Annotated in this window: 52 protein-coding genes (1 of these 52 running past the window's edge); 36 read left to right on the forward strand and 16 right to left on the reverse strand. The window is 42.2% G+C overall.

Features of this window, described 5'->3' with window-relative positions; genetic code table 11:
• Positions 1–84: 84 nt before the first annotated feature.
• The gene (locus tag HMPREF2917_RS01580) at positions 85–1,167 is read right to left on the reverse strand and encodes a M24 family metallopeptidase (protein WP_003015591.1); all 1,083 of its coding nucleotides are present in this window, start codon (positions 1,165–1,167) and stop codon (positions 85–87) included.
• Positions 1,168–1,327: 160 nt separating this feature from the next.
• On the opposite strand from HMPREF2917_RS01580, the gene ccpA reads away from it, so the two are divergent.
• From ccpA to HMPREF2917_RS01620, 8 genes are all read left to right on the forward strand, one after another.
• The gene (gene ccpA, locus HMPREF2917_RS01585; protein ID WP_003015564.1) at positions 1,328–2,332 is read left to right on the forward strand and encodes a catabolite control protein A; all 1,005 of its coding nucleotides are present in this window, start codon (positions 1,328–1,330) and stop codon (positions 2,330–2,332) included.
• A 141-nt stretch (positions 2,333–2,473) separates the two neighbouring features.
• Entirely contained in the window at positions 2,474–3,472 is a 999-nt protein-coding gene (locus HMPREF2917_RS01590) for an LTA glycolipid anchor biosynthesis glycosyltransferase, IagA/BgsA family (protein ID WP_041826399.1), read from the forward strand.
• A gap of 1 nt (position 3,473) precedes the next feature.
• Positions 3,474–4,796 (forward strand): glycosyltransferase family 4 protein, encoded by a 1,323-nt coding sequence (locus tag HMPREF2917_RS01595; protein ID WP_070588791.1) that lies wholly within the window; start codon positions 3,474–3,476, stop codon positions 4,794–4,796.
• Positions 4,797–5,149: 353 nt separating this feature from the next.
• The gene (thrS, locus tag HMPREF2917_RS01600) at positions 5,150–7,093 is read left to right on the forward strand and encodes a threonine--tRNA ligase (RefSeq protein WP_070588792.1); all 1,944 of its coding nucleotides are present in this window, start codon (positions 5,150–5,152) and stop codon (positions 7,091–7,093) included.
• Between the two features lie 156 nt (positions 7,094–7,249).
• On the forward strand, positions 7,250–7,951 hold the full coding sequence (gene yycF, locus HMPREF2917_RS01605; protein WP_003015620.1) for a response regulator YycF: 702 nt from the start codon (positions 7,250–7,252) through the stop codon (positions 7,949–7,951).
• Positions 7,944–9,296 (forward strand): cell wall metabolism sensor histidine kinase VicK, encoded by a 1,353-nt coding sequence (vicK, locus tag HMPREF2917_RS01610; RefSeq protein WP_014713656.1) that lies wholly within the window; start codon positions 7,944–7,946, stop codon positions 9,294–9,296. The genes yycF and vicK overlap by 8 nt, the downstream gene beginning before the upstream one ends.
• Before the next feature lie 7 nt (positions 9,297–9,303).
• A complete protein-coding gene (locus HMPREF2917_RS01615) occupies positions 9,304–10,113 on the forward strand; it encodes an MBL fold metallo-hydrolase (protein WP_003015609.1) in 810 nt (269 codons plus the stop codon).
• Between the two features lie 118 nt (positions 10,114–10,231).
• The gene (locus HMPREF2917_RS01620) at positions 10,232–10,618 is read left to right on the forward strand and encodes a YbaN family protein (protein ID WP_070588793.1); all 387 of its coding nucleotides are present in this window, start codon (positions 10,232–10,234) and stop codon (positions 10,616–10,618) included.
• A gap of 265 nt (positions 10,619–10,883) precedes the next feature.
• Here the strand turns inward: HMPREF2917_RS01620 and HMPREF2917_RS11470 are convergent, their stop codons facing one another.
• Positions 10,884–11,345, reverse strand: a complete 462-nt coding sequence (locus HMPREF2917_RS11470) for a hypothetical protein (protein ID WP_176745939.1) — start codon at positions 11,343–11,345, stop codon at positions 10,884–10,886.
• A 333-nt stretch (positions 11,346–11,678) separates the two neighbouring features.
• Here HMPREF2917_RS11470 and rnc point away from each other — a divergent pair, with 333 nt between their 5' ends.
• Genes rnc through ftsY form a run of 5 tightly spaced genes read left to right on the forward strand, consistent with a single transcriptional unit; the run spans position 11,679 to position 19,180 of the window.
• A complete protein-coding gene (gene rnc / locus HMPREF2917_RS01630) occupies positions 11,679–12,380 on the forward strand; it encodes a ribonuclease III (protein ID WP_003015623.1) in 702 nt (233 codons plus the stop codon).
• The gene (gene smc / locus HMPREF2917_RS01635) at positions 12,371–15,907 is read left to right on the forward strand and encodes a chromosome segregation protein SMC (RefSeq protein ID WP_070588794.1); all 3,537 of its coding nucleotides are present in this window, start codon (positions 12,371–12,373) and stop codon (positions 15,905–15,907) included. The genes rnc and smc overlap by 10 nt, the downstream gene beginning before the upstream one ends.
• Complete coding sequence (locus HMPREF2917_RS01640) at positions 15,897–16,703, forward strand: Cof-type HAD-IIB family hydrolase (protein WP_070588795.1); 807 nt, start codon at positions 15,897–15,899, stop codon at positions 16,701–16,703. The genes smc and HMPREF2917_RS01640 overlap by 11 nt, the downstream gene beginning before the upstream one ends.
• Positions 16,700–17,521: a Cof-type HAD-IIB family hydrolase gene (locus HMPREF2917_RS01645; RefSeq protein ID WP_070588796.1), complete on the forward strand. Its 822-nt coding sequence runs from the start codon at positions 16,700–16,702 to the stop codon at positions 17,519–17,521. The genes HMPREF2917_RS01640 and HMPREF2917_RS01645 overlap by 4 nt, the downstream gene beginning before the upstream one ends.
• Positions 17,522–19,180 (forward strand): signal recognition particle-docking protein FtsY, encoded by a 1,659-nt coding sequence (gene ftsY / locus HMPREF2917_RS01650; protein WP_070588797.1) that lies wholly within the window; start codon positions 17,522–17,524, stop codon positions 19,178–19,180.
• A 91-nt stretch (positions 19,181–19,271) separates the two neighbouring features.
• On the opposite strand, the gene zwf is transcribed toward ftsY, so the two are convergent.
• The 4 genes from zwf to HMPREF2917_RS11475 all read right to left on the reverse strand — a co-directional run bounded on the left by zwf (position 19,272) and on the right by HMPREF2917_RS11475 (position 22,809).
• Positions 19,272–20,738 (reverse strand): glucose-6-phosphate dehydrogenase, encoded by a 1,467-nt coding sequence (gene zwf, locus HMPREF2917_RS01655; protein WP_049475148.1) that lies wholly within the window; start codon positions 20,736–20,738, stop codon positions 19,272–19,274.
• Between the two features lie 204 nt (positions 20,739–20,942).
• The gene (locus HMPREF2917_RS01660; protein ID WP_049475149.1) at positions 20,943–21,758 is read right to left on the reverse strand and encodes a TIGR03943 family putative permease subunit; all 816 of its coding nucleotides are present in this window, start codon (positions 21,756–21,758) and stop codon (positions 20,943–20,945) included.
• On the reverse strand, positions 21,755–22,660 hold the full coding sequence (locus HMPREF2917_RS01665) for a permease (protein ID WP_070588798.1): 906 nt from the start codon (positions 22,658–22,660) through the stop codon (positions 21,755–21,757). Before HMPREF2917_RS01665 ends, HMPREF2917_RS01660 begins: the two co-directional genes overlap by 4 nt.
• On the reverse strand, positions 22,660–22,809 hold the full coding sequence (locus tag HMPREF2917_RS11475) for an SPJ_0845 family protein (RefSeq protein ID WP_003008123.1): 150 nt from the start codon (positions 22,807–22,809) through the stop codon (positions 22,660–22,662). Before HMPREF2917_RS11475 ends, HMPREF2917_RS01665 begins: the two co-directional genes overlap by 1 nt.
• A gap of 148 nt (positions 22,810–22,957) precedes the next feature.
• Here HMPREF2917_RS11475 and HMPREF2917_RS01670 point away from each other — a divergent pair, with 148 nt between their 5' ends.
• The 8 genes from HMPREF2917_RS01670 to HMPREF2917_RS01710 all read left to right on the forward strand — a co-directional run bounded on the left by HMPREF2917_RS01670 (position 22,958) and on the right by HMPREF2917_RS01710 (position 29,043).
• Entirely contained in the window at positions 22,958–25,114 is a 2,157-nt protein-coding gene (locus HMPREF2917_RS01670; RefSeq protein ID WP_083307655.1) for a Tex family protein, read from the forward strand.
• Complete coding sequence (locus HMPREF2917_RS01675; RefSeq protein ID WP_070588800.1) at positions 25,101–25,556, forward strand: SprT family protein; 456 nt, start codon at positions 25,101–25,103, stop codon at positions 25,554–25,556. Before HMPREF2917_RS01670 ends, HMPREF2917_RS01675 begins: the two co-directional genes overlap by 14 nt.
• Positions 25,557–25,630: 74 nt before the next feature.
• Positions 25,631–25,912, forward strand: coding sequence for a PspC domain-containing protein (locus HMPREF2917_RS01680; RefSeq protein WP_070588801.1), 282 nt, complete (start codon positions 25,631–25,633; stop codon positions 25,910–25,912).
• A gap of 6 nt (positions 25,913–25,918) precedes the next feature.
• Entirely contained in the window at positions 25,919–26,299 is a 381-nt protein-coding gene (locus HMPREF2917_RS01685) for a hypothetical protein (protein ID WP_229027496.1), read from the forward strand.
• A gap of 172 nt (positions 26,300–26,471) precedes the next feature.
• Entirely contained in the window at positions 26,472–27,404 is a 933-nt protein-coding gene (gene hprK / locus HMPREF2917_RS01695; protein ID WP_003008114.1) for an HPr(Ser) kinase/phosphatase, read from the forward strand.
• Positions 27,401–28,183, forward strand: a complete 783-nt coding sequence (lgt, locus tag HMPREF2917_RS01700) for a prolipoprotein diacylglyceryl transferase (protein WP_070588803.1) — start codon at positions 27,401–27,403, stop codon at positions 28,181–28,183. Before hprK ends, lgt begins: the two co-directional genes overlap by 4 nt.
• 3 nt (positions 28,184–28,186) lie before the next feature.
• Positions 28,187–28,570, forward strand: a complete 384-nt coding sequence (locus HMPREF2917_RS01705) for a DUF948 domain-containing protein (RefSeq protein ID WP_031573975.1) — start codon at positions 28,187–28,189, stop codon at positions 28,568–28,570.
• A gap of 14 nt (positions 28,571–28,584) precedes the next feature.
• Positions 28,585–29,043 carry a YtxH domain-containing protein gene (locus HMPREF2917_RS01710; protein ID WP_023918695.1) on the forward strand — a complete coding sequence of 153 codons (459 nt, stop codon included), beginning with the start codon at positions 28,585–28,587 and terminating at the stop codon, positions 29,041–29,043.
• Positions 29,044–29,531: 488 nt separating this feature from the next.
• On the opposite strand, the gene HMPREF2917_RS01715 is transcribed toward HMPREF2917_RS01710, so the two are convergent.
• Entirely contained in the window at positions 29,532–29,825 is a 294-nt protein-coding gene (locus tag HMPREF2917_RS01715) for a DUF3270 family protein (RefSeq protein ID WP_045759686.1), read from the reverse strand.
• Positions 29,826–29,954: 129 nt separating this feature from the next.
• On the opposite strand from HMPREF2917_RS01715, the gene HMPREF2917_RS01720 reads away from it, so the two are divergent.
• Together HMPREF2917_RS01720 and HMPREF2917_RS01725 are read left to right on the forward strand one after the other, a co-directional pair.
• Positions 29,955–30,884, forward strand: a complete 930-nt coding sequence (locus tag HMPREF2917_RS01720; RefSeq protein WP_070588804.1) for a peptidase U32 family protein — start codon at positions 29,955–29,957, stop codon at positions 30,882–30,884.
• Between the two features lie 95 nt (positions 30,885–30,979).
• Positions 30,980–32,266: a peptidase U32 family protein gene (locus tag HMPREF2917_RS01725; protein ID WP_070588805.1), complete on the forward strand. Its 1,287-nt coding sequence runs from the start codon at positions 30,980–30,982 to the stop codon at positions 32,264–32,266.
• A 15-nt stretch (positions 32,267–32,281) separates the two neighbouring features.
• On the opposite strand, the gene HMPREF2917_RS01730 is transcribed toward HMPREF2917_RS01725, so the two are convergent.
• A complete protein-coding gene (locus tag HMPREF2917_RS01730; protein ID WP_070588806.1) occupies positions 32,282–32,614 on the reverse strand; it encodes a hypothetical protein in 333 nt (110 codons plus the stop codon).
• Positions 32,615–32,704: 90 nt separating this feature from the next.
• Here HMPREF2917_RS01730 and HMPREF2917_RS01735 point away from each other — a divergent pair, with 90 nt between their 5' ends.
• From HMPREF2917_RS01735 to HMPREF2917_RS01745, 3 genes are all read left to right on the forward strand, one after another.
• The gene (locus HMPREF2917_RS01735; RefSeq protein ID WP_003002541.1) at positions 32,705–32,917 is read left to right on the forward strand and encodes a YdbC family protein; all 213 of its coding nucleotides are present in this window, start codon (positions 32,705–32,707) and stop codon (positions 32,915–32,917) included.
• Between the two features lie 160 nt (positions 32,918–33,077).
• Positions 33,078–34,220: a 5-methyltetrahydropteroyltriglutamate--homocysteine S-methyltransferase gene (locus tag HMPREF2917_RS01740; RefSeq protein ID WP_070588807.1), complete on the forward strand. Its 1,143-nt coding sequence runs from the start codon at positions 33,078–33,080 to the stop codon at positions 34,218–34,220.
• A 12-nt stretch (positions 34,221–34,232) separates the two neighbouring features.
• Positions 34,233–34,964: a cyclase family protein gene (locus HMPREF2917_RS01745; RefSeq protein WP_003015569.1), complete on the forward strand. Its 732-nt coding sequence runs from the start codon at positions 34,233–34,235 to the stop codon at positions 34,962–34,964.
• A 43-nt stretch (positions 34,965–35,007) separates the two neighbouring features.
• Here the strand turns inward: HMPREF2917_RS01745 and gorA are convergent, their stop codons facing one another.
• Positions 35,008–36,357, reverse strand: coding sequence for a glutathione-disulfide reductase (gene gorA / locus HMPREF2917_RS01750; RefSeq protein ID WP_070588808.1), 1,350 nt, complete (start codon positions 36,355–36,357; stop codon positions 35,008–35,010).
• Positions 36,358–36,536: 179 nt separating this feature from the next.
• Between gorA and HMPREF2917_RS01755 the strand changes: the two genes are divergently transcribed.
• The 4 genes from HMPREF2917_RS01755 to lysS all read left to right on the forward strand — a co-directional run bounded on the left by HMPREF2917_RS01755 (position 36,537) and on the right by lysS (position 41,460).
• A complete protein-coding gene (locus tag HMPREF2917_RS01755) occupies positions 36,537–37,694 on the forward strand; it encodes an efflux RND transporter periplasmic adaptor subunit (RefSeq protein ID WP_070588809.1) in 1,158 nt (385 codons plus the stop codon).
• Positions 37,678–38,373, forward strand: a complete 696-nt coding sequence (locus HMPREF2917_RS01760) for an ABC transporter ATP-binding protein (RefSeq protein ID WP_049472448.1) — start codon at positions 37,678–37,680, stop codon at positions 38,371–38,373. The genes HMPREF2917_RS01755 and HMPREF2917_RS01760 overlap by 17 nt, the downstream gene beginning before the upstream one ends.
• Positions 38,373–39,710, forward strand: coding sequence for an ABC transporter permease (locus HMPREF2917_RS01765; RefSeq protein ID WP_070588810.1), 1,338 nt, complete (start codon positions 38,373–38,375; stop codon positions 39,708–39,710). The genes HMPREF2917_RS01760 and HMPREF2917_RS01765 overlap by 1 nt, the downstream gene beginning before the upstream one ends.
• A 259-nt stretch (positions 39,711–39,969) precedes the next feature.
• On the forward strand, positions 39,970–41,460 hold the full coding sequence (gene lysS, locus HMPREF2917_RS01770) for a lysine--tRNA ligase (protein ID WP_070588811.1): 1,491 nt from the start codon (positions 39,970–39,972) through the stop codon (positions 41,458–41,460).
• A 36-nt stretch (positions 41,461–41,496) separates the two neighbouring features.
• Here lysS and HMPREF2917_RS01775 read toward each other — a convergent pair whose 3' ends face one another.
• From HMPREF2917_RS01775 to HMPREF2917_RS01785, 3 genes are all read right to left on the reverse strand, one after another.
• Positions 41,497–42,120 (reverse strand): histidine phosphatase family protein, encoded by a 624-nt coding sequence (locus HMPREF2917_RS01775; RefSeq protein WP_070588812.1) that lies wholly within the window; start codon positions 42,118–42,120, stop codon positions 41,497–41,499.
• Between the two features lie 22 nt (positions 42,121–42,142).
• Entirely contained in the window at positions 42,143–42,616 is a 474-nt protein-coding gene (locus HMPREF2917_RS01780; protein ID WP_070588813.1) for an aminoacyl-tRNA deacylase, read from the reverse strand.
• A 140-nt stretch (positions 42,617–42,756) separates the two neighbouring features.
• The gene (locus HMPREF2917_RS01785; protein WP_049497418.1) at positions 42,757–43,632 is read right to left on the reverse strand and encodes a GH25 family lysozyme; all 876 of its coding nucleotides are present in this window, start codon (positions 43,630–43,632) and stop codon (positions 42,757–42,759) included.
• Positions 43,633–43,880: 248 nt separating this feature from the next.
• On the opposite strand from HMPREF2917_RS01785, the gene ftsW reads away from it, so the two are divergent.
• The 4 genes from ftsW to tpiA all read left to right on the forward strand — a co-directional run bounded on the left by ftsW (position 43,881) and on the right by tpiA (position 50,385).
• Positions 43,881–45,122: a cell division peptidoglycan polymerase FtsW gene (gene ftsW / locus HMPREF2917_RS01790; RefSeq protein WP_045759674.1), complete on the forward strand. Its 1,242-nt coding sequence runs from the start codon at positions 43,881–43,883 to the stop codon at positions 45,120–45,122.
• A gap of 38 nt (positions 45,123–45,160) precedes the next feature.
• Positions 45,161–47,986 (forward strand): phosphoenolpyruvate carboxylase, encoded by a 2,826-nt coding sequence (ppc, locus tag HMPREF2917_RS01795; protein ID WP_070589704.1) that lies wholly within the window; start codon positions 45,161–45,163, stop codon positions 47,984–47,986.
• A 279-nt stretch (positions 47,987–48,265) separates the two neighbouring features.
• Positions 48,266–49,462, forward strand: coding sequence for an elongation factor Tu (gene tuf / locus HMPREF2917_RS01800; RefSeq protein ID WP_003008055.1), 1,197 nt, complete (start codon positions 48,266–48,268; stop codon positions 49,460–49,462).
• 164 nt (positions 49,463–49,626) lie between these two features.
• Positions 49,627–50,385: a triose-phosphate isomerase gene (gene tpiA, locus HMPREF2917_RS01805; protein WP_003002560.1), complete on the forward strand. Its 759-nt coding sequence runs from the start codon at positions 49,627–49,629 to the stop codon at positions 50,383–50,385.
• Between the two features lie 76 nt (positions 50,386–50,461).
• Here the strand turns inward: tpiA and HMPREF2917_RS01810 are convergent, their stop codons facing one another.
• From HMPREF2917_RS01810 to HMPREF2917_RS01825, 4 genes are read right to left on the reverse strand one after another with little or no spacing between them, the layout of a single operon-like run.
• Positions 50,462–51,697 carry an aminoacyltransferase gene (locus HMPREF2917_RS01810; RefSeq protein WP_070588814.1) on the reverse strand — a complete coding sequence of 412 codons (1,236 nt, stop codon included), beginning with the start codon at positions 51,695–51,697 and terminating at the stop codon, positions 50,462–50,464.
• Positions 51,698–51,702: 5 nt separating this feature from the next.
• The gene (locus tag HMPREF2917_RS01815; protein WP_070588815.1) at positions 51,703–52,914 is read right to left on the reverse strand and encodes an aminoacyltransferase; all 1,212 of its coding nucleotides are present in this window, start codon (positions 52,912–52,914) and stop codon (positions 51,703–51,705) included.
• Between the two features lie 3 nt (positions 52,915–52,917).
• On the reverse strand, positions 52,918–53,724 hold the full coding sequence (yidA, locus tag HMPREF2917_RS01820) for a sugar-phosphatase (RefSeq protein ID WP_070588816.1): 807 nt from the start codon (positions 53,722–53,724) through the stop codon (positions 52,918–52,920).
• Positions 53,714–55,024, reverse strand: coding sequence for an HD domain-containing protein (locus HMPREF2917_RS01825; RefSeq protein WP_049491105.1), 1,311 nt, complete (start codon positions 55,022–55,024; stop codon positions 53,714–53,716). The genes yidA and HMPREF2917_RS01825 overlap by 11 nt, the downstream gene beginning before the upstream one ends.
• Positions 55,025–55,139: 115 nt before the next feature.
• Here HMPREF2917_RS01825 and HMPREF2917_RS01830 point away from each other — a divergent pair, with 115 nt between their 5' ends.
• Both HMPREF2917_RS01830 and HMPREF2917_RS01835 read left to right on the forward strand, forming a co-directional pair.
• Positions 55,140–55,523, forward strand: a complete 384-nt coding sequence (locus HMPREF2917_RS01830; RefSeq protein WP_049483366.1) for a YwiB family protein — start codon at positions 55,140–55,142, stop codon at positions 55,521–55,523.
• 203 nt (positions 55,524–55,726) lie between these two features.
• Positions 55,727–57,671 carry the 5' portion of a cation-translocating P-type ATPase gene (locus HMPREF2917_RS01835; protein WP_070588817.1) on the forward strand. 740 nt of this gene lie beyond the right edge of the window, so the window shows 1,945 of its 2,685 coding nt (coding positions 1–1,945); it begins with the start codon at positions 55,727–55,729; its stop codon lies beyond the right edge, outside the window.

The following is a 57,671-nucleotide window of genomic DNA, read 5'->3' on the forward strand; positions in this document are numbered from 1 at the left end:
GAGGCTAGGACTTTTGTCCCAGCCTCATTTTTTATAGTTATTAACGAAACATTCTGTATGGTGCGACTTGGACCTACAAAAGGATTAGTCAAAGTAAAGTAAGTCTTTGCTGGTTTCTGTGAAGAGTCCAAATCCGTCTTTTGTTACGTAACCACAATCTTCGATACGGACACCGACTTTACCTGGAATATAGATTCCTGGTTCGACTGAGAAGCACATTCCTTCTTCAAGCACCATGTCATTTCCTTCCATAATAGAAGGGAATTCATGCACGTCCATTCCGATACCGTGTCCGAGGCGGTGGTTGAAGTATTCACCATAACCAGCTTTTTCGATGACGCTCCGGGCAGCACGGTCTACGTCATGAGCTGTTACACCTGGTTTGATCATGTCAATGGCTGCTTGTTGAGCTTCTAAAGTCAAGTGGTAGATTTCTTTTTTGAAATCATCAGGTTTTCCAACAGCAACGGTACGAGTCATATCTGACGCATAACCATTCACCATACAGCCAAGGTCAAAGAGCAAGAGAGCATCGTTTTCGACTTTGTTGCTTCCAGGAATTCCGTGTGGGTTAGCTGCATTATTTCCAGTCAAGACCATGGTTTCAAAGCTCATTTCATAACCCAAGCGTTTGATACCGAAGTCGATTTCTGCTACGATATCAGTTTCTGTTTTATCCAGTGAGATGGCGTCGAATCCCATATTGACAGCTTTATCTGCATATTGACCAGCCACTAACATTTTTTGGATCTCATCAGCTGATTTGATCAAGCGCATCCGGTTAATCCGTGGTGTCAAGTTGGTAAATGTTGCTTTTTCAAAGACAGTCCGCAAGCCATTGTATTTTGTAAGGATCAAGTTATCATATTCAAGTGCAACGGTTTTGGCATCTGGTTTTGCGATAGCTCCTTTAATCTTTTCCCAAGGGTTTTCAGAATCTACATAGCCAACCACTTGGAAATCGACAACTGCAGTCGCCCGTTCCACTTCAAGGGCAGGAACGAAAAGAAGTGGTTCGTGGTCTGTGTAAACGAACAAAAAGAGTTGACGTTCGTGGGGATCACTGTAAAATCCAGTCAAGTAATTGATGGTGACAGGATCGGACACAACAGCGACATCTGTTTTTTCAGTTTCAAGAAAATCGACGATTTGATCTAATTTAGACATAATGCTACCTTCTTTCTATGGATCTATTTTGTCAAATTTTCCATAAAAAAGCAAGAGTTTACAAAATTTTGCCAAAATGCTTGAAAGTGTTTACAATAAGTGATAAAATAAGATTACTTAGAGAGTGAAAACGAAATTTTCAACAATGAAAGGAAATCTTATGAATACAGACGATACAGTTACAATTTATGATGTCGCCCGTGAAGCAGGGGTTTCAATGGCAACCGTTAGTCGTGTAGTAAATGGAAATAAAAATGTTAAAGAAAATACACGAAAAAAAGTTCTGGAAGTGATCGAACGTTTAGACTATCGTCCAAACGCCGTTGCACGTGGTCTTGCCAGCAAGAAAACAACAACAGTAGGTGTTGTTATTCCAAATATTACCAATAGTTATTTCTCTACATTGGCTAAAGGGATTGATGATATTGCAGAAATGTACAAGTACAACATTGTTCTTGCAAATAGTGATGAAGACGATGACAAAGAAGTTTCAGTGGTAAACAACCTCTTTTCAAAACAAGTGGATGGGATCATTTTCATGGGTTATCACTTGACTGAAAAAATTCGCTCAGAATTTTCACGCTCTCGGACGCCAGTTGTCCTTGCTGGGACCGTGGATGTTGAACACCAATTGCCAAGTGTCAATATCGACTACAAGCAAGCAACTGTTGATGCTGTTACACAGTTGGCAAAACACAACAAGAAAATTGCTTTTGTAAGTGGCCCATTGGTGGATGATATCAATGGAAAAATTCGTTTGTCAGGCTATAAGGAAGCTTTGAAAGCAAAAAAATTGAGCTATAGCGAAGGGCTTGTGTTTGAATCCAAGTACCGTTACGATGAAGGGTATAACTTGGCAGAACGGATCATTGCGTCAAAAGCAACAGCTGCTTTTGTGACAGGTGATGAATTAGCGGCAGGTCTCTTGAATGGTTTGTCTGATCACGGTATCAAAGTACCAGAAGATTTCGAAATTATTACCAGTGATGATTCACAAGTAACCCGATATACGCGTCCAAATCTATCAACAATTGGACAACCCTTGTATGACCTTGGTGCGATCAGTATGCGCATGTTGACTAAGATCATGCACAAAGAAGAGTTGGAAGAACGCGAAGTACTTTTGTCTCATACGATCAACCAACGTGGAACGACCAAAAAATAAGGATTGGTAGACTAGAGTCTCGACATGGGAAGACGTGTCTACTAGTCTGGGAAGCCAGAACAGATAGGTTCTGGCTTCTTTTTTATACTACAAACAGGTAGAAACTTGCTGGGCACTCTTTATTTCGGTATAATAGGAGGTATGAAAGTTTTACTGTATTTAGAAGGAAAATCCGTATTACAAAAATCAGGAATTGGTCGGGCCTTGCAGCATCAAATGCATGCGCTTGATTTGGCTGGGATTCCGTATACGACAGATATTTTAGGGGACTATGATGTGGTGCATATCAATACCTATGGCCCACGGAGTTTTCTTTTGCTCCATGCAGCAAAGCGTCGTGGAAAGAAAGTCATCATGCATGGCCATTCAACCCGTGAGGATTTTGAAAATTCCTTTATCGGGTCTAACTTTTTTGCGCCCTTGTTTGGAAAGTATTTGGCTCACATGTATCAAAAGGCAGACTATGTGATCACGCCATCTGAGTATTCTAAACATCTGATTCAGTCTTATGGGGTGACTACACCGATTATTGCGGTCTCCAATGGGATTGATTTGGAAAAATACAAGAAGGATCCGAAAAAAGAAGAAGTCTTTCGCAAGCATTTTAAAATCCAAGAAGGTCAAAAGGTTGTCATCTGTGCAGGGCTTTATTTTAAACGTAAAGGAATTGAAGATTTCGTAGAAGTGGCTCGTCGCATGCCGGATGTGCGCTTTATTTGGCTAGGTTCTATCAACAAATGGATCATTCCACGTAAGATTCGTCGTATCGTGGAGAAGGATCATCCTAGTAATGTGGAATTCCCTGGCTATTTCAAGGGAGCGGTCTTCCAAGGGGCTATGACGGGTTCAGATGCTTTCTTCTTCCCATCTTATGAAGAAACAGAAGGAATCGTTGTTTTGGAAGCCTTGGCCAGTCATCAGCACACGGTCTTGCGGGATATTCCAGTATACAATGGCTGGATCGACGAGACGTCATCTGAATTGTGCCACAATGTAGACGAATTTGTGGATTCCTTGAACAAGGTTTTGAACGGACAAGTAGACAAGCGGGAGGCGGGCTACAAGGTTGCTGAAAGTCGTTCGATCGACTTAGTGGCTCATCAATTGGTCGAAGCCTATCAAACAGTTTTGGAGATGTAAGATGCGTGTAGGGTTATTTACAGATACCTATTTCCCGCAAGTTTCGGGAGTGGCGACCAGTATTCGGACGCTCAAAACAGAATTAGAAAAATTGGGTCACACGGTCTTTATCTTTACGACAACGGATAAAGATGTGAACCGCTATGAAGATTGGCAGATCATTCGGATTCCAAGTGTGCCTTTCTTCGCCTTTAAGGACCGCCGCGTTGCTTATCGTGGCTTCTCAAAGGCGCTTGCCATTGCCAAGCAATACCAGCTGGATATTATCCATACCCAGACTGAGTTTTCACTGGGCCTTTTGGGAGTGTGGATTGGACGTGAGTTGCGGATTCCAGTCATTCATACCTATCATACCCAGTATGAGGACTATGTCCGCTATATTGCGAGAGGTATGGTCATTCGCCCAAGTATGGTCAAATACATTGTGAGAAGTTATATGAATGATCTGGATGGAGTGATCTGTCCAAGTGAGATCGTCTATGACTTGCTCCAAAAGTACAAGGTCAAGGCAGAAAAACGTATTATTCCGACAGGGATTGATTTGGCCAAGTTTGACCGGCCAGAAATTACTCCGACAGAGACAGCAGCCCTTCGTGAAAAATATGAAGTCGCAGAAGATGAAACGCTCTTATTGAGCCTGTCGCGGGTTTCTTATGAAAAGAATATTCAGGCTGTTATTGCGGCCCTTCCAGACGTCCTCAAGGTCAATCCAAAAGTTAAGTTGATCGTGGCTGGAGATGGTCCTTATTTGGATGATTTGAAAAAACAAGCGGCGAAACTTGGCGTATCAGATGCTATTGTCTTTACAGGGATGATCCAGCCAAATGAGACAGCTCTCTACTATAAGGCGGCTGACTTCTTTATTTCAGCTTCAACGAGTGAGACGCAAGGGTTGACCTATTTAGAGAGTATTGCGAGTGGTACCCCGATCATCGCTCATGGCAATCCTTATCTCGATCATGTGATTGATGATCCTATGTTTGGAAAGCTCTTTTATGAGGAGAGCGATCTGGCACAAGCGATTCTTGAAGCGATTGATGAGATGCCTGCAATCGATGAGACCAAGTGGGCAGAAAAGATTGATGATATTTCTGCAGCAACTTTTGGCCGTCGGGTCTACGAATTTTACCTGGATAAAATCATCTCGAAAGACTTTTCAAATGATTTGAATCCTGAGCAAAGTCGGGTTAAGCGGATGTCTAAGACCATTGTGAAAATCCCGACCAAGGTGATTGCTCTTCCGGTCAATGGATCTGTGAAGATGATGAAGGCTTCGGTCAAACAAGTGAAGAAAATCCGTAAAATCACGCATTTCTTTGATTGAAAACGAAACTTTTTCTTGCAAAATTTTTCAATCGTGCTATAATAACTGACAGAGACATATCAAATCTAGGAAATCTGATAGAGAGCGCGTGGGGCTGGAAATCGCGTAGAGGATAGGTTTGGGACTACTCGTGATTCTTTTATGCAAACATAAAACGGTGGCTACGTTAGAGCCAATCAGAGGTGTCCCTCTTTTTTGAGGAACATAAATGAAGGTGGAACCACGTTGCGACGTCCTTTCGAGGAGGTCGCTTTTTTGATTTCTTAATGAAGAAATCTAAAGAAGAGACGATTCCAATGTTCAAAGATACCTCCCACCCATTTAGCTACTAAAAACTTTATAAGGAGAAAATCATGATTAAGATTACTTTCCCAGATGGCGCTGTTCGTGAATTCGATTCTGGCGTTACTACTTTTGAAATTGCCCAATCTATCAGCAATTCTTTGGCTAAAAAAGCTCTTGCTGGTAAATTCAACGGCAAATTGATTGACACAACTCGTGCCATCACCGAAGATGGAAGCATTGAAATCGTGACACCTGATCACGAAGATGCTCTTCCAATCTTGCGTCACTCAGCGGCTCACTTATTTGCCCAAGCTGCTCGTCGCCTCTTCCCAGACATTCACTTGGGTGTTGGTCCAGCGATCGAAGATGGTTTCTACTACGATACAGACAACCAAGCGGGTCAAATCTCTAACGAAGACCTTCCCCGTATCGAAGAAGAAATGAAGAAAATCGTGAAAGAAAACTTCCCATCTATTCGTGAAGAAGTGACCAAAGATGAAGCGCGTGAAATCTTCAAAAATGATCCATACAAATTAGAATTGATTGAAGAACACTCAGAAGACGAAGGTGGATTAACGATCTACCGTCAAGGTGAATACGTTGACCTTTGCCGTGGCCCACACGTCCCATCAACTGGTCGCATCCAAATCTTCCACCTTCTTAACGTTGCTGGTGCTTACTGGCGTGGTAATAGCGACAACGCGATGATGCAACGGATCTATGGTACAGCTTGGTTTGATAAGAAAGACTTGAAGAACTACCTTCAAATGCGTGAAGAAGCTAAGGAACGTGACCATCGTAAACTTGGTAAAGAGCTTGATTTGTTCATGATTTCTCAAGAAGTTGGTCAAGGTCTTCCATTCTGGTTGCCAAATGGTGCGACCATCCGTCGTGAGTTGGAACGCTACATCGTTGATAAAGAAGTAGCAGCAGGCTACCAACACGTCTACACTCCACCAATTGCTTCTGTAGAACTGTATAAAACTTCAGGTCACTGGGATCACTACCGTGAAGACATGTTCCCACCAATGGATATGGGAGATGGAGAAGAGTTTGTTCTTCGTCCAATGAACTGCCCTCACCACATTGAAGTCTACAAACACCATGTGCATTCTTACCGTGAATTGCCAATCCGTATCGCTGAAATCGGGATGATGCACCGTTATGAAAAATCTGGTGCTCTGACAGGTCTTCAACGTGTCCGTGAAATGTCTCTGAATGATGGTCATACCTTTGTGGCTCCAGAACAAATTGAGGAAGAATTCAAAAAGATCCTTCAATTGATCATCGATGTGTATGAAGACTTTAACTTGACAGATTACCGTTTCCGCTTGTCTTATCGTGATCCTGAAGACAAACACAAATACTTTGACAACGATGAAATGTGGGAAAATGCTCAACGCATGTTGAAAGCCGCTGTTGATGATATGGGTGTTGAGTACTATGAAGCAGAAGGGGAAGCTGCCTTCTACGGACCAAAATTGGATATCCAAGTGAAAACAGCTCTTGGTAAAGAAGAAACTCTTTCAACTATCCAATTGGACTTCTTGCTTCCAGAACGCTTTGATCTTCATTACATCGGAGCAGACGGGGAAGAACACCGTCCAGTCATGATCCACCGTGGGGTTATCTCAACGATGGAACGCTTTACTGCGATCTTGATTGAAAACTACAAGGGAGCTTTCCCAACCTGGCTTGCTCCTCACCAAGTCACCCTTATTCCAGTATCGAACGAAAAACACGTAGACTATGCTTGGGAAGTAGCTAAGCAACTTCGTGACCGCGGTGTTCGTGCCGATGTGGATGAACGCAATGAAAAAATGCAGTTCAAGATCCGTGCTTCTCAAACACAAAAGATTCCTTACCAATTGATCGTTGGGGACAAGGAAATGGAAGACAAGGCTGTAAACGTGCGTCGTTATGGCCAAAAAGAAACAGAAACCATGTCAGTGGATGCATTTGTAGAATTAATTCTTACAGATATTGCAAATAAATCCCGCGTTTCAAAATAATGCAAAAAGAAAAGATTGAGATGTAATGATCTCAGTCTTTTTGCTTTCTCTTATTGGAAAGGCCAGCAATTGAGACTCCACATTTCTTCATAAGTTTGATATAATAAGAAGATAGAGATTGATAAGGAAAAGTAGCATTAGAAACAGGTATGTAAGATGAAAAAAATATTAGTAGTTGATGATGAAAAACCAATTTCAGACATTATCAAATTTAACATGGCGAAAGAGGGCTATGAGGTATTGACAGCCTTTGATGGTCGGGAAGCATTGGAAGTCTTTGCAGCTGAAAATCCAGATGTTATTATTCTAGATTTGATGTTACCAGAGATTGATGGTTTGGAAGTGGCGCGGACGATTCGTAAGACCAGTAATGTGCCGATCATTGTCCTATCTGCCAAAGATACGGAATTTGATAAGGTCATTGGGCTTGAAATTGGGGCAGATGACTATGTGACCAAACCCTTCTCGAATCGGGAATTGCAAGCGCGTGTGAAAGCCTTGTTGCGTCGTTCTGAGTTTGCGGCTGATCCTCAGCTTGAAAATGATGCCGATACGGAAATTGTCATTGGTGATCTTCACATTCTTCCAGATGCCTTCTTGGTTCAAAAAGGCAACAAAGAATTGGACTTGACTCATCGCGAATTTGAATTGCTCTATCACCTTGCGACCCATGTCGGTCAAGTGATGACCCGTGAGCACCTTCTTGAGACGGTGTGGGGCTATGATTACTTTGGTGATGTTCGGACAGTGGACGTGACGGTTCGTCGTTTGCGTGAAAAAATCGAGGACACACCGGGACGTCCAGAATATATCTTGACTCGCCGTGGTGTTGGATATTATATGAGAAACAATGATTGATCAACTAAAACAATTTGTAATGTCGTCGAACTTTGTCTTTGTTCTGATTACGGTTGGGTTTATCATTGTGGTAGCCTTGCTTTTGCTAGAAAACCGTAGGGACAATATCAAGCTCAGACAATTAAACTCCAAAATTAAAGATCTGATTGCAGGGGACTATTCCGAAGTGGTCGACATGCAAGGAAGTCCAGAACTGACGGATATGACCAATAGTATCAATGATCTGTCTGAGGTTATTCGCCTGACGCATGAAAACTTGGAACAAGAAACCAAGCGTTTGACCAGTATCCTTTCTTACATGACAGATGGGGTGCTTGCGACCAACAGACGTGGTCAGATCATTATGGTCAATGAAATGGCAGCCAAGCAATTGAATGTTAATCCAGATGAGGTGCTCAATACCAGTATTCTGGATTTGCTTTCGCTTGGAGACGACTATGATCTGCGAAGCTTGATTACAGAAGTACCAGAGTTGACCATTGATTCCCAGGATGAAAATGGAGAATACTTAAGTCTTCGTGTGCGCTTTGCCTTGATTCGCCGCGAGTCAGGTTTTATCTCTGGTCTGGTAGCTGTCTTGCACGATACGACAGAGCAGGACAAGGAAGAGCGGGAACGTCGCCTCTTTGTCTCCAATGTGAGTCATGAATTACGGACACCTTTGACCAGTGTGAAATCCTATCTGGAAGCCCTAGACGATGGCGCTTTGTCAGAGCCGGTAGCACCAGATTTTGTCAAAGTTTCACTCAATGAAACCAACCGCATGATGCGCATGGTCACAGATCTATTGAGCTTGTCACGAATCGATAATGAAACCAGTCAGTTGGACATCGAGTTGACCAACTTTACGGCCTTTATCACCTTTATTTTGAACCGCTTTGATAAGATCAAGAGTCAATCGCAAGAAGATACCAAGAAGTATGAACTGATCCGGGAATACCCGATCACCCCGATCTGGGTTGAAATTGATACGGATAAAATGACCCAGGTGATCGACAATATCTTGAACAATGCCATCAAGTACTCACCTGATGGTGGAAAGATCAAGGTAGGGATGAAAACGACAGATGCCCAGTTGATTATTTCCATCTCAGATGAGGGCTTGGGGATTCCCAAGAAAGACTTGCCACGCATTTTTGATCGCTTTTACCGAGTGGATAAGGCGCGTAGCCGGGCCCAAGGTGGGACTGGTCTGGGCTTAGCCATTGCTAAGGAGATCGTTAAGCAACACAAAGGCTTTATTTGGGCCAAGAGTGAATATGGCAAGGGATCTACTTTTACCATTGTCTTGCCGTACGACAAAGATGCTATTAAAGACGACTGGGATACAGAAGAGGAAGAATAAGGAGTCAATGACAGAAAAGGGATTTAAGTATAGTATTTTAGCTTCAGGTTCTAGTGGGAATTCTTTCTACCTTGAGACACCAAAGAAAAAACTGCTTATTGATGCAGGGCTATCAGGGAAAAAGATTACGGGACTATTGGCTGAAATTGATCGCAAACCAGAAGACTTAGATGCCATTTTGATTACGCACGAACACTCAGATCATATTCATGGTGTGGGTGTTTTAGCGCGGAAATATGGCATGGATCTATATGCTAATGAAGCGACTTGGAAGGCTATGGAAGGCACCAAGTATCTAGGAAAGGTCGATGATGCTCAAAAGCACATCTTTGAAATGGGGAAGACCAAGACATTTGGCGATATCGATATCGAAAGTTTTGGGGTCAGTCACGATGCTGCAGCCCCTCAATTCTATCGCTTTATGAAGGATGGCAAAAGCTTCGTCATGCTGACGGATACGGGCTATGTGAGTGATCGCTTGGCAGGCATCGTCGCAGATGCGGATGGCTATCTGATTGAGTCCAACCACGATGTAGAGATCCTTCGAGCAGGTTCTTACGCTTGGCGCTTGAAGCAGCGGATCTTGTCAGACCTAGGCCACCTTTCTAACGAAGATGGTGCAGATGCCATGATCCGAACCTTGGGAAATCGCACCAAGAAGATTTATCTGGGACATTTGTCAAAAGAGAACAATATCAAAGAATTGGCCCATATGACCATGGAGAATCAACTGGCTCGAGCAGATCTAGCTGTTGGCCATGATTTTGAGGTGTTAGATACCTCGCCAGATACCGCGACCCCTTTGACGAAGATATAAAATAGAGAAAAGCAACTGTCACCTTGTTAGTTGCTTCCTTTTTTAAATATAGATGTAGTTTTTTCTTTTTTTGTTTACTGAAAAGGTTCGAAAATTGTATTGTGTGAAGGAGAAGTAAATGCGCCTTGTTTATCTTACAATTGGTTTTGTGTCTTTGGGATTAGGAATTATTGGGATTCCATTACCGATTTTACCGACGACTCCCTTTTTATTGCTATCGATGGCCTGCTTTGCTAAAAGTTCCAAACGCTTTGAAAAGTGGCTCTACCAAACCAAGCTTTATCAAACCTATGTAGCGGATTACCGAGAGACCAAATCGATTGCCAAAGAACGGAAGAAATGGATCCTTCTTCAGATCTACATTCTGATGGGGATTTCGATCTATCTGGCCCCGATTATTTGGGTGAAGCTTGCTTTAGGTGCTTTGACGATTTTCATCACCTATTATCTCTTAAAAGTGATCCCTAATAAGCCTGAAAATCCAACAGAAGAAAATCCTGATTAAAATTGGAGAATTCAGGCCCTAGAACTAGGAAAAGAAGTGCGTTCGTGCTTCTTTTTTTTTGTATAAAAATAAAAACCCTTGTGTATCAAGAGCTTTCGTTTAATGAATACGTTTTTGACTACGCTTCGGGAAATTTTAATAAGCGATCTAATTTAGGATTTTTAGTTTTCTATAAAAGGATCAACTCTTAAATATGATTAAAGTATATTTAAGAGTTGATCCATCTTTTATTAAATATCTCTTATTGTGATATGTATCTATTATATCATTGTTCTAACTCAGTTATCTTTTCTAACATTTCTTGTATATCCTTTTGCGTCTTGAAAGGATTATTTTTTATTTTCTTAACAAAGAGAATGAGTGTGATAATCAAAAAAATACAAGCGATAACAGGGTTGATGATAAAGTATAAAAGGCTAAAAAATGCAGATAATCCTACAGGAAAATACCAAGAAGAAGCTGGATATACCTTTGCCCCTCTATATGTATAAAGACCACGATTTGTTCGTTGGTAATTTATATTTCCTTTCTTAACACTGCTGAAAGCATCCACAGTAGTTTTGTTATATACCTTATTGTATATTGCACGTTTAGGATCTTTAATAAGGCCTGTCCCTTTTTGGCCGTATGTTGGAATGATTGCTCGTTTAACCTGTCTCTTTAATTTCGATGTTGTCCGAGCTTTTAAACTCTTTGAAAGACTGGGTTTTCTAACTCCTATTTTCATAGTATTACTCCTTATTATTATTTCAATCCCAAACTTTTTTGTTTTAATTATATCAAATAACGAAGGGGAATGAAATAATAACGAGGTAAAGAAATAAAATTCACTATAAGAAGTGGGCATTAAGTTGGTAAGATATAGAAATGCGAAAGTTGAAGAAACTTAAAATTCATGGAGCAACCTTACAAAACGTGGTATTCAACTTATTGGATCGATATCCAAACAAACCTAAAATATAGTAAAAGCAATCAACTGTATCTAATGGATATCTAATGGTAATCGTATTAAAATTTTGGTATACTTAAGAGTATAAATTTATTAGAAAGTAGGCTTCCCATGGAGAAATTACAAGCCCTGTTATCGGAACGGTTTCAGATCGTTTTTTCAGATAGCAGTTTATTAGATACCGCTTTTACGCACACCTCTTATGCCAATGAGCACCGCCTCTTAAAAATTTCACATAACGAACGTTTGGAATTTTTAGGAGACGCTGTTCTTCAATTAGTTATTTCCGAATATTTGTATAAGGAACACCCCAACAGACCTGAGGGAGATTTGTCTAAATTCCGTTCTATGATTGTTCGTGAAGAAAGTCTGGCTGGTTTTTCTCGGGATTGCCAATTTGATCGTTATATCAAACTAGGCAAGGGCGAAGAAAAATCTGGTGGTCGGGACCGCGATACGATTCTTGGCGATTTATTTGAAGCCTTTTTAGGTGCTCTTTTACTAGATCAAGGAGTTGAAGCAGTCAAACGCTTCATCTATCAGGTCATGATTCCAAAGGTTGAAACGGGTCAATTTTCTCAAGTCATTGACTACAAGACCCGCCTGCAAGAACTGTTACAGGTTCACGGAGATGTGGAGATCCAATACCAAGTGGTTAGCGAGTCCGGTCCTGCTCATGCCAAAGAGTTTGAAGTAGAAGTGTTCGTGAATGGTCAAACGATGGGACATGGTCATGGTCGTTCCAAGAAATTAGCGGAGCAGGAAGCGGCCCGCAATGCAGTTGAAACGAGGAATGATTCCCCATGTATCTAAAAGAGATTGAAATCCAAGGCTTTAAATCCTTTGCGGATAAGACAAAAGTCGTATTTGACAAAGGGGTCACTGCCGTTGTAGGGCCTAATGGATCTGGAAAATCAAATATCACAGAGAGCTTGCGCTGGGCTCTGGGAGAATCTAGTGTCAAGAGTCTACGTGGGGGCAAAATGCCCGATGTCATCTTTGCAGGGACAGAATCGCGAAAACCGCTGAATTATGCCTGTGTCACAGTTGTCTTAGATAACCAGGATGGTTTTATCCAGCAGGCAGGTAAAGAAATTCGTGTCGAACGGCATATTTATCGTTCTGGAGACAGCGAGTACAAGATCGACGGTAAGAAAGTACGTCTCAGAGATGTGCATGATTTGTTCATGGATACGGGATTGGGACGTGATTCCTTCTCTATTATCTCCCAAGGACGGGTAGAGGAGATCTTTAACTCCAAACCGGAAGAACGCCGGGCAATCTTTGAAGAAGCTGCCGGTGTCTTGAAATTTAAGACACGACGCAAGGAAACCGAGACCAAGCTCAATCAAACCCAGGAAAATTTGGACCGTCTGGAGGACATCCTCTATGAATTAGAAGGACAGATCCAACCTCTTGAAAAGCAAGCGACTGTTGCTCGTCGTTTCTTGGAATTAGACCAAGAACGGCAGGTTCTCTTGCTGGATGTTTTAGTTGCTCAAGTCGATCTGACAAAGAACCTTTATGAAAAGGCTGATCAAGAAGAAAAAGCTATTCAAGAACAGTTGGCTTCTTATTACCAACGTCGTCAGGTCTTAGAAGAAGAGAATGTACGCATCAAGAAAGCCCGCCATCAGTTGGATGAGAGCTTAGCTGAGGACCAGGCCAGCTTGCTAGAGGTCACTCGATTGATCAGTGATTTGGAAAAGCAAATCGAAGTAGCTAAGTTGCAATCGAGTCAAGCAGCCCATAGTCGCAGGGAAAATCTTGAGCGGCTGGATGCTGTTTTGGCCCGTCTGGAAGAAGCGAAACAAGAGCTGGCTCAAAAACAAGAGACGCTAGCTGTGCTTCAACAAAGGCTGACAGAGAACCGGCAGCAACAAGAAGAGTTGGAAAAAGAATTAGCCAACTACGAAGAAGATCCGGAACAAGTCATTGAGCATCTACGCGAGCAGTATGTCGCGCTCTTACAGACTGAGGCTGAAAAATCGAATGAGCGGACAGCGATTGAGAGCCGGATCCAAGCACTCCTGCAAGAATCAAGCCATCGTCAAGAGGATTTGACCAAGGCACAAACAAACTTTGAAACTGCCAAGGAAAAAGAAGTCCGACAACTAGAAGAGTTGGATCAGGCACAAGCGACGGTCAAAGGCCTATTAGCAGAATACCAAGAGCAATTGGTAAAAGTGGAGCAGGCCAAAGCTGCCTACCAAGAGACTCAAACGGCCATGTTTGACTTGATGGATGAGAGCAAAAACAAACGGGCGCGGATCAATAGCTTGGAAGCCATTCAGAAGAACCATAGTAACTTCTATGCAGGCGTCAAGAGCGTTTTGCAAGAAGCAGAACGGTTAGGAGGCATCTGTGGGGCTGTTAGTGAGAATTTGAGTTTCTCAAAAGACTACCAGACGGCGCTTGAAATTGCTCTGGGAGCTAGTAGCCAACAGATCATTGTTGAGGATGAAAAGGCTGCAACTCGAGCGATTGATTTCTTGAAACGCAATCGCTTGGGACGGGCAACCTTCCTTCCGCTCACGACGATTAAAGCTCGTCAACTTTCTCCGCGGAATCTGGAGCTGATTCAAACCAGTGCAGGATTTTTAGGAATTGCGAGTGACTTAGTGACCTATGAGCATCGTTTTGAACAGATTTTCCAAAACTTGCTTGGCGTAACGGCCATCTTTGACACGACGGAGCATGCGCGTGAGGCGGCTCGTACAGTCAATTATCAAGTTCGGATGGTGACCTTGGATGGGACCGAATTGCGGACCGGAGGATCGTATGCCGGTGGTGCCAATCGTTCCCAAAATACGGTCTTTGTCAAACCAGAATTGGATAGTTTGAAGCAGGAAATGCAAGCTCTGGATGCTCGTTTGAGAGAAGCAGAGCAGGAGGTAGAGACAAAGGACAATCTGCTCAAGCAGGCGCAAGAATACCTAGCCTCTATTCAAAGCCAGGGTGAGCAAGCGCGTCTAGAGCAACAGCGGGCCCAATTGGCCTACCAACAAAGCCAAGAGCAACTGAAAGAAATTCAGGAACTCTTAGAAGCTTTGAAGTTAGAATTGGCAACAGATGCGACCCAGTCTCTCCAAGAAGAGCTGGAGTCCCTTACTGAGCAATTGGCAGAAATTGAGCTTCAAAAAGAAAACTTAAATCGCGATATTGAAACCATGAAGTCCGATAAAGATGTTCTGCAACAAAAAGTACAAAACTTGCAAGAGCAATTGGCAGAATTGCGACTTCAACAGACGGAATATAAGAGCCAACAAAGCTACGAACAAACAGATGCTCGTCGCTTGGAAGAAACGATCTCCCAGTTGGAAGTAGAAGAGCATCAGTTGCAATTGCTGATTGAACAAGGCGAGGCCCAAGTTCAGACAGTCGATGTGGAGCAGCTAGCCAATCAATTGGCACAGGCCCAAGCTAAGAAAACGGACTTGGAACAAGGAGTTATTCGGAAACGCTTTGAGCTGGATGATTTGGAAGGCCAGGCCGAAGATGTTGCAGAACAGATGGAACAAGCTCGCAAGAAAAACGAAGAGTGGATTCGTCAACAAGCCAAGGCTGAAGCGACGCGTGAAAAGCATGCGGATCGTTTGAACAAGCTTTTAACGCAAATTACCGATGAATTCATGCAAAGCTTTGACCAAGCCAAAGAGCAGGCCAAACCTGTTGAAAATCTTGCGGCAGCTGAAAACCAGCTCAAGAGCATCGAAAAAGATATTAAGGCACTTGGTCCAGTCAATGTGGATGCGATCGGGCAGTATGACGAGGTGAAGGGACGCTTTGATTTCCTTTCGAGCCAGCGTGAGGATGTCTTGGCTGCGAAAAACATACTTCTGTCTACTATCAACGACATGAATGACGAAGTCAAGGAACGCTTTAAATCAACTTTTGAAGCCATTCGTGAATCCTTTAAAGTTACTTTCCGTCAAATGTTTGGTGGGGGTTCTGCTGATTTGATTCTGACAGAGCCAGATCTTCTGACAGCTGGTGTTGAGATTTCTGTGCAGCCACCTGGTAAAAAGATCCAATCCTTAAACCTCATGAGTGGTGGAGAAAAGGCCTTGTCTGCCTTGGCTCTCTTGTTCTCGATTATTCGTGTCAAGACTATTCCATTTGTCATTCTGGATGAGGTAGAGGCTGCCCTAGATGAGGCCAATGTCAAGCGCTTTGGGGATTATTTAAACCGCTTTGATAAGGAAAGCCAGTTTATTGTCGTGACGCACCGGAAGGGAACTATGTCGGCTGCAGATTCCATCTATGGTGTGACCATGCAAGAATCAGGGGTTTCTAAAATCGTCTCAGTAAAATTGAAAGACTTAGAAAATGAAGAATAATGAAATTAAATTGATCGCTACGGATATGGATGGAACTTTTTTAAATGACCAACATCAGTACGATCAAGACCTTTTACGCAAGGTATTAGCAAGTTGCAAAGAAAAAGGCATCTATTTTGCTGCTGCAAGTGGCCGTGCCCTCCTTTCACTCAAATCCCTCTTTAAAGGATTTGAAGACCAAATGATTTTCATTGCTGAAAATGGCAGTGTGGTAGAATTTCATGGAGAAGATCTCTACGAAGCGACCATGTCCAAAGACTTTTATTTGGGTGTTTTTGAGGCTTTGAAATCCTCTCCTTATGCAGACCCGAATAAGCTTCTTTTGACTGGGAAAAAAGGGAGCTATGTCTTAGAAACAGTAGATCCCGACTATCTGGCCTTGAGTCAGCACTACAATGAAAATATTCAAAAAGTGAAAAGTCTAGCGGATATTCAGGATGAAATTTTCAAATTGACCACCAACTTTGATGCAGCTCTTGTGCTTGAAGGTGAGCAATGGGTCACTGAGAATATCCCCGGTGTCAAAGCGATGACGACAGGTTTTGAATCGATTGATATTGTCCTCGATTATGTCGATAAGGGAGTGGCCATTACCGCCTTAGCGGATAAACTAGGGATCTCGATGGATCAGGTGATGGCTTTCGGGGATAACTTAAATGACCTCCATATGATGCAAGTCGTGGGCCATCCTGTAGCGCCAGAAAATGCGCGTCCTGAAATCTTGGCGATTGCTGAAACAGTCATTGGTCACCATGAGACTGGTTCTGTCCTCCGCTACATGGAGGAAATTGTATGAGTAAGATTTCCTTGATTGCGCTGGATTTAGATGGGACCCTTCTCAATTCTGAAAAAAAGATCTCCCCTCGTAATAGAGCAGCCCTCGCTGCTGCACAGGCCCAAGGTGTCAAGGTGGTTCTAACCACTGGTCGTCCCTTGAAAGCCATGGATTTTCTTTTGGAAGAATTGGGAACAGCAGGCCTCAAAGAAGAGTATACGATTACCTTCAACGGTGGTCTAGTGCAGCGAAATAATGGAGAAATCCTCTCAAAAGTTGTCTTGGCACCAGAAGATGTCGCAACCATTCATGATGAAACAGCCCGTCTAGGCCTTCCGCTGGATGCTATCAGTGAGGGAAAGGTTTATGAGATTCATGCAGATCGAAAGTCTCTCTATTCCCTTTACAATCCCTACCTGAACTTTATTGAGACAGATTTTAAAGACCTGCCATCCACGATTTCCTACAACAAGTGTGTGACAGCCGTCGATCAAGACTTTTTAGATGCAGCGATCAAGCAGATCAAGCCGGACTTATTTCAAGACTATGAAATTTTTAAATCTCGGGAAATGTTGCTGGAATGGTGCCCTAAAAATGTTCATAAGGCAACGGGCTTAGCAGCTCTGGCTTCTATTTTGGGTCTTGAGGCAGATCAAGTCATGGCCTGTGGAGATGAAGCCAATGACCTGTCTATGATACAATGGGCTGGACTGGGGGTTGCCATGGGCAATGCGATTCCAGCAGTGAAGGAAGTTGCAACGCTTGTGGCCCCTGTGACCAATGACCAAGATGCCGTCGCATGGGCGATTGAAAATTATGTGCTAAAGGAGAGTGAATAAATGGGATTATTTGATCGTTTATTTGGAAAAAAAGAAGAAACTGAAAAAGTGCTTCCGTCTTCTGAAGAAGTGACGGAAAGTACTGAGGTTGAAGAAACTGTCAAAGAGGAGCCGGCGGCTACCTTAAATGACAAGGAAGAGCAAAAAATCGCTGATATGGAGGCTTATTACCAAGAGCTCAAAGCGCGAATTGCAGCCACTCATCAACCTGTTTCAACCGTCGCTCAAGAAGAGCCAGCAGAGGAACCTCTTGTTGAAGAAATTGTGACATCAGAGACTAATGAAGACCAAGTACCAGTAGAGGAGTCTCCAGTTGCCTTTGAACCTGCTCAAACAGAAGCAAGTCCTGAAGAAGTTTCACCACTAGCTGATGAAACGGAGACTGAGCCTCTTGAAGAAGTGAAAATTGAAGCGGAAGTTACTGAAAATGGTGAGGAAGCAGATGGGGCTAACGGTTCAGAAATGGAAGAAGAGTCACCAATTGCCTCTCCATCATCTGACGCTGAGCTAGTAGAAGGGAGCACGACAGAAGAGGAGTCTCCAGAACTAGTAGAAGCTCAGGATGAGGTTTCAGAACCTGAAGTATCAGAAGCGATTGCTCAAGTGGAGGAAACTTCAGAAGTGGCAGAGGCCGAGTCCAGACTTCCTCAAGGAGAACCTGCATCAACCGTTGAGGAAAGAACTGTTGAAGAGGCAGAGGAGCCAATTCCAGACGAGGTTGAGCCAGAGAAAGAAACCATTCAGGAAAAATACGATCGTAGCTTGAAAAAGACACGAACTGGATTTGGAGCACGTCTCAATGCCTTCTTTGCCAATTTCCGTTCAGTCGATGAAGAATTCTTTGAAGAATTGGAAGAACTCTTGATCATGAGTGACGTTGGGGTTCAAGTGGCCTCTAATTTAACCGAAGAGTTGCGCTATGAAGCCCGTTTGGAAAATGCCAAAAAACCAGATGCTCTCAAGCGCGTGATCATCGAAAAATTGGTGGACTTGTATGAAAAGGATGGCCAATTTAATGAAGCCATTCGTTTTCAAGACGGTCTTACGGTCATGCTCTTTGTTGGGGTCAATGGAGTTGGTAAAACCACATCTATTGGGAAATTAGCCCACCGCTACAAACAAGAAGGCAAGAAAGTCATGTTGGTTGCAGCAGATACTTTCCGTGCAGGAGCAGTGGCTCAACTGGCAGAATGGGGACGCCGTGTAGATGTTCCAGTTGTAACAGGTCCTGAAAAATCAGATCCTGCTAGCGTCGTCTTTGATGGAATGGAACGTGCGATCGCTGAAAACATTGATGTTCTGATGATTGATACAGCTGGTCGTCTGCAAAACAAGGACAACCTCATGGCCGAGCTTGAAAAAATCGGTCGCATTATCAAGCGTGTGGTACCTGATGCACCGCATGAAACCTTGCTGGCCCTTGATGCATCGACTGGTCAAAATGCCTTGGTGCAAGCCAAAGAATTTTCAAAAATTACGCCTGTGACAGGAATTGTATTGACCAAGATCGATGGAACGGCTCGAGGTGGGGTCGTCCTTGCGATCCGTGAAGAGTTGGACATCCCAGTGAAGTTGATTGGATTCGGAGAAAAGATTGATGACATCGGACCATTCCATTCAGAAAACTTCATGAGAGGCCTCTTGGAAGGCTTGATTTAAGAGTCGAATAGAAAAAGACAAATTGTTGGAAGAACAATTTGTCTTTTTGTTTCCTTGCGCTATCAAAAAAACCACCCGAAGGTGGCTTTCCTTAATTCTTAGGTTCAGGTTTCCAAACCCATTCGGCTCCGTATTCTGCAAGGAGATCATCGGATGCAGTTGGTCCCATGGATCCAGACTTGTATTCATAGAGTGGTGCTCCATTTTCGGCCCATAGTTTTTCGATTCGGTCAATCAATTGCCATGAAGCACGAACTTCGTGCCAGTGGCTGTAATTGGTTGAGTCATTGTTCAAAACGTCAAAAATTAATTTTTCATAAGGCTCTGGGGAAGCTCCAGTTGCAGTCGCATCTGTTTCGTAATCAAAGGAAATCGGTGCGATGCTGAATTTTTCTCCGACCTCTTTCCCGTTGATGCTCAGTGAGAAGCCTTCATTAGGTTGGATGTAGATAGTTAAAACATTTGGTTGCAAGTCATGTCCAAAGATGGAGTCGGTTTGCTTGAAGACCACATTGACCATGGTTCCTTTTTGTGTCAAGCGTTTTCCAGTACGGAAGAAGAAAGGCACACCGCGGAAGCGATCGCTATCAACAAAGAACGCACCAGAAGCATAGGTCTCTGTAGTAGACTCAGGGTCGACATTGGGCTCGCTGCGATAAGAGATATCTTTTTTCCCTTCGATCGTACCTGAATGGTATTGACCACGGATAAAGAATTTCTTTAACTCATCATCTGTTGGATTGTGCAATTGCTCAAAAACTTTAACTTTTTCTGCCCGAATCGCATCCTTAGTAAAGGTGGCTGGTTTATCCATGGCAAGCAGAGACAAAAGCTGAAGGGTATGGTTTTGCACCATATCTCGAAGGGCCCCCGAGTGATCATAGTAGCCACCGCGTTCTTCAACCCCCAAGCGTTCAGCAAAGGTAATTTGGATATTGTCAATAAAATCTCGGTTCCAAAGATTATCAAAAATAAGATTTCCAAAACGAATAGCAAAGATATTTTGGATCATTTCTTTTCCAAGGTAATGGTCGATCCGGAAGATTTGTTCTTCATCAAAGGTTTCTTCCAATTCCTTGTTGAGCTGACTAGCCGTTTCTAGGTCTGTACCGAAAGGTTTTTCAACGATCAAGCGCTCAAAGCCTTGCCCATCCACAATGCCTTCTGATTTGAGGTGTTTGGCAATGGTTCCAAAAAATTGAGGAGCCATGGACAAGAAGAAGACCTTGTTGTGTTCTGTTTGGTATTTTTCATCCAAGCTGTTTTGCAATTCGCGCAGGGCGATGTAATGTTCGGTATCATTGACATCGTGGCTTTGGTAGTAGAAATGGCTAGCGAATTCTTGAGCTTGTTGAGGGCTATCTGCCAGATCTGTGATGGATTCTACCACGACAGATTCAAAGTATTCTTTGCTCCATGGTCTGCGGGCTGTTCCGATAACCGCAAAGTTTTCAGATAAATTTCCTGATTTATAGAGTCTAAAAAGGGATGGGTAGAGTTTGCGCTTGGCTAAATCTCCACTGGCCCCGAAAATGGTTACAATAACTTTTGAAGACATTTAAGTACCTATTTCCTATTTTATTAACCATATTTTACCATAAAATCTACAAGATTTCTTTGATGGAATCGTTGTTCCGAATATTTTCCGCTTGGATTAGAGGATTTGAGAGGAAAGCATAGAAAAAGCTAGAATCAATGTGGATTCTAGCTTCAACTGCTATAAGCTGTTTGGATCGACCACAGAAGAAACTTGGTAACTCCATCAGAATACGCGGTAGACATATGGATTGGCCGGTTTCGTAATGGTCTGGCAATCGCTAATGTGGAGGACAGGCAAGCTTTGCTTGAGCTGCTTGTGGTATTCAATTGACAAGGTTCCTTTCGCATGGATCCAGGTATTGTTTTCGTAATGCTGCGGAGCACCAGTCGTTAAGAGACCGTAGACGCCGGAGTCTGCGATACAGTGGATGATTCCAAAGCGAAAGAGAAATTGGCTGTCTTTGTTATTGGGGTCATTGTATACAAAGCCCGTCAGCTCGATTGTCTTTCCTGCAAATTGATCGGGATAATCATAAATCACTTCCATGACTTCCATGTAATTCTCAGTGGTCACCTGGATCACCTTTTTATCAACATATTTCTTTGCCGCCTGCTTCATTTCTGATTCATAGGCTGACTTGGTAAAATAGCTACTAGTATCTGGTTTGAGATACTGGGTTGTTGTGCCTTCGTCTTGCTGGATTTCCTTGGAAGAACCAGCCGCAACCGGGAAGTGGTAGCCTTTGGCAGAAACTGTTTGGGAATCCAGTGTCACTGTAGGGAAAAATAGCCCGACAAACAAAGGAATACAGAGCAAGAAAATACTCGCCACTTTTGCCCAGAAGCCAGAGAGATGACTGTGGATCTTCATCTGCTTGACCCAGATGATCAGCTGCACAAGAGCTAAAACAAAGGACAAGAACATGGAAATATAAGCCAAGTAAGAATAGTGTAAGTTGATGTATTGATTGAGCTTACCAGATAATTGCAGGTACATGGTGAGCTCAAAATAGCCAGCTAATATCAAGAAACGAATCATAGCACTACCCCCACAAACCAAGCATAAAGGAGCACAACTCCACTCACAATTCCGATAAATTGCCAGATAAAACGTGTCTTGAGATAATTTTTCATCATGAGGAGATTTTTGACATCAAGCATAGGCCCAATCACCAGAAAGGCAAGAACAGGCGCTACTCCAAAACTCGTGAGAAGAGAGGATCCAACAAAGGCGTCCGCCTCGCTACAAAGTGAGAGGAGAAAGGACAAGACCATGAGAAGGAGAATAGCAATAACCGGTGTCGCACTGATCGAAGTGAGGATCCGTGTTGGGACATAGACTTGGACGAGGCTGGCAAAGAGGCAACCAAATACCAGGTAGCGTCCCGTATCAAAGAATTCATCAATGGCTTGCACCAAGACTTGGAAAAGCTTTTGACCTTTGCTCAAGTCCCTAAAATCATGTTCATGTACAGCCTTACGATGTTCTTTTTGGATCGAATTTGTCTGAATAAAACCAAGAAAGATCCCTAGAACTGTTGCGACCAGTAGGGAACCAAGGGCGCGGTAGAGGGCCATCTTGATAGAATTTCCAAAGGCTGAGTAGGTCGCAAAGAGAACGATGGGATTGATGACCGGTGCTGTCACCAAAAAGGGAACAGCAGTATAACTTGGGACTTTCTTTTCTAGAAAGCGATTGATAATGGGAACAATTCCACATTCACAGGAAGGGAAGATAAAGCCGATAAAGGTCCCAAAGAAGATCCGCCCAAATTTATTTTTGGGAAGAAAGCGGTAGACCCTCTCGGGGGTGATATAGACCTCAATAATCCCTGAAATGATACTTCCGATTAGGACAAACGGTAGGGCCTCGATAATAATCGAGAGAAAAATAGCCCCAGCCTGCAAGACGCTAGAGGGAAGGTGTTGAAAGAATGTCATTACTTAACCTTCTTTGCTTCTTTAGTTGTAGCAGTTTCTGCCTTCTTTTTTTCTTCGGGGAATTCGACTGTTTTTTCTACATCTGGAAAACTTGCAAAGTTTTCAAACATTTTATCAAGATCATCTGTTTTTGAGAATTTAATAGCCATTGTTGGGCCTCCTTTTTATTTTCTTTCATTATAACAAAAAGGAAAGAGCAAGGGGGAAATGGAGCATAAAAGGAAAGATCCATAGGGTCAAAATTATTCTATGAAAAATCCCTGAAACAGAGACCAGAACAGGCGATCTCACCCCTTGATGGCAGCAAAATATGCTATAATAGAAGCTATGGATAAATATGAAAAAATAGCCCAAGAATTGGGTGTTAGCTTAAAACAAATCGATACCGTATTGAGTCTGACCGCAGAAGGCTCAACCATTCCTTTCATTGCCCGCTATCGAAAAGATATGACGGGAAATTTAGATGAAGTAGCGATCAAGGCCATTATTGACCGGGACAAATCGTTAACGGCTCTGGCTGAACGAAAGGAAACCGTCCTTGCTAAGATTGAGGAACAAGGTAAACTGACAGAGGCGCTCAAGCAGGCTATTGAAGTTGCTGAAAAATTAGCGGATGTTGAAGAGCTCTATCTCCCTTATAAGGAAAAACGGCGGACCAAGGCGACGATTGCCCGAGAAGCAGGACTTTTCCCCTTGGCACGTCTCATTTTGCAAAATAGTCCAGACTTGGAAGCAGAGGCTCAGAAATTTACCTGTGAGGCCTTCCCAACTGAAACTGCGGCTTTAGCTGGTGCAGTGGATATTCTGGTAGAGGCTATTTCAGAGGATACCCAATTACGGGCTCTCACCTATCAAGAAATTCATGGGCATTCCCTCATGACGTCAACTTTGAAGGATGAAAGCTTAGATCCTAAGAGAACCTTTGAAATCTATTATGATTTTTCTGAGAAGATCAAGAGTATGCAAGGCTACCGGACCCTGGCGCTCAATCGTGGGGAAAAATTGGGCGTTCTCAAAGTTGGATTCGAGCATCAACTGGATCGGATCATTCGTATTTTTGAGGCTTGTTTTAAAACGAAAAATGCCTATGTGGATGAGGTTATTCAGCAGGCGGTTAAGAAAAAAATCGTACCTGCGATTGAACGTCGGATTCGGACAGAGTTGACGGAGGTGGCAGAAGACGGGGCCATTCAATTGTTCTCTGAAAATCTACGGAATCTATTGCTCATTCCTCCATTAAAAGGGCGCGTGGTCCTTGGATTTGACCCAGCCTTTCGGACCGGTGCTAAACTAGCTGTTGTCGATGAGACAGGAAAGATGCTCGCTACCCAGGTCATCTATCCAGTTGCACCTGCAAAACCAGCTCAGATCGAGCAGGCTAAAAAGGATCTGTCCTCCTTGATCAAGGAGTTTGGCGTAGAGATTATTGCAATTGGAAATGGAACAGCTAGCCGTGAAAGTGAGGCCTTTGTCGCAGAGTTGCTTCATGACCATCCAGGAGTTCGCTATGTTATTGTCAATGAAAGCGGAGCCTCTGTCTACTCAGCTAGTGAATTGGCCCGTCATGAGTTCCCAGAGCTAACCGTTGAAAAACGATCGGCCATCTCCATTGCCCGTCGCTTGCAAGATCCGCTAGCAGAATTGGTGAAAATCGATGCCAAATCCATCGGTGTCGGTCAATACCAACACGATGTCAATCAGAAAAAACTGACAGAAAGCTTGGATTTCGTGGTAGATACTGTCGTCAACCAAGTTGGGGTCAATATCAATACGGCTAGTCCCTCTCTCTTAGCCCATGTAGCAGGACTCAATAAGACCATCTCTGAAAATATTGTGAAATACCGGGAAGAAGAAGGAATGATTCTTTCACGAGCACAGATTAAAAAAGTCCCTCGCCTCGGCGCCAAGGCTTTCGAGCAGGCTGCTGGATTCTTACGCATCCCTGAAAGTAAAAACATCTTGGACAATACCGGCGTTCACCCTGAAAGTTACAAGGAAGTTGAAAAACTTTTTCAACTTCTTGAAATTACCGAACTCGATGCATCCGCTCAGGAAAAATTAAAAGCTGTGAACATCGAGGAGATGTCTACTCAGCTGGATCTGGGACCAGAAACCCTGAAAGATATTATTGCCGATCTCCTAAAACCAGGACGCGATTTGCGGGATTCCTTTGATGCACCCGTGCTTCGTCAGGATGTCTTGGATATTAAAGACCTCCATATAGGCCAAAAATTAGAAGGGGTTGTGCGCAATGTGGTTGACTTTGGAGCCTTTGTCGATATTGGCATTCACGAAGATGGCTTGATTCATATCTCCCATATGAGCAAACAGTTTATCAAGCATCCAAGCCAGGTCGTCTCAGTAGGTGATTTGGTAACCGTCTGGGTGAAGAAGATTGATGTGGAACGCGAAAAAGTTAATCTCAGTTTGGTAGCTCCGAATGAATCTGACTGAGTATGTGCGCCAAGTATCCCTAGAAGATTTTGGGAGAGAATTCCGTCATCGAGCAGAGTGGAATTCACGTCTTCAAACCACTGGAGGTCGTTTCTTTCCCAAGGATCGACACCTTGATTTCAACCCGAAAATATACCAAGCTTTTGGGTTAGAGGTCTTTCGCAAAATTGTCCGCCACGAGCTCTGCCATTACCATCTTTACGATCAAGGTAAAGGCTATCGCCACAAAGATCTAGACTTTAAGCAACTCCTCCAGCAAGTGGACGGTCTTCGTTTCACACCTCCTCTACCAGATAGAACTGGTGGAGTCAAGCGGATCTATCTCTATCAATGTCCCCATTGTGGCCAAGAGTATAGACGAAAGCGAAAAATCGATCTGAAGAAATATGCCTGCGGTCGCTGTCGCAGCCGTCTGCAATTCCTTGAAATGAGACAAGAGTAAGAATCGGTCTTTAGGCGGATCTCTTTCCAGTTCGACTCTGCTAAAATAGGTCTAACTAGAAAGAGGAAAATCAAATGACATCATCATTTTACAAATTAAAACGACATCGCCTGGTTTCAGGTGTGCTAGCTGGCTTAGCTGATAAATTTGGTCTTAGTGTAACTCTCCTACGCTTCTTGTTTATTCTTTTCACGGTTTCTCATGCCTTTATCGGTGTGATTATCTATTTACTGTTAGATACGACCTTACCTTATAAGGACGAGGAGGAGCAGGAAATATTTGACAATGGCCCTCGACCTCGTCGAAGAAAAGAGGCCGAACCCATCCATGATCAGAATGATAGTCCATTTTTCTAAAAGGAGATGCGAGTGAAGCAGAAGTTCTATTCCCTTGCTTTTATTCTATATATCTTCTTTAGTTTTATAGGACAGTTTTTCATTTTAAATCGTGTTTTTGGAGAAGGAGTTGGAACAGTTTTGATCGGAATGGCCCTTTTTCCACTGGGTATTTGGAATAGTCTCTTCTACCTCTTGTTTCTGCCAACAGAAATGGCTAGAAAGCCACAAATTTATCGGTTTTCGATTTTATTTCTGCCGGTTTTGTATCTGGTTTTCTCCTTGTTGGGGGGAGGACCTGCCGTCTTTATGCTCGGATTGATCGCATTCCCTTCAAATGCGGTGGTCTATGCGGTCTCTACCGGAATCAAATCCATGATTACAGATTACTTGCATGGTGAAGGCTAGAGCATTTTTCATATGTTCCCATCATTTCCTAGAGGTTGGAGACCTTTGTCTTGACCTCTTTTTGCTTGCCTTAAAAAGGAGTTGAAAATGGATCTTTCAAATGACACTTCAGGCTCTCGTCTGAAGAGAAAATCTGCTATAATAGAGAGAGAATTTGAAAAGGGAGAATGATATGGCAGTTACTGTTCGCGATATACAGGAAAAGCTTCGTCTATCGGTTGTTTATGGGGATGATAGCCTCTTAAGCAAGGAAATTACGACTGCGGACATTTCACGTCCAGGTCTTGAAATGACGGGCTATTTCGACTATTACACACCTGAGCGGATTCAGCTTGTAGGAATGAAAGAATGGTCCTACCTGGTGAAGATGAGCTCTCACAACCGACATCAGGTCTTGCGCAAGATGTTCCAGCCAGAGACACCTGTCATCATTGTCGCGCGGAATTTAGAAATTCCAGAAGAAATGTTGCGTGCTGCGGAAGAAAAGCAACTAGCCATTTTGAAGAGCAATGTTGCGACGAGTCGTTTATCTGGAGAGCTTTCTAGCTATTTGGATAGTCGGCTAGCAGAACGCACGAGTGTACACGGTGTCTTGATGGATATTTATGGGATGGGTGTCTTGATCCAAGGAGATAGCGGAATCGGAAAAAGCGAGACAGGTCTGGAACTTGTCAAACGGGGTCACCGCCTCGTAGCAGATGACCGAGTCGATATCTATGCGAGAGACGAGATGACCCTTTGGGGAGAGCCAGCTGAAATCCTACGCCACTTACTAGAGATCCGTGGTGTCGGGATTATCGATGTCATGAGTCTCTACGGAGCCAGTGCTGTGAAGGATTCTTCACAAGTCCAAATCGCCGTTTACTTGGAAAATTATGCTAAGGATCAGGTTTATGATCGTCTTGGTAATAATGCAGAAGAATTGGAAATCGGTGGCGTGACCATTCCTCGGATTCGCATCCCTGTGAAGACTGGTCGGAACATTTCGGTCGTGATCGAAGCCGCAGCGATGAATGTTCGGGCCAAAGAAATGGGCTATGATGCCACCAAAACCTTTGAAGAACGTTTGTCCCAGTTGATTAGTCAAAATGAGGTGAAGGAATGAATCCAGTAGCCCTTCAATTAGGTCCGATCAGTATTCGTTGGTATGCAATTTGTATTGTCTCTGGCTTGATACTAGCCGTTTATCTTTCCATGAAAGAAGCGCCCCGTAAAAAAATTGATCCAGATGATATCATTGATTTCATTTTGATCGCCTTTCCGCTTGCGATTGTGGGTGCCAGACTCTATTACGTTATTTTCGAATGGGGCTATTATAGCCAGCATCTTGGTGAGATTTTCGCCATCTGGAACGGAGGAATCGCGATTTATGGTGGCCTCTTGACAGGTGCCCTTGTCCTCTATCTATTCTCTCGTAGACGCTTGATTGAGCCAATTGATTTTTTAGATATTGCGGCCCCAAGCGTCATGATTGCACAGAGTATTGGTCGCTGGGGAAACTTCTTTAACCAGGAAGCTTATGGAGCTGCTGTCAAAAGTCTCAACTACCTCCCCTCTTTTATTCGAGACCAAATGTATATAGATGGCAGTTACCGTCAGCCAACGTTCTTATATGAATCCAGTTGGAATCTTCTAGGTTTTCTCTTGATCTTGATTCTTCGGAGGAAGCCACAATTTTTGCGACAAGGTGAGATCACAGCCTTTTACCTTATCTGGTATGGTTTTGGTCGGACGATCATCGAAGGAATGCGGACAGATAGCCTGATGTTTGCGGGCTTACGTGTTTCCCAGTGGTTGTCGATGATCCTGATTCTAGTTGGACTCGCCATCATCATCTACCAACGTAGCAAAAAAGCCCCTTATTATGTAGAAGCAAAGGAGTAATATATGTTTATTGAAATTGCCTACGGCCTCTTAGGCCTTGCCTTAGTAGCGCTTGTCATTTATATGATTTTTTTCCTCTCAAAGATTGGAAAAGTTGTAGATGAGACGCAAAAAACCATCCAAGTTTTGACATCAGATGTCAATGTCACCTTGCATCAGACCAATGATCTATTGGCAAAAGTCAATGTTTTAACGGATGATTTGAATCAAAAAGTTGCAACGATTGATCCACTCTTTACAGCCGTGGCGGATCTTTCAGAGTCTGTTTCAGATTTGAATGATCAAGCCCGTCAATTAGGTTCCAAAGCTGTATCAGCTGGTGGAAAAACAGTGAAAGCCTCTATCGGGTTAAAAGCGATTAAGATGGCTTCAAAATTATTTAAATAGAATCGAGGAAGAATATGGGACGTTTATCTAGTTTATTAATTGGTGTGATTTCAGGTGCTTCAGCAGCCTACTATTTATCAACTGAGCAAGGAAAGAAAGTCACTAAAAAAGTGGTGCGCTTCGTAAAAGATTATCAAGAAGATCCTCAAGAAGTACATGAATCGGTAAAACAAACTGCTAAGGATGTTTCAAAACAGGCAGCAGAAGTGATCCAACAAACCAAAGAAAAAGTTGGTTCTGGAGAAATTACGACAGGAACTGTTTTGGAGTCTGTCAAAGAAAAGACGCAAGATGTGGTTGAAAAATCTCAAGAAGTCTATCACTCATTTAAGGATAAACTTCAAAAAGAAAATCTAAGTGGCAATGACTTGGTTCAATCCATTCGCAAACAAACAGAATCAGAAGACATCGTTTTAGAATTGGATGAAAAAGATTCTGAAGAAGCAGCTGAAGAAGAAACAAAAGAAGTATAAAAAATGAGGCTCACAGAGCCTCATTTCAGATTGAAGACAAAATCATCTTAGAAACTTTCCTTAAGTGAGTACGGACGTCAGCGAACTTCAAAGAAGTTCCATGACTTAGTTTTGAACCTAAAGTTTCAAAACTCCCGAGTGCCTGAAACAAATATGTTTCGGGCACTTTTCTCACGGCGAAAAGTTTCGATAGATGATTGAATAACTTTAACTCATAAAAAGTATTTATTCTTATAGAATTCCTAGGAAGTCTTTGAATTATCAAACACCATACCAAGTTTTTCTGAGTTACATGAAAAGTCTAACTTAATTTGACAACTTAGGGATTTATAATTGAAGAACTGTTTGTCTACGTTCTCAAACCCGGATCAGTGGGCCTTGTTTTTTTTTGGAAGGTAAGATGGCAATTGGCAGTTAAGTTTTGTCTTCCAATTGTTATTCCAATTAAAAAAATTCGAGTAAATAAAAAAATCAGGCGAACCTAATTTTTATTTTTTTCGTTTATTGTAGTAAATTCGGAACCCTTGAATACTAGCAAAGCTAGAACCAATCGCTAAAGCAAACGCAAAGAAAGTATTCATTTTTGTTGCTAAAAAGACAAAACTAAATACAACCGTCAACACACAGAAAATAGCGATATTTAAAAAATATAGCAATTCACTTAATTGAGGTGCGGGTTCAACTTCAGGAGCATAGTCCTGAATAGGGGTTTCTTGGGTTTGTTTGGTTAATTCGATATAATCGAATTCTTCATTATAGTGTCTTAAATTTCTTACGGGCATTTTCTCTCTCCTAACAGTACTCTATTATTCTATCATGAATTCAGGTATATAAATGTTACAAAAATGTTACAAATTTTACAAAATGAATAAATTTTTCTAGAATATCGGAATTTTTGTTATAATGGTTCTATGAAAAATATTATTATTACAGCAACAGCAGAGAGTGTTGAGCAAGCGCAAGCCCTGATTGATGCAGGGGTTGACCGAATCTATGTCGGTGAAAAAGACTACGGATTACGATTGCCTCAAACTTTAAGCTATGACGAAATAAATCGAATTGCCCAACTGGTCCATGCTGCTGGTATAGAATTGACAGTAGCTGTAAATGCACTCATGCACCAATCGATGATGGATTCAATCAAGCCTTTCCTAGATTTTCTAAAGGAAATTCAGGCTGATTATATTACTGTCGGAGATGCGGGCGTTTTTTATGTCTTGAAACGAGATGGCTATCCATTCAAAACCATCTACGATGCATCAACCATGGTTACTTCTAGTCGCCAGATCAATTTCTGGGGAAAACAAGCAGGAGCTTCTGAGGCTGTTTTGGCTCGTGAGATTCCATCTGCCGAATTATTCGTAATGGCTGAGAATCTTCAGATTCCAGCAGAAGTCTTGGTCTATGGTGCTAGCATTATCCACCATTCGAAACGACCTCTTCTTCAGAATTATTACAACTTTATCAAGACAGAAGAATCTGTGACCAAAGATCGCGATCTGTTCTTAGCAGAACCAGGAGATCCCAATTCCCATTATTCAGTCTATGAAGACAAACATGGAACCCATATCTTTTCAAATAATGACTTGAATATGATGACCAAATTATCCGAGTTGGTAGAACATGGCTTTGATCATTGGAAACTCGATGGTGTCTACTGTCCGGGTGAAAACTTTGTCAAGATTACAGAGTACTTTGTAAAGGCCCGTGATTTGATTCAAAAAGGAACATTTACACAGGACCAAGCCTATCTGTTTGATGAAGAAATTCGCAAATTGCATCCAGCTAATCGTGGTTTGGATACTGGTTTCTATGATTATGAACCAGATCGTGTAAAATAATAAAAAAACTAGGGCTTCTTCGTTTGAGAGTTTTCCTTTTTCAGGGAACGAAGAGGCTATTCATCATATCGACAATCTTGTAAATTGGAGAAAACATGACAAATACAAAAAAACGTCCAGAGGTTTTGGTACCTGCTGGAACATTAGAAAAATTAAAAGTTGCCGTTAATTATGGGGCAGACGCTGTGTTCGTTGGTGGACAAGCCTATGGTTTGCGTAGCCGTGCCGGAAACTTCACCATGGATGAGCTTCGTGAAGGTATCGAATATGCTCATGCCCGTGGAGTGGATGTGCACGTGGCTTCGAACATGGTAACTCATGAGGGAAATGAACAAGGGGCTGGTGAGTGGTTCCGTGAATTACGAGATATGGGACTTGACGCCGTGATCGTCTCAGACCCGGCCTTGATTGAGATCTGTGCAACCTATGCACCTGGCCTCAATATCCACTTGTCTACGCAAGCTTCTGCAACCAATGTGGAGACCTTCCATTTCTGGAAAGAATATGGTTTGACCCGTGTCGTCTTGGCCCGTGAGGTATCCATGGAAGAGTTAGCAGAGATCCGTAAGCGTACTGATCTTGAGATCGAAGCTTTCGTTCATGGAGCTATGTGTATTTCCTATTCCGGACGTTGTACCCTTTCTAACCACATGTCTGACCGGGATGCCAACCGTGGTGGTTGTTCTCAATCTTGTCGTTGGAAATACGACCTTTACGACATGCCATTTGGCCAAGAACGCAAGAGTATCAAAGGGCAAGTCCCAGAAGAATACTCTATGTCAGCCGTGGACATGTGTATGATCGAAAATATTCCAGATATGATTGATAATGGGGTTGATAGCTTGAAGATTGAAGGCCGGATGAAATCTGTCCATTATGTTTCAACAGTGGCCAACTGTTACAAGGCGGCTTGTGATGCCTATATGGAAAGTCCAGAAGCCTTTTATACCATCAAGGATGATTTGATCAATGAATTGTGGAAAGTCGCTCAACGTGAATTAGCAACTGGATTCTACTACCAAACACCGACTGAAAATGAACAATTGTTTGGGGCACGTCGTAAGATTCCTCAATACAAATTTGTAGGAGAAGTGGTAGACTTTGATCCATCTACCATGACTGCGACGATTCGCCAACGGAATGTCATCAATGAAGGTGACCAAGTGGAATTCTACGGACCAGGCTTCCGTCATTTTGAATGCCAGATCCAAGACTTGCATGATAAGGATGGAGTGAAGATTGATCGCGCACCAAATCCGATGGAACTTCTCACGATCACTGTCCCACAAGAAGTCAAGCCAGGAGATATGATTCGTTCTTGCCAGGAAGGTTTAATCAATCTCTACTCAAAAGATGGGGCAAGTAAAACCGTTCGAGTGTAACAAAAAAAGAGAGGGTTAAACCTCTCCTTTTTGTTGGGCGATGCGAATGTTATTGGGGACCAAACTGATTTTCTGGATTTCAGAAATCCGAATAATCGTGGACATACTCTTTTTAAAATTTTTCACGATCAGTTGTCGGCGTTCTTGGTCATACTTGACAATATCGCCTGTAAAACTCTTGTTTGAAAAAATAACATGTACCCCTTGTTTTTTTCGCAATGCTTGTTGAATGATGTCAATAATTCTCTCATCTTCTAATGGGGCAGGGGTATTGACTTTTCCATTGAAAAATTCATTTGCTCGGTCTTTAACGATCTCGAGAAATTTTTTCATAGCTAAATTCTCCATAACTTGATACAATATATTATAGATAATTTCAACGATTTTGTAAATGATTTACGAATATTAGAGATGAGAAGGCGAGAAAGGAGTCGTGAAATGGCAGAATTTTCATTCCAAATCGAAGAACATTTACTGGTCTTGTCAGAAAATGACAAGGGTTGGACCAAAGAATTGAACCGTGTGAGTTTTAATGGTGCTCCTGCTAAGTATGATATCCGGACCTGGAGTCCCGACCATACAAAGATGGGAAAAGGCATTACACTCACGAACGAAGAGTTCCAAGTCATGCTCGATGCATTTAAAAATTAAGAAAAGGGGTCCTTCAAGGACTTCTTTTTTGTTATAGTCTAAGGCTATATAGATATCAAAGATATTAGATTATCCCAAACCCTTGTTTATCAAGTATTGGACTGCTATAATGGTTGCATTGATGAATTAATGTAAAACTTATAGGAAAGAGGGATTCATATTGACACATGCACATGCACCTTATCGCGTTGACCATGTTGGTTCATTTCTTCGTCCAGCTACTTTGGTTCAGGCTCGTGAAGATTTCGCAGCTGGAGAAATCAGTCAGGCTGACTTAACAAAAGTAGAAGATCAGGCGATTCGTGACCTCGTTGAAAAAGAAATTGCTGCTGGTCTGAAGTCAGTAACAGATGGAGAATTCCGCCGAGCTTATTGGCATTTGGATTTCTTCTGGGGCTTTGGTGGCATTGATCATGTCCAAGCTGCCCAAGGCTATCAATTCCATGATGAAACGACCAAGGCTGACTCGGCACTTGTAGTTGGAAAAATTACAGGAGCCAATCATCCATTTGTAGAGCATTACAAGTTCTTACGTGATCTTGTAGCAGATGTAGATGGTGTAGAACCTAAATATACCATTCCAGCGCCTGCGCAATTCTATTTTGAATTGATCCGTGATGCAGAACATGTAGAACAATTGAATACCATCTATCCTGATTTTGCGGCTGTTCGTGAAGACATCAAGCAAGCCTATCTTCAAGTGATTCAAGATTTGTATGATGCAGGTCTTCGAACTCTTCAAGTAGATGATTGTACTTGGGGTGTCTTGGTAGATGATAATTTCTTGACGGCTTGGGGAGCAGCTCAAGGCAAGTCAAAAGATGAGGTTCGCCGAGAACTCGCTGATCTCTTCTTGACCTTTAACAACGATGTCTACCAAAATGTTCCAGCTGGTTTGACCGTCAATACGCACGTTTGTCGTGGGAACTTCCATTCTACTTGGGCTTCATCAGGTGGCTATGCGCCGATTGCAAAAGAACTCCTTGGAGAAGAAGCCGTCAATGCTTACTTCCTAGAGTTTGATACTGATCGGGCTGGTGGTTTTGAACCACTTGCGGAAGTAACCCCTGGAAAAGGAGTGGTATTAGGCCTCTTGACATCTAAGAGTGGTCAACTGGAGAACAAGTACGAAGTGATTGCTCGTATTAAAGAAGCGAGTCAGTATGTACCGTTGGAAAATCTATACCTATCTACTCAGTGTGGCTTTGCTTCGACAGAAGAAGGAAACATTTTGACAGAAGAAGACCAATGGAAAAAAATCGGTTTGATTAAGGAAATTGTCGCTGAAGTTTGGGGCGAATAAGGAGGAAGAAACATGTCAGATTTACTAAGTATTTATAAAGAATTGCAAGCTAAAAAATGGGTGGACTTGAGCCACCAAATCAATGCGGAAAGTCCACACTTCCCAGCCCTTCCTGCCTTGCAGCAAGAAGATCTTTTCACATTAAAAGATGGTTTCCATGTTCAAAAATTTACAGTGGTTGGTCAATACGGAACGCATATTGATGCGCCGATTCACTTTGTAGAAGGGGGTCGTTGGTTGGATGAGATTGACCTCAAAGATCTCCTCTTGCCACTCTATGTTATCGACAAGTCTAAAGAAGTTGCAGCCAATCCAAACTTTATCTTGAGCAAACAAGATATCTTAGACTTTGAGGCAGAGCATGGACAAATTGCTGAGGGTGCTTTTGTTGCCTTCCGAAGTGATTGGTCAAAACGTTGGCCAGATCAAGATGCTATGCGCAATCTTGATGAAAATGGGGTTCAACAAAGTCCAGGATGGAGCCGTGAAGCCTTGGAATTCTTGATTCATGAACGCCATGTTAAGGCTGTGGGTCATGAAACCTTCGATACAGATGCAGGTATTCCAGCAGCAGAGCATGGCTTGGTCAATGAATACTACCTCTTGGAACAAAATATCTACCAAGTTGAAGTCTTGAACCAATTGGACCAAGTTCCAGCTGTAGGTGCTTTGATTTCGATTGCTTTCCCTCACTGGGACAAGGCAACTGGTTCACCTGTCCGTGCCATTGCCATCTTACCATAAACAAAGAAATAAGCTTGAAGTGTAACAACTTCAAGCTTATGTTTTATCTCATTGTCACGAATTCTTCGGATCCTGTTGGGTGAATGGCGACAGTTGCATCGAAATCGGCTTTTGTCGCTCCCATCTTGATAGCAACTGCAAATCCTTGGATCATTTCATCGACTCCGTAGCCAAGACCATGAAGGCCAACGACCCTTTCCTCGGGACCAGCAGTGATGAGTTTGAATTTTGCTTGCTGGCGGTGTTGGGTTACAGCAGTGTACATGGAAGCAAATTGAGAAGTATAGACTTTGATATTCTCTTTACCATAAGTTTGCTGGGCTTCTTCCTCCGTTAGGCCAACGGTTCCGATAGCCGGGTGAGAAAAGACAACAGTCGGGATGTTTGTATAATCCATTTTGGCATTGACTTTTCCATTGAATAGTCGTTCAGAAAGAGTGCGTCCAGCTTTTATAGCGACAGGAGTTAATTCTTTTTCTCCTGTGACATCCCCAAGAGCATAGATTCCTGGAATAACTGTATTCTGGTATTCATCCACTGCAATGAATCCTTTTTCATTTAAGGTGACGCCTGCAGCTTCTAGATTGAGATCCTGGACATTTGGTTTTCGTCCTGTTGCCCAGATAACATGATCTGCCACGTGGCTGGTCATATCTTCAAAATAAATCTTCACACGACCATCTTCTAATTTTTCAAGCTTCATGGGAACCTTGTGTTTGTGAAGTGGAAGGTTTTGTTTTTCCATTTCTTCCATTAAGCCATCGACAATATAGGAATCAAAACTACGTAAAACCCGATCTTTTCGGATGAAGAGGTCTGTTTGAACGCCTAAATGGTGGAGCACGCCGGCTAGTTCCACCGCGATGTAGCCTGCCCCAATAATGGCAACAGATGTAGGGAGTTCTTCCCAAGCAAAGACATCATCAGAAGTTTCGCCGAATTCTGCTCCAGGAACAGAAGGAATATGAGGATGGGCTCCAGTCGCAATCACGATATGCTTGGCCTGGATCGTTTCTCCATTGACCTCAATCGTATGAGCATCCACAAAACGAGCACGACCTTCAATCAATTCGACTCCATTGCGTTTAAAACTACCATCATAAGAATTCCGAGAACGATCTATATAGGCTTCGCGATTCTTTCTTAAGGTTGCAAAATCAAATTTGGTCTGTTCAGAAGTAAATCCATAGTCTGGTCCATAATCGCGAATAGCTTCTGCGATTTGTGCACCATACCACATAATCTTTTTAGGCACACATCCTCTGTTGACACAGGTGCCCCCCAATTGTTTTTCTTCGATGACAGCAGCGCGTGCTCCGTGCTCTCCAGCCCGGTTCATCGTAGCGATTCCTCCACTACCTCCACCGATTGAAATAATATCAAATTCTTTCATGTTTTCCTCCTAAATGAGATTTCAGTTTGATTGTAATATCAATTGTTACAAAAGTCAAGGGTTTAGCATGTTCCCAAGCATTTAAATTTCATTTTGCTGTGTCAATTTTAGATAGAAAAGTAAGGAAATATGGTATACTATGGTATAGAATTAAACGCTTTCTTTGATGGAGAAAAACGATGAAGAAATTGAAAAAATGGCAACTATTTACAGCCGCAGGTGCGGCAATTGCGGTGATTGGAACAGGAAGTGTGATGGTGTTTTCACATCCAAGTACTCCTGATCAAGCAATCACGAAAGAAACTCCAATGGTACAAACGGTCAAGGATGGCTCGATCGCTTCTTCTGTCTTGTTAACTGGGAAGGTCACTGCCAACCAGGAGCAGTATGTCTATTTTGATGGAACCAAAGGTGATTTGCAGTCGATTTTGGTCAATGTAGGAGATCAAGTGACGGCCGGTCAGCCAATCGTTCAATATAGCAGTACGGAGGCCCAAACAGCCTACGATGCAGCCGTTCGTGCTGTCAATAAGGCAGATCGTCAGTTAAACGACTTACTGACAAATGGTGTGACCATTGATACGACAGGCGATGAAGAAGCAGATGCCAAATCAGCTTCGCAGACCCAACGTACAGTCGATTCTCAAGCTAGCGATTTACGAGATGCTAAGTCGGATGCGGTCGATAATATGAACAAGGCTAAGGCTCTTCTGGATGCGACAACAGTTAGGAGTAATACAGATGGTACCGTGGTCGAAGTCAATAAAGATGTCTCAAAATCGACTACAGGGACCAACCAAACTCTGGTTCACATTGTGAGCAACGGGAATTTACAAGTTAAAGGGGAATTGTCTGAATACAATTTGGCCAATATCTCTGAGGGTCAGGAAGTGGTCCTCACTTCCAAGGTTTATCCGGATAAAACCTGGACAGGAAAGATTTCTTATGTAGCCAACTATCCGACCGACGCGGGTCAAGCAGGTGCCAATGCAGCAGGTGGAACACAAGGAAGCGGTGGAGCCAAGTACCCATTTACAGTGGATATTACCAGTGAGATTGGGGAACTCAAACAAGGCTTTTCTGTCAATATTGAAGTCAAAAGTTCTACTCAACATCCCCTTGTTCCCGTGACAAGTATCATGGCTGATGGGGATACGAGCTATGTATGGACGGTCGAAAATGGCAAGGCTAAGAAAGTAAAAGTGACGCTTGGTAACGCCGATGCTGAAAATCAGGAAATCTTGTCAGGCTTGAAGAAAGATGCTCAAGTTATTGTGAATCCTAATGAGAAACTGGAAGATGGAAAAGAGATCGGAAAATATGACAAAATTGATTGAACTAAAAGGAATCAATAAAACCTATAAAAATGGGGATCAGGAACTTCGTGTCTTAAAAGACATCGATTTAGAAGTCGAAGAGGGAGAATTTGTGGCCATTATGGGTCCATCTGGCTCAGGAAAATCGACCTTGATGAACGTCATTGGCTTGTTGGATCGCCCGACCAGTGGAGAGTATTTTCTAGAAGGTCAGGAGGTTGGAAATCTCAGTGAGAAAAAATTAGCACGTGTTCGTAATGAACAGATCGGTTTTGTCTTTCAACAATTCTTTCTTCTCTCTAAGCTCAATGCCTTTCAAAATGTAGAACTGCCTCTCATTTATGCAGGAGTTCATCCTGCTAAACGGAAGGAATTAGCTGAGCAGTACCTTGAAAAGGTAGAGCTCCATTCTCGCATGCACCATTTGCCTTCAGAGCTCTCAGGGGGTCAAAAACAGCGGGTGGCGATTGCTCGAGCCCTTGTCAATCAGCCAGCCATCGTCTTAGCAGATGAGCCGACTGGAGCCCTAGATACCAAGACGGGGGAGCAAATAATGGACTTGTTAACCAAGCTAAACCAAGAAGGAAAAACCATTATCATGGTTACGCACGAGCCAGAAATTGCAGCCTTTGCGCATCGTCGCATCGTCATTCGTGATGGAGTGATTTCCTCGGATAGCAAGCTGGAAGGGAGGACCTAATGCAAAATTGGAAATTTGCGATCAACTCGATTATGAGTCATAAATTACGGTCTTTCTTGACCATGGTAGGGATCATTATTGGGGTTGCTTCTGTCGTTGTCATCATGGCTCTGGGAGATGGTATGAAAGCTGGTGTCACCAAGACTTTTACCAAGGACCAAGAGTATGTACAAATCTCTTATTCTCCCAACAAGAGTGGCTATGTGACAGGAATCAATATTGGCCCTTCTGAAGATACAGGAGAAGGCGGAGGCGAAAGTGGCCCTGCGGCTGAAGACCGAGGGATGGCTGCTCCATCGGATATCGATGGGGAAAACGCTGAAGATGTTGATGGTCAAGTCCAAGAAGCACCACCAGTTGTGCAAGAATCTTGGGTTAAGGAATTAACCAAGATTCAAGGCATCGATGGTTACTATGTTAGCAATACCTCCAATGCAACCATTGCTTTTCAAAAGAAAAAAGCAGAAGGGGTAAACATCCAAGGGGTAAATGAAACCTATTTTTCTGTCAAAAAGGTTGAGCTCTTATCTGGACGAAAATTAACCCCTTCAGACTATAGTAATTTCTCCCGGGTGGTGCTCCTTGATGAAGGATTGGCCCAACAATTATTTGGAACGGAGAATCCACTGAATCAGGTGGTCTCTGTTGGGGATAACAATTATCGCGTCGTTGGTATTTTCAAGGATCCAAATGCAGGAACAGCTCTTTACGGAGCTTCCTCAGGTGGAAGTGCCTTGATGGCCAATACCCAACTCGCCTCTGAATTCGGAACGGATGAAATTCAAAATATTGTCGTCCATGTGCCGGATGTGAAGCAAATTAAAACCGTTGGGATTGAAGCTGCTCAAAAGTTAACAGAACTTTCAGGTGTTCGCCAAGGAGAATTTCAAATCTTTAATTTGGATAGCATCCTAGAGGAAACCAATAAAGTAGTAGGAATTATGACGTCAGTCATCGGAGCGATTGCAGGAATCTCCCTTCTCGTTGGTGGGATTGGAGTCATGAATATCATGTTGGTTTCTGTCACCGAGCGGACGAGAGAAATTGGTCTTCGCAAAGCATTGGGAGCAACCCGAGGTAAGATTTTGGTTCAATTTTTGATTGAGTCGATGGTCTTAACCATCATTGGTGGGCTGATTGGCCTTGGCCTTGCTTATGGTGTGAATAGCTTGATTACTACACTCGCAGCAGCCTCCCTAGAAGGACCACCGATTATTTCCTTAAATGTCGCCATCGGCAGTATTATTTTCTCTGCTTTTGTAGGCATCATCTTTGGAATTTTACCAGCGAATAAGGCTTCTAAGTTAAATCCGATCGAAGCACTGCGTTATGAATAAAAAAATAGGAGCGAGTCAGGATGAATGGTTTAAGATTCTCCACGCTCCTTTTTGATGCTGTTTTGGAATAGCTTGTCGAAACCTTGTCTTATACAGGTCAAACTATTTGGACAGTCAACGACGGTCTTCCGATGTTTTTGAGTATTCATTCAAGAAGCTGCATTTTTTCTTCCATCTTATTTTTGTTTAATTGGTAAATATTAGTGAATTTCTGGCCTAAATATGATAGAATAGGGGAGAATAACTTAGGAGGTTCCAAATGACTACTGAACATATGGAAGAATTGAATGACCAGCAGATTGTCCGTCGTGAGAAAATGGCGGCCCTTCGTGAACAAGGAATCGATCCATTTGGGAAACGATTCGAACGCACTGCAAATTCAGGTCAATTAAAAGAAAAATATTCAGAATTAGATAAAGAACAACTCCACGAATTGAACGAAACAGCAATTATTGCCGGTCGTCTCGTAACCAAACGTGGAAAAGGAAAGGTTGGCTTTGCCCATCTTCAAGACCGTGAAGGTCAAATTCAGATCTACGTTCGTAAGGACGCTGTTGGAGAAGAAAACTACGAAATCTTCAAAAAAGCAGACCTTGGTGATTTCCTTGGTGTTGAAGGGGAAATCATGCGCACAGACATGGGTGAACTTTCGATTAAAGCAACTCATATCACTCACTTGTCAAAAGCCCTTCGTCCTTTGCCTGAAAAATTCCACGGACTTTCAGACGTTGAAACCATCTATCGTAAACGTTATTTGGATTTGATTTCAAACCGTGAAAGCTTCGAACGCTTTGTAACCCGTTCAAAAATCATCTCTGAAATCCGTCGTTATTTAGATGGTCAAGGATTCCTTGAAGTGGAAACACCAGTGCTTCACAATGAAGCTGGGGGTGCGGCTGCCAAACCATTTATCACTCATCACAATGCACAAAACATTGACATGGTGCTTCGTATCGCGACTGAGCTCCACTTGAAACGTTTGATTGTTGGTGGGATGGAACGCGTTTATGAAATCGGACGGATCTTCCGTAACGAAGGAATGGATGCTACTCACAACCCTGAATTTACTTCGATCGAAGTCTACCAAGCTTACGCTGACTTCCACGATATCATGGACTTAACAGAAGGCATTATCCAACATGCTGCGAAAGCGGTCCATGGTGATGGTCCAATTGACTATCAAGGAACAGAAATCAAAATCAACGAACCATTCAAACGGGTTCACATGGTTGATGCGATCAAAGAAATCACAGGTGTTGACTTCTGGCAAGACATGACCTTTGAAGAAGCTGTAGCACTGGCAAACGAAAAACATGTACCGGTTGAAAAACACTACACAGAAGTGGGACAAATTATCAATGCCTTCTTCGAAGAATTTGTTGAAGAAACTTTGACACAACCAACATTTGTTTACGGTCACCCAGTAGCAGTATCTCCATTGGCTAAGAAAAATCCAGAAGATCCACGCTTCACTGACCGTTTCGAACTCTTCATCATGACCAAAGAGTATGCCAATGCCTTCACGGAATTGAATGATCCAATCGATCAATTGCAACGGTTTGAAGCGCAAGCGCGTGCCAAAGAGTTGGGAGATGACGAAGCTACAGGCATCGACTATGACTATGTTGAAGCCCTTGAATATGGTATGCCACCAACAGGTGGACTTGGAATTGGTATTGACCGTCTCGTTATGTTGTTGACCAATGTAACAACAATTCGTGATGTCCTTCTCTTCCCAACTATGAAATAAGCTAAAAGAAAACACTGATCGCAAGATCAGTGTTTTTTAGTCTTCCATATAAGAGGTGTCGTTCCAAGTATCTAAGTGATAATGCTCAAAATCATCTGTTGTCAGAATCGTCACGCTGGCATTATCTAGTCCGCCATTTTTGCGGAGTTCTCCTGTTTCATAACCAAGCAAGGTTCGAATAGAAGCTGTCAAATTAGCCCCATGTCCAACGATGAGAACAGTATCGAGCTCTTTTCCTTTCAGGCTTTTTATAAAATCACAGGTACGTTTGGTCGTTTCATAGACAGATTCTGCATCAAAGATTTCATTTTGAAAGCGAGCTAGGTAATGGCGAAAGGCATCCATTTGTTGGGGATAGATAGCTGAAATGGTAGAAATTTTAGCTCCTTCTAATTTTCCCAAATTCCATTCACGAAGAGCAGGCGTTGCTTGCAATTCTAGAGGTGTCTCCAATTGATCGAGAATGATCTGTGCGGTATGGACTGTTCGTGGCAGATCACTTGCAAAGGCTGCATCAAAAGGAACAGTAGCTAGGTGCTTTCCTAATTTTTCAAGCTGATGAATAGAGGCTGGTAACAGCGGAGAATCGCCATTTGATCCCTGAAAACGTCCCTCTTCATTCCATTCTGTCCGTCCGTGTCGAATAAAATATAGTTTCACAATCTTGTCTCCTTCTCTGTCTTTATTCCAAAATATCTGCAAAAGTTGCTTTTACGAAATCTGCTAGAAGTTGTGGTTTGATTTGAATACTATGGCCGATTTCCCCAGCAGATACGATCATGGTCTCTAACTGAAGGGCTGATTCATCGATAAAGATTGGGAAAGGATGCTTTTGACGAATGCCCACGGGATTATTGGCACCATGAATATAACCTGTTGTTTTTTCGAGATCCTTTTGAGGAATCATTGCCACTTTCTTATTTCCCGATAATTTGGCCAATTTTTTTTCTGAAAGATGCTCCGTGATCGGAATGATCCCAATCACAGGACCCGTTTTATCACCTTTGAGAGCTAGGGTTTTGAAAATAGTAGAGCGATCAATCCCTTCTGGTAAGATCCCTTCTAAAGCGTTGATTTGTAAGCCTACGTGCTCAATTTTTGCTTTAGTCAAGATCTGCTCGACTAAGGTCTTTTTTACTTTATTTTTTTTTGCCATGGCTTTCTCCTTTTCTCTTTTTCTCTACAAAACCAGATTTCATTAGACCATTATAACATATAATAGCAGCAATATTCTCTTCTCCTTAAAAATAGAAAACAGCAGAAAAAGTGAAGATCACTTGATCTGCTGTTTTAAGGCTATGAGGAAGAGTTATCTTTTTGTACCTTGAAAAGTTTCCGATAAATCGCTTCTTGGTCTTGCGTCGGAGCAATTTGGTTGAGATCCAAGTAGTGTGAGAATCCATTTAATTGCCCTTGAGAGGTATATTGATGCAAGTCGTATTCCGTGTTGGTATCTGGCGCGGCATTATAGTAGCCATCATCAAATCCATAAGTAGGAATCCAAAGAGCCGTAAATTTATCAGTGGAGATACTATGTTCTTCCATGAAGTAAGTTCCGATATAGAGTCCAATATTTTTTGCACCCAAAGCTTGTAGTTTTGCTCGGAAAGCTTCAACACCTGCGTTCATATCCTTCATGGTTTTTTCCTCAACGTCTAACCAATAGTAGGTCGGTTTGTAAGGAGAAGCAGCCTTGTAAAATTCCTCTGCTTCTTTTTCCATTTCTTTTTTATCCTTAGCAGCGACATAAGCATAGACTGCGACAGGGATATTTCGTTTTTGGAATTCTTGGATATGGGTTTTAAAAGATTTATCCAGGCCATTTAAGTAGGTTGCCGCATTTTCCTTTTTAGCTTGAGCCCCACTATGGACACGAACGATCACACCTCCCACATTTTGGGAGAGGACATCGTAATCAATTTCACTAGGCAATTGCCAGCCTGAGATATCTATGATCGGGCGGCCAACCAGTTCTGGATTGATGTCTTCTTCTTTTTTTGAAGAAGAGCTTGCAGTAGTTGTTTTTCGAGGTGTATTGGAGTTCGGAATGGTTTTGGTTGTTTCTTGTCGCTCTCTGGCTTGCAGATCGGCAATCGTTCGTGAAAGAACGAGAAAAGAAATGATACCGATAAAAAAGACCAAGAGAACAACGGGTTTTATCCTTTTTCTCATACAGAAACATTTTACCGTAAAAAAAACGAAAAGGCAAAACTTAATGCTTAAAAGATGCTGATTTCAGCCATTATTTTCAAAAAAAAGGAATCTTTTCATCGAAAAAGGATAAAAATATATGAAAATAAGAAGAATGATTAGAATATTTCTTGAAAATAGGGAAGAAGCCGAATCTTTTCTGGCCTTTCCTTGGTTTTGCTTCTTAAAAATGATATAATGAAGGTTGAACATTAGGAATATGGTGAATTATGAAAATTGAAAAAAGACATCTTTTAAATTATTCCATCCTCATTCCCTATTTGATTTTATCCATCATTGGCTTGATTGTTGTCTATTCGACAACAAGTGCCTTGGCAATTCAAAGTGGAGTGAGTTCGATTCGGATGGTACGGACACAGGGACTCTTTTTTATCCTTAGTCTCCTAACCATCGCCCTGATTTATAAATTTAGCTTAGATTTCCTTCGAAATAAAAAAGTACTGGCTGTTGTCATTTTTGCTGAAGTGATTTTGTTGATTTTGTCTAGGTTTATCACAGATACGGTCAATGGAGCTCACGGTTGGTTGACAATTCCTGGAGGGTTCAGTATCCAGCCAGCGGAGTACCTCAAGGTGATCTTAGTCTGGTATCTAGCCTTGATCTTTTCTAAACGACAAGACGAGATACGCGATTATGATTATCAAGCCTTGACCCACAATGAATGGATTCCAAGGAATTTAAACGATTGGCGTTGGCTGACCTTGATTCTGATTGGAATCGTTGTGATTATGCCGGACTTGGGAAATGCAACGATCTTGGCCTTGACGGTCTTGATTATGATTACGGCTAGTGGAGTGGGCTACCGTTGGTTTACCTCTTTACTTGGTTTAGTTGTTGGAGCATCCACCATTGTCCTTGGTTCAATATGGATCATCGGTGTGGATCGTGTCGCTAAAATTCCTGTCTTTGGTTATGTGGCCAAACGTTTTAGTGCCTTCTTTAACCCCTTTAATGACTTGTCTGGCGCAGGTCACCAATTAGCTAATTCCTACTATGCCATGAGTAACGGTGGTTGGTTTGGCTTGGGGCTAGGAAATTCCATTGAAAAACAAGGTTACTTACCAGAAGCGCACACAGACTTTGTGTTTGCAATTGTGATTGAAGAATTAGGTTTTGTTGGAGCTAGCTTGATCCTTGCTCTCTTATTCTTCTTAATTCTTCGGATCATTTTAGTCGGTATTCGAGCAAAGAATCCTTTTAATTCGATGATGGCCATTGGGATTGGTGGGATGATCTTAGTGCAAACCTTCATTAACATCGGAGGAATTTCTGGTTTGATTCCGTCTACAGGAGTGACCTTCCCCTTCTTATCCCAAGGGGGAAATAGTTTATGGGTCTTATCCGTAGCGATTGCTTTCGTTTTGAATATCGACGCTAGTGAAAAACGGGCCAAGATGGAACAAGAAGGCATGGTTTTTGAAGAAAAAGGTAAAATCAAACCTTATTATTAAAAGGGAATTGTTAAATGGCTATTCAAAAAGGAGAAAAAATGGTCTTACAAAAATTAGAGAACTTCACAAATAAAGATATTATCAAAGAAGAAGCCGAAATTTTAACCAATTTATTAGATGATATTACGAAAAATTTGGTTCGTCCGGAAACCTTTGATAAAATTAGGCAGTTGAAGGATCTATCAAAAACACAGAACTATCGTGAGTTGAATCAAATAGTGGAACAATTGACAAATGAAGAAATGACAGTGATTTCGCGTTATTTTGCCATTTTACCACTCTTGATTAACATCTCAGAAGATGTCGATTTGGCCTATGAAATCAATCATTTGAATAACGTGGATGGTGAATACCTCGGAAAACTTTCTTCAACCATTAAAGAAGTTGCGAAAAATGAAGATGCACAAGAAATTCTTGAAAATCTCAATATTGTACCTGTTTTAACAGCCCATCCAACTCAAGTGCAACGAAAAACCATGCTGGATTTAACCAATCATATTCATGCTCTTCTTCGTCAGCACCGGGATGTTAAAGCTGGTTTAATGAATGAGAATAAGTGGTATAACAATCTTCGTTGTAATATCGAAATCATGATGCAAACGGATATGATTCGTGACAAAAAATTGAAGGTTACCAATGAGATCACCAACGTCATGGAATATTACAATAGCTCTTTCTTACAAGCTGTTCCAAACCTGATGTTGGAATACAAACGCTTGGCAAAAGAGCATGGATTAGAGCTTGAACAACCACGTCCGATCACAATGGGCATGTGGATCGGGGGAGACCGGGACGGGAATCCGTTTGTAACAGCTGAGACCTTGAAGCGTTCAGCAACTATTCAAAGCGAAGTCATTTTGAACTATTACATCGAAAAAATTTCTAAATTATACCGTCATTTCTCCCTTTCAACGAGTCTTTCTAAAACAAGTGAAGCAGTAGCTGAAATGGCAACCCTATCCAGTGATACATCTGTCTTTCGTGAAAAAGAACCTTACCGTCGAGCTTTCCACTATATCCAATCAAAATTGATCCAAACCTTGGTCAATTTAAAAGAATGGACGATGGTGGGAGAAACCAGAGAAGATCGTTATGCTGTCGAGAGGTTATTAGGAGCAAATGCTCATCAACAAGGGCCAGTTTCTGATTATATCGGCAATCGTATCTCTGGAGCTTTAAAGAAAATTTCTGAGAAAGAAGCTCCAGCTTATGCCTCTGCTCAAGAATTTAAAGAAGACCTTGAAAAGATCAAAGATTCCTTGTTAGAAAACAAATCAGAGTATTTGATTTCTGGTGAATTTGCAGAACTTCTAGAAGCCATCGATGTTTTTGGATTCTATCTGGCCTCTATTGATATGCGTCAGGATTCGAGTGTGCATGAAGCCTGTGTGGCAGAATTGCTGAAATCAGCTGGAATTAATGACCATTATTCTGATTTATCAGAGGATGAAAAGTGTCAAGTTCTCTTGAAAGAACTTTTAGAAGACCCACGTATTTTATCAGCAACCCATGCTGAAAAATCTGAACTGCTTGAAAAAGAATTAGCGATTTTTCAAACGGCCCGTGAATTGAAGGATCGTTTAGGAGAAGAAGTCATTCGTCAAAACATCATTTCTCATGCAACCAGTGTGTCAGATATGTTGGAATTGGCTGTGATGTTGAAAGAGGTGGGCTTAGTCGATACGGAAAAAGCTCGCGTTCAAATCGTACCGTTGTTTGAAACGATCGAAGACTTGGATCACTCAGAAGAAACCATGAGAAGTTACTTGTCTCTTCCGATTGCCAAACGTTGGATTGCTTCTAAGAACAACTACCAAGAGATTATGTTAGGATACTCTGATTCCAACAAAGATGGTGGATACTTGTCTTCTTGTTGGACCCTCTTTAAAGCCCAACAACAATTGACCGCTATCGGAGATGAGTTTGGAGTGAAGATTACCTTCTTCCATGGTCGTGGTGGTACTGTTGGCCGTGGTGGAGGTCCTACTTATGAAGCCATCACGTCTCAACCGTTGAAATCCATTAATGACCGTATCCGCTTAACTGAGCAAGGGGAAGTGATCGGCAATAAATATGGAAATAAAGATGCTGCCTACTACAACCTTGAAATGCTCGTTTCTGCAACCATTAACCGAATGATTGCCGAACAAAAGAGTCCATTTTCTATGTTTGATCGTTTCGGGGAAGTCATGGATAAAGTCGTGAATCGCAGTTACGATATCTATCGTGATTTGGTCTTTGGAAATGAGCACTTCTATGATTACTTCTTTGAATCAAGTCCGATCAAAGCAATTTCAAGTTTTAATATTGGTTCACGTCCAGCTGCTCGTAAGACCATTACAGAAATCGGTGGTTTGCGTGCTATCCCATGGGTCTTCTCTTGGTCACAAAGTCGGGTAATGTTCCCTGGTTGGTATGGAGTAGGTTCTAGCTTTAAGGAATTTATCGATGAGGATCCTGAGAATATCGAAACCCTTCGATACATGTATAAAAACTGGCCTTTCTTCCAATCTCTCTTGTCAAATGTGGACATGGTCTTATCCAAAGCCAATATGGACATTGCTTTTGAGTACGCCCAATTGTGTGAGGAAGAAGAAGTTCGCAATATCTATCAGATCATCTTACATGAATGGCAATTGACCAAGGACATCATCTTGATGATTGAGGAACAAGACGAGTTGCTAGCTGAAAATCCTTATTTGAAAGAAAGTTTGGACTATCGGATGCCATACTTTAACGTCTTGAACTATATTCAGTTAGAATTGATTCGACGTCAACGGACCGGCCAATTACCAGCCGATCAAGACAAGCTGATCCATATTACGATCAATGGAGTGGCTACAGGATTACGAAATTCAGGTTAAAAAAATCGGAACGTCTGTTCCGATTTTTTTATTCACTGTACCCAAAGGAGCAAAAGGTACGTAATGGCTTAAATAGAAGATTTAAAATGAGAATTTTCAAAGCTAGATCAGGATCTTTCAGCAAGCTGATAAAATAAAAGAAAAGAAGAGGAATAATTAAGAAAATATAGGTAAAAGGCTTGCAATTTTATCTAAAATTCGATAGAATAGTAAGGAAAGTTAGACTGTATTGCCTACTGTCTATCTATAAAATATATTTTATTGGAGGCTTTTACTCAAATGGCAAAAGAAAAATACGATCGTAGTAAACCGCACGTTAACATCGGTACAATCGGACACGTTGACCACGGTAAAACTACCCTAACTGCAGCAATCACAACTGTTTTGGCACGTCGCTTGCCTTCATCAGTTAACCAACCTAAAGACTATGCGTCTATCGATGCTGCTCCAGAAGAACGCGAACGCGGTATCACCATCAACACTGCACACGTTGAGTACGAAACTGCTAAACGTCACTACGCTCACATCGACGCTCCAGGACACGCGGACTACGTTAAAAACATGATCACTGGTGCCGCTCAAATGGACGGAGCTATCCTTGTAGTAGCTTCAACTGACGGACCAATGCCACAAACACGTGAACACATCCTTCTTTCACGTCAGGTTGGTGTTAAACACTTGATCGTCTTCATGAACAAAGTTGACTTGGTTGACGATGAAGAATTGCTTGAATTGGTTGAAATGGAAATCCGTGACCTTCTTTCAGAATACGATTTCCCAGGTGATGACCTTCCAGTTATCCAAGGTTCAGCTCTTAAAGCTCTTGAAGGTGACTCTAAATATGAAGACATCATCATGGAATTGATGGATACTGTTGATGAGTACATCCCAGAACCAGAACGCGATACTGACAAACCATTGCTTCTTCCAGTCGAAGACGTATTCTCAATCACTGGACGTGGTACAGTTGCTTCAGGACGTATCGACCGTGGTGTTGTTCGTGTCAACGACGAAATCGAAATCGTTGGTATCAAAGACGAAATCCAAAAAGCAGTTGTTACTGGTGTTGAAATGTTCCGTAAACAACTTGACGAAGGTCTTGCAGGGGATAACGTTGGTGTGCTTCTTCGTGGTATCCAACGTGATGAAATCGAACGTGGACAAGTTATCGCTAAACCAGGTTCAATCAACCCACACACTAAATTCAAAGGTGAAGTTTACATCCTTACTAAAGAAGAAGGTGGACGTCATACTCCATTCTTCAACAACTACCGTCCACAGTTCTACTTCCGTACAACTGACGTAACTGGATCTATCGAACTTCCAGCTGGAACTGAAATGGTAATGCCTGGTGATAACGTGACTATCGACGTTGAGTTGATCCACCCAATCGCCGTTGAACAAGGTACTACATTCTCAATCCGTGAAGGTGGACGTACTGTTGGTTCAGGTATGGTTACTGAAATCGAAGCTTAATTCGATCTAGTTCCCAGATTAACAATTATATAGACAGACAGAAAACCCCGTGAAGACGGGGTTTTTATTTTGGTAAAAATTAAAATGAGCTTGTGCAACCTTTCATTATGACGAAAATTATGGTAAAATAGATAGTATAAAATTAGAAAAAAGAGGTATGTGAAATGTCACGTAAACCATTTATCGCTGGTAACTGGAAAATGAACAAAAATCCAGAAGAAGCAAAAGCATTCGTTGAAGCTGTAGCATCAAAACTTCCTTCAGCTGACCTTGTTGAAGCTGGTATCGCAGCTCCTGCAGTTGACTTGACAACTGTTCTTGCTGCTGCTAAAGGTTCAAACCTTAAAGTTGCTGCCCAAAACACTTACTTTGAAAATGCTGGTGCCTTCACTGGTGAAACTAGCCCACAAGTTTTGAAAGAAATCGGTACTGACTACGTTGTGATCGGACACTCAGAACGTCGTGACTACTTCCATGAAACTGATGAAGACATTAACAAAAAAGCAAAAGCAATCTTTGCGAATGGTATGCTTCCAATCATCTGTTGTGGTGAAAGCCTTGAAACTTACGAAGCTGGTAAAGCAGCAGAATTCGTAGGGGCTCAAGTATCAGCTGCTCTTGCTGGGTTGACTGCAGAACAAGTCGCTTCAACAGTTATCGCCTACGAACCAATCTGGGCTATCGGTACTGGTAAATCAGCTTCACAAGACGACGCACAAAAAATGTGTAAAGTTGTTCGTGACGTTGTAGCTGCTGACTTTGGTCAAGAAGTGGCTGACAAAGTACGTGTTCAATACGGTGGTTCAGTGAAACCTGAAAACGTTGCTGAATACATGGCTTGTCCAGACGTTGACGGAGCTCTTGTAGGTGGTGCATCACTTGATCCAGAAAGCTTCTTGGCATTGCTTGACTTCGTTAAATAATGACATCTAAAAGGCGAGAGGGTTCTCGTCTTTTTTTTATAGTAGAAAAGACCAGCTACAAAGCTGGTCTTTTAAGTTAGGAACGTCCTAATAGTTTCTTAATGAGAGAAATCATTTTGTACTTCAGAGGACTTGGGTAATAACGGAAGGTACCCATCTTACGAACGATGTAGCCGTTGAAGTTTTGTTTGAAACGAAGCACACCGTCTGACCCGTCAAAGATTCCTTGAATACCAAGGAAGTTATATCTTGGGATACCACGTTTGATGGTTTCAAGCATCATATATTCTTGGAGAACAGCAGGAGCATAGAACTTATTAAATTCTGTATAAGAGCCACTGAATAAATAGGTGGATTCTTGTGGCATATAGACGAAGAGGCTACCTGCAAGAATGACGTCTTGATCTCCATATTTTTCAATATATTCTTTTGCGTCCTTCTTTCTCACCTCAAAGGTATCAAACTGGCTAGAGAATTCACGAAGTTGATTTTGTTTTTTTTCTGAATTGGGGTTGACTTCAAGATCCTTCTGTAATTTCTCAATCTTCTGAGCTAGTTTTCCTTGGTCTTTTTCAAGATTCGTGTAGTAATGGTGGAAGTTCAGCGTTGCGATCATGAAATCTGCTTTGTCGCCAAAACTGTCATAGAAAGTTTGGTAATAATCCAAGGTCTTATCCTGATAGTCGCGACGGTCACTGGTAGAAGAAGTAATATCCTTAAAGAGTTGCAGTTCATCTCGGTTTAATCGTTTCAGTTCAATACCGAAAGATTTGGCTTTTTTGACAAGTGGCTTTCCTTTTTTACTGAAGCTCTTGAGAAGATTTTTTTCGGTGATGCCCTCCATATCTTTCACATAGTGCCAATCACTTTCTCCACCTGGATAACCTGTTGTTAAACCATCATGCTGATAGCCCAGTTTTTTTAGGGTATCCATAAAATGGGTTTGTTCTTCACTGGTTGGATTGCCGTCGCTGTCAAAGGTTTGATAGGTATCATAGGGCTTGATGACGAGTTCAATAGCGCCATTGTCTTTCGCATAGTCTTTTAAAGCTGCATAGAAAGGTTCTAGCATAGCTTCCTCTTGGTAGAGGGGCCCTGAATTTATTTCCATATGGAGACCGCCTGTCATGGGAAGACTATACAAGATCGCAGCCACTTGGACTTGATCATCTTCCTTCCAAGCGATAAATTGAACGGTGTTCCCTCGCTCTACAAGCAGATCTGCCATCTCTGCAGACTGGATGAAAGAGCGATGGGAGACGGTATTTGCAAATGAGGTAAATTCTTCTTTTGAAATTGTCGTAAGAGTCATGTAACTTATTTACTCCTTAATTTTTTCCGGATCTTGTAAGCTGTGTTAACAAGTGGATAGAGTGGACTTGTTGGAAGGTTGAATTCCCCAACAAATTCTTCAATAATAGGATTAAATTTAGATTTAAAATGATAGAGTCCACCATCTAGTGAATTTTCAATGCCTCCCATATTTTGCCAAGAAGCACCACGGTCGAAAGCGTGTTGGGCAGTTTCATACCAGGTGAGGATGGCGGGTTGGTAACGGCGGAATTCTTCATCCATCCCTGCATAAACATTTTCAGATGTCCCACCGAATTCAAGGCTTAAGGTACCAGATAAAGGAACGACCTTTTTACCTGCCTGGAGATGGTGCTCAAGAAATTGCAGTTCTTCCTCTATACGCTCTTTTTCTTTTTGATTGTTCTCAACTTTGCCAGGCTTTGTTTTTTCGGTGAATTTTTCAGCCTCGGCCTTGTTTTTTTCAAGATCTTTTGTAAGGGAGGCTTTCCGTTCTGTGAGATCAAGAGTAGACAAAGTAATGTAGGATTGTCCTTGGTAGGTCGTGAGCAGTTTTTCGTAGTAATCTTTTCCACGTAAATGAATGCTTTTACGTGCTTCTGTCTTTTTCATGAGAGAAGCAAAGTCCTTTAACAATTCAGTCCCGCCAAATTGGACTTGGATCCCTTTGTTTAGAGCAGTTCGGATGGCTTGTCGAGTAGATTTTGAAAGATCTTGCTCAGTGAAAAACTCTTTGTGAATATTTGCTTGAAAGCGTGGTTGGATATTTTCTGCCATATCACTGGTTCGGCCAGTCCATTCAACCCCTTCTTTAGTTAAGGTGTCGATCATCGCTTGCACAGCAGGAGCTTCCGTCTTTTCTTGTCCAATCAAGTGTTTACTCAAGAAAAGACTTGGATCAAATTTCACAAACAAGGCCTTGTATTGTTTGGCAATTTTTTTAAGGGACTGGATCACATATGAAACCAGCTCTTTGTTTTGGTAATCCATGATTGGGCCTCGAGGAATGTAAAGCATGGAAAAGCCAAGTGGCAGGGGTTGAATCAAGATGCTTGCAACAGCGACTAATTGGTCTTCTTGATAAAAACCAACCCGTTCATTTCCCCAATTATCTTTGATTTTTGCCCATGAGCTGCTTTGTAAGAGATTGGTTTGATCACTCTGAATAACAAAGTCATCATGCTCACTAGCAGAAATTCCTAGCTGGTAATGGTACATTTCTTATAATACCCACTTTCTAATGGCGTATGCAACGCCAGATTCATCATTTGATTTGGTAATAGTTGTAGCAATTTTTTTAAGAGCTGGATTGCCATTCTCCATAACGACGGCATGTCCCACGACTTCTAGCATGGAACGGTCATTTTCCTCATCTCCGATGGCCATGGTTTCTTCTTGCTGGATTCCAATTCGTTCAGCTAGATGAAGAACAGCTGCTCCCTTATTGGTTGTTTTCCCTAGAATTTCTAAATAAAAAGGAGCTGATTTGACCATAGTGAAGCGGTTCGTGAATTCTTTAGGGATTTTTGCAATCGCAGCATCTAGAATATCTGGTTCATCGATATACATGGCCTTGACAAATTCTTTCTCACGAACTTCTTCAGGCGTCCGGTAATAAACAGGCATATTGACCAGTTGAGATTCATGAATGGTGTAGCGTCCGATATCGCGATTGCTGGTATAGATGCCGTCTTTAGTAATAGCATGAGAGTGGATTTGGAGTTTGTTAGCAAGAGACTCGATATCGAGATAGTCCTCATAATCTAAAAGGTCTTTGATGAGTTCTTTTCCGGTAGCGGTTTCTTGGACCAGACCGCCATTAAAGGTAATGACATAGTCTCCAGGATCCATCAAATGGAGTTCCTTTAAGAGTTTTGAGACACCTGCAATGGGACGACCGGTTGTGATCACAATTTTAATGCCTGCAGCTTTAGCGTCTTGAATGGCTTCAAATACGGAAGGTGTGATTTCTTTCTTTGAATTAAGAAGTGTACCGTCGATATCGATCGCCACTAATTTAATGGACATCCGTCTCTCCTGTAAAATAATCATTGGTGATATAGGAAGTGAATTCCTCTACTTGCTTACTGAAAAGTCCATTAACCTCCAGCATTTCTTTGGGGAAATAGAAGCGGTTGTCCCCATAGCGAGTTCCTGCTAAAGCAGCGACGAGTGGAGACAACTGAGACAATTCAGCGAGACTCCCATCTTTTCGGATCATCTCGATCTGGGTCCGCGGTTTTTCAAGCTCTGGTCGATAAATATCGTAGGGCAGGTCGAAATTTTGATGAATAGCTGTGTAGTAGGTTGGATTAAACCCAACCTCTTTAATCAGTTTTTCAAGGATTGTTAAGTCTTTTCGCTTATCTTCTGTAAATAGAATCGATTTAAAGACTTTCCGATTAATATAGCGCTGAGCAAGATCAGATAAGATGGTATCCGGACTATCCATCCAGACTTGGAAATAGGTATTCATCACACCGTCATCTAGATTTAGGTAGTCTTGGATAGTGATCTCTTCTTCAAAAAATGGGATCAAGCGAGGTGAAGTCAATTGAAAATACTCTTTTTGATCTGGATAAATGGTTCTAGCGCGCTTGAGTAGATTTTGAAGGAGGACTTCCATGGCACGAGTAGCCGGGTGGAAGTAGACCTGCATATACATTTGGTAACGGCTGACCACATAATCCTCGACAGCGTGCATGCCATTTTGTTGGAAGGCAATGCCATTTTCAATCGGTCGAATGACGCGCAAAATACGGGTCAAGTCAAATTTTCCATAGGAAGCACCCGTAAAGTAGGCATCCCGTAGTAAATAATCCATTCGGTCCACATCAATTTGACTAGAAATCAATTGCACCACTTGTTTATTGGGATAGGTATGATCAATGACGCTGGCAACACGATTTGGGAAATCAGGTGCCACTTGTAAGAGGATCTGATTGACCTCCGTCTCTGGACTGGTGATGATCAGCTGGGTCATCTTTTCATGATCGGTTCCAAAGAGTCCTTCGAAGGTATGAGAATAGGCACCATGTCCAATGTCATGAAGAAGAGCGGCTGTCATGGTCAGTAAGTTTTCATCAGAATTCCATTGCTCTGCATACTTTTCCTCAAAAATGGACAGAATGCGTCTTGAAATTTCATAGGCGCCAAGACAGTGAGAAAAACGACTATGCTCCCCACCGTGGAAGGTAAAACCAGATGTCCCCAGTTGTTTGATGCGGCGTAGTCGTTGAAATTCTTTACTATTAATTAATTGATAAATGATGGGATGATCCACATGAACGTAATCATGCACGGGATCGCGAAAGACTTTTTCATTCATGGGTCTATTATAGCAAAAAAAAGCCTATTTTGCGATATAGAGGCTAATAGGGGCAGTCAAAATGCGTAAAATTTGATAGAATAGTAAGGCAAGAAAAGAAGAGAAGGAGACAAAGATGCAGATTCGCATTCAAAATACCATTCGATTTGGAGAAGAAATGGAAATTGTTGATCAGTACTATCAAGGTGAATGGAAGGAAAAAGCAGGTTTTCAATATCTCTTGTATACCAATGAAGAAGATGAAAAGGTTGCTTTGAAATTTTCCAATGATGAATTGGTCATGACACGATTCTCAAGTCCTAAATCCATCATGCGTTTCTACAAAAATGAAGATGGTGGGGCAATCATCCCAACTCCGATGGGCATTCAGCAGTTTTTGATTACAACAGACCTCTTTCAATTAGAAGCAGGTCATTTGAAAGTCTCTTATCGCTTGTTAACTCTCGATGGAGAACAGGAATTTGCTAATTATCAATTACTGGTGGAATGGGAAGAATAGACCTCATTAAATTATTAGAGATCCCGCTTGCTTTATTCTATAAAAATGGTATAATAAAACCACTCAAGGGAGTAGCTGGCGGTTTTCCGCGATAGTGTCGTCATTACGAATTATTTCCGGCACTATATTAAACAGCGAGACTTGTTTTTTTAAAAAACAGGTCTCTTTTTTTGTAAAAAGAGGCCAAAAAGGAGGAGACTGTTTTGTCAAAAGAACAAAATAAAGATTTGTTTTACACGCAATCTTCTGAGGAAGTCCTAAAGAACTTGGATTCATCTGTCGAAGGTTTGTCAACCGCCCAGGCTCAAGAACGCTTAGCGAATTATGGTCGTAATGAGTTGGAAGAGGGTGAAAAACGTAGCCTACTAGCTAAATTCCTTGATCAATTTAAGGATTTGATGATTATCATCTTGCTTGTGGCAGCGGCACTTTCTGTGATTACAGAAGGAATGGACGGTCTAACGGATGCCATGATCATCTTGGCCGTTGTTGTCTTGAATGCTGCCTTTGGGGTTTACCAAGAAGGGCAAGCAGAAGCAGCCATTGAAGCTCTGAAAAATATGTCTAGCCCCATGGCTCGTGTTCGTCGTGATGGCCATGTTATTGAGATTGACTCAAAAGAATTGGTACCCGGAGATATCGTCTTGCTTGAAGCGGGAGATGTCGTGCCTGCAGATATGCGTTTGTTTGAAGCAGCTTCTCTTAAAATTGAAGAAGCAGCTCTTACAGGGGAGTCTGTGCCAGTTGAAAAAGATGTGACAGGACTTGTTGAAGCAGATGCTGGTATTGGGGACCGCGTTAATATGGGTTACCAAAACTCAAATGTAACTTATGGTCGTGGTATTGGTGTCGTAACAAACACTGGTATGTATACAGAAGTTGGTAAGATTGCAGATATGTTGGCCAATGCCGATGAGACTGAAACACCATTGAAGCAAAGCTTGGAACAATTATCTAAAGCCTTGACTTACTTAATTGTTGTGATTGCGGTCATTACTTTCTTAGTTGGTGTCTTCGTTCGTGGAGAGCATCCATTAGAAGGCTTGATGGTTGCGGTAGCCCTTGCGGTTGCGGCCATTCCAGAAGGACTTCCTGCCATTGTAACTATCGTTCTATCTTTGGGAACTACAACCCTTGCCAAACGCAATTCGATTGTTCGTAAATTACCAGCGGTTGAAACTCTTGGTTCAACAGAAATCATCGCATCTGATAAAACAGGTACTTTGACTATGAACCAAATGACTGTTGAGAAGGTCTACACCAACGGTCAATTGCAAAGCTCAGCAGCTGAGATTGCTGCTAGCAACAATACCCTTCGTATCATGAACTTTGCCAATGATACCAAGGTGGACCCATCTGGCAAATTGATTGGGGATCCAACTGAGACAGCTCTTGTACAGTTTGGCTTGGACCACAATTTTGACGTTCGTGAAGTCTTGAAGGATGAGCCTCGTGTGGCTGAATTGCCATTTGACTCTGATCGTAAACTCATGTCTACCATCCACAAGGAAGCAGATGGTTCTTACTTTATCGCTGTGAAGGGTGCCCCTGACCAATTGCTCAAGCGTGTGACACGTATTGAAGTCAATGGAGAAGTTCGCCCTATCACAGAAGAAGACAAGAAAGCTATCCTTGCGATCAACAAAGACTTGGCCAAACAAGCCCTTCGTGTCTTGATGATGGCTTATAAGACAAGCAAGGAAATCCCAACCTTGGAATCTGAAATTGTTGAATCTGACCTCATCTTCTCAGGTTTGGTCGGCATGATTGACCCTGAGCGTCCAGAAGCTGCAGAAGCTGTACGTGTCGCTAAAGAAGCAGGTATCCGTCCAATCATGATTACGGGTGACCACCAAGATACAGCAGAAGCTATTGCCAAACGTCTTGGAATCATCGATCCAAATGATACAGAAGACCATGTCTTCACGGGTGCTGAGTTGAATGAACTCACTGATGAAGAATTCCAAAAAGTCTTCAAGCAATACTCTGTATACGCACGTGTATCACCTGAACACAAGGTTCGGATCGTGAAAGCATGGCAAAATGAAGGTAAAGTTGTTGCCATGACTGGTGACGGGGTTAACGATGCTCCATCGCTTAAAACAGCTGATATCGGTATTGGTATGGGGATTACTGGTACAGAGGTTT

This window comes from Streptococcus sp. HMSC061E03, from assembly GCF_001813505.1.
Lineage (GTDB): Bacteria > Bacillota > Bacilli > Lactobacillales > Streptococcaceae > Streptococcus.

Coding starts and splice junctions, on each gene's coding strand:
- HMPREF2917_RS01580 (WP_003015591.1), bottom strand. CDS start 1,167: ATGTCTAAATTAGATCAAATCGTCGATTTTCTTGAAACTGAAAAAACA.
- ccpA (WP_003015564.1), top strand. CDS start 1,328: ATGAATACAGACGATACAGTTACAATTTATGATGTCGCCCGTGAAGCA.
- HMPREF2917_RS01590 (WP_041826399.1), top strand. CDS start 2,474: ATGAAAGTTTTACTGTATTTAGAAGGAAAATCCGTATTACAAAAATCA.
- HMPREF2917_RS01595 (WP_070588791.1), top strand. CDS start 3,474: ATGCGTGTAGGGTTATTTACAGATACCTATTTCCCGCAAGTTTCGGGA.
- thrS (WP_070588792.1), top strand. CDS start 5,150: ATGATTAAGATTACTTTCCCAGATGGCGCTGTTCGTGAATTCGATTCT.
- yycF (WP_003015620.1), top strand. CDS start 7,250: ATGAAAAAAATATTAGTAGTTGATGATGAAAAACCAATTTCAGACATT.
- vicK (WP_014713656.1), top strand. CDS start 7,944: ATGATTGATCAACTAAAACAATTTGTAATGTCGTCGAACTTTGTCTTT.
- HMPREF2917_RS01615 (WP_003015609.1), top strand. CDS start 9,304: ATGACAGAAAAGGGATTTAAGTATAGTATTTTAGCTTCAGGTTCTAGT.
- HMPREF2917_RS01620 (WP_070588793.1), top strand. CDS start 10,232: ATGCGCCTTGTTTATCTTACAATTGGTTTTGTGTCTTTGGGATTAGGA.
- HMPREF2917_RS11470 (WP_176745939.1), bottom strand. CDS start 11,345: ATGAAAATAGGAGTTAGAAAACCCAGTCTTTCAAAGAGTTTAAAAGCT.
- rnc (WP_003015623.1), top strand. CDS start 11,679: ATGGAGAAATTACAAGCCCTGTTATCGGAACGGTTTCAGATCGTTTTT.
- smc (WP_070588794.1), top strand. CDS start 12,371: ATGTATCTAAAAGAGATTGAAATCCAAGGCTTTAAATCCTTTGCGGAT.
- HMPREF2917_RS01640 (WP_070588795.1), top strand. CDS start 15,897: ATGAAGAATAATGAAATTAAATTGATCGCTACGGATATGGATGGAACT.
- HMPREF2917_RS01645 (WP_070588796.1), top strand. CDS start 16,700: ATGAGTAAGATTTCCTTGATTGCGCTGGATTTAGATGGGACCCTTCTC.
- ftsY (WP_070588797.1), top strand. CDS start 17,522: ATGGGATTATTTGATCGTTTATTTGGAAAAAAAGAAGAAACTGAAAAA.
- zwf (WP_049475148.1), bottom strand. CDS start 20,738: ATGTCTTCAAAAGTTATTGTAACCATTTTCGGGGCCAGTGGAGATTTA.
- HMPREF2917_RS01660 (WP_049475149.1), bottom strand. CDS start 21,758: ATGATTCGTTTCTTGATATTAGCTGGCTATTTTGAGCTCACCATGTAC.
- HMPREF2917_RS01665 (WP_070588798.1), bottom strand. CDS start 22,660: ATGACATTCTTTCAACACCTTCCCTCTAGCGTCTTGCAGGCTGGGGCT.
- HMPREF2917_RS11475 (WP_003008123.1), bottom strand. CDS start 22,809: ATGGCTATTAAATTCTCAAAAACAGATGATCTTGATAAAATGTTTGAA.
- HMPREF2917_RS01670 (WP_083307655.1), top strand. CDS start 22,958: ATGGCAGCAAAATATGCTATAATAGAAGCTATGGATAAATATGAAAAA.
- HMPREF2917_RS01675 (WP_070588800.1), top strand. CDS start 25,101: ATGAATCTGACTGAGTATGTGCGCCAAGTATCCCTAGAAGATTTTGGG.
- HMPREF2917_RS01680 (WP_070588801.1), top strand. CDS start 25,631: ATGACATCATCATTTTACAAATTAAAACGACATCGCCTGGTTTCAGGT.
- HMPREF2917_RS01685 (WP_229027496.1), top strand. CDS start 25,919: ATGCGAGTGAAGCAGAAGTTCTATTCCCTTGCTTTTATTCTATATATC.
- hprK (WP_003008114.1), top strand. CDS start 26,472: ATGGCAGTTACTGTTCGCGATATACAGGAAAAGCTTCGTCTATCGGTT.
- lgt (WP_070588803.1), top strand. CDS start 27,401: ATGAATCCAGTAGCCCTTCAATTAGGTCCGATCAGTATTCGTTGGTAT.
- HMPREF2917_RS01705 (WP_031573975.1), top strand. CDS start 28,187: ATGTTTATTGAAATTGCCTACGGCCTCTTAGGCCTTGCCTTAGTAGCG.
- HMPREF2917_RS01710 (WP_023918695.1), top strand. CDS start 28,585: ATGGGACGTTTATCTAGTTTATTAATTGGTGTGATTTCAGGTGCTTCA.
- HMPREF2917_RS01715 (WP_045759686.1), bottom strand. CDS start 29,825: ATGCCCGTAAGAAATTTAAGACACTATAATGAAGAATTCGATTATATC.
- HMPREF2917_RS01720 (WP_070588804.1), top strand. CDS start 29,955: ATGAAAAATATTATTATTACAGCAACAGCAGAGAGTGTTGAGCAAGCG.
- HMPREF2917_RS01725 (WP_070588805.1), top strand. CDS start 30,980: ATGACAAATACAAAAAAACGTCCAGAGGTTTTGGTACCTGCTGGAACA.
- HMPREF2917_RS01730 (WP_070588806.1), bottom strand. CDS start 32,614: ATGGAGAATTTAGCTATGAAAAAATTTCTCGAGATCGTTAAAGACCGA.
- HMPREF2917_RS01735 (WP_003002541.1), top strand. CDS start 32,705: ATGGCAGAATTTTCATTCCAAATCGAAGAACATTTACTGGTCTTGTCA.
- HMPREF2917_RS01745 (WP_003015569.1), top strand. CDS start 34,233: ATGTCAGATTTACTAAGTATTTATAAAGAATTGCAAGCTAAAAAATGG.
- gorA (WP_070588808.1), bottom strand. CDS start 36,357: ATGAAAGAATTTGATATTATTTCAATCGGTGGAGGTAGTGGAGGAATC.
- HMPREF2917_RS01755 (WP_070588809.1), top strand. CDS start 36,537: ATGAAGAAATTGAAAAAATGGCAACTATTTACAGCCGCAGGTGCGGCA.
- HMPREF2917_RS01760 (WP_049472448.1), top strand. CDS start 37,678: ATGACAAAATTGATTGAACTAAAAGGAATCAATAAAACCTATAAAAAT.
- HMPREF2917_RS01765 (WP_070588810.1), top strand. CDS start 38,373: ATGCAAAATTGGAAATTTGCGATCAACTCGATTATGAGTCATAAATTA.
- lysS (WP_070588811.1), top strand. CDS start 39,970: ATGACTACTGAACATATGGAAGAATTGAATGACCAGCAGATTGTCCGT.
- HMPREF2917_RS01780 (WP_070588813.1), bottom strand. CDS start 42,616: ATGGCAAAAAAAAATAAAGTAAAAAAGACCTTAGTCGAGCAGATCTTG.
- HMPREF2917_RS01785 (WP_049497418.1), bottom strand. CDS start 43,632: ATGAGAAAAAGGATAAAACCCGTTGTTCTCTTGGTCTTTTTTATCGGT.
- ftsW (WP_045759674.1), top strand. CDS start 43,881: ATGAAAATTGAAAAAAGACATCTTTTAAATTATTCCATCCTCATTCCC.
- ppc (WP_070589704.1), top strand. CDS start 45,161: ATGGTCTTACAAAAATTAGAGAACTTCACAAATAAAGATATTATCAAA.
- tuf (WP_003008055.1), top strand. CDS start 48,266: ATGGCAAAAGAAAAATACGATCGTAGTAAACCGCACGTTAACATCGGT.
- tpiA (WP_003002560.1), top strand. CDS start 49,627: ATGTCACGTAAACCATTTATCGCTGGTAACTGGAAAATGAACAAAAAT.
- HMPREF2917_RS01810 (WP_070588814.1), bottom strand. CDS start 51,697: ATGACTCTTACGACAATTTCAAAAGAAGAATTTACCTCATTTGCAAAT.
- HMPREF2917_RS01815 (WP_070588815.1), bottom strand. CDS start 52,914: ATGTACCATTACCAGCTAGGAATTTCTGCTAGTGAGCATGATGACTTT.
- yidA (WP_070588816.1), bottom strand. CDS start 53,724: ATGTCCATTAAATTAGTGGCGATCGATATCGACGGTACACTTCTTAAT.
- HMPREF2917_RS01825 (WP_049491105.1), bottom strand. CDS start 55,024: ATGAATGAAAAAGTCTTTCGCGATCCCGTGCATGATTACGTTCATGTG.
- HMPREF2917_RS01830 (WP_049483366.1), top strand. CDS start 55,140: ATGCAGATTCGCATTCAAAATACCATTCGATTTGGAGAAGAAATGGAA.